This is a genomic window from Halosimplex halobium (genome assembly GCF_051414055.1).
GTDB lineage: Archaea > Halobacteriota > Halobacteria > Halobacteriales > Haloarculaceae > Halosimplex > Halosimplex halobium.
In genome coordinates, this window is record NZ_JBLKNX010000015.1 from 110,315 (window position 1) to 165,115 (window position 54,801).

Here is a 54,801-nt window from a genome sequence, read left to right on the forward strand (position 1 = left end):
ACGTGGCGCCGCCCGAGAACATCCAGGCGCTCAAGGAGCGCAACGAGGCGACCATCCCCGCCACTGCCGACGGCGAACTGGCGCTGCGGAAGGCCGCCGAGGCCGGCGTCGTCGACTACGACCCCGGCGACGAGGACTTCGAGATCGTCGGCGACGTGAGCGACCAGCAGGCCCAGGGCCTCGAACAGATCCGCGAGGTGATGGCCGACCACGGCGGAACGGGCGTCCAGCAGGCGCTGGACACGGCCGTCTACGACGTGCTGAATCAGATCACGGCCTACCCCGTCCAGGACGAGACCCACTGGACCGACGGCCAGGGCAACACCCTCCCCGACGCCTTCCTGCTCGGGGAGGGCTCGACGCCGAAGGACCTGGCCTACGCCGTCCACTCGGACATCGGCGACGGCTACCTCCACGCCGTCGACGCGCGGAAGAACATGCGCATCAGCGACGAGGAAGAACTCGACGAGGGCGACGTGATCAAGATCGTCTCGACGGCGAACTGACCGGGCGGCGGCCCGGGCAGCGAACCGGACGGCCCGTCACCCGGAAATGCGGGCCCACAGCCGGGCCAGCAGCCCCGGATCGGGCGATCCGGAGCCGCCGTCGGACCCGGCGAGCGACCAGCCGGCGGCGTCGGCCACCTCGGCGGGCCGGCGGAACTCCCAGCCGGTCGCGTCGGCGATCCGGCGGTCCTCGGGCGTCGTGCCGACGAAGACGTGCCGCGGCGCGTCGCTGGACTCCCGGATGCCCTTCATGTTCAGCCAGATGTCCCGGTCCCCGAGGTCGAAGTCCTGCTGTACGTCGCGCTCGGCGACGAACGCGGCGACCGCATCGGTGTCGTTGGCGACGACGCCGACGTAGCGGCTCCACTCGCGGGCGTCGGCGAAGACGGTCTCGGGGTCCGCGAACTCGCGGATCGCCGCCAGTTCGAAAGCGAGGGTCATCTCGCCCGATCGGTCACCGTCGGCCGGGACGCTCATGCCCGACCGATCGGCGGCCCGACGGAAAACAACCGCGCCCGCCGGTCAGTCGTCGACGACGACCGTCTCCCAGTCGTGGTCCCCGTGGGCGCCCTCTCGCTCCTTGGCGGCCTGCTCGACGCGGATGAACTCCGCGTTCTCGCGGGCCTCGAGGATGGTGTGGCCGCCGCAGTAGGACAGTCCCGAGCGGATGCCGGCGCAGAACTCCTCGGCCACGTCGGCCAGCGGGCCCCTGTACTCGGTGAACCCCTCGACGCCCTCGTCGGCGTCGACCTCGGCGGCGGCGTCCTCCTTGTCCGTGCGTTCCTCGGCGGCGGCGGTCGTCGCCATGCCGCGGGACTTCTTGTAACGCTCGCCGTCGACCTCGACGATTTCGGGCGGCGTCTCCTCGGTGCCGGCGAAGAGGCTGCCCATCATCACCGTGTCGGCGCCGGCCATCAGCGCCTTGACGGCGTCGCCCGACGAGCGGATGCCGCCATCGGCGACGATGGGGATATCCAGGTCGTCCGCGGCGTCGGCGCAGTCGTCGACGGCGGTGAGCTGCGGGACGCCCGCCCCGGCGACGCGGCGGGTCGTGCAGTGGCTCCCGGGGCCGATCCCCACTTTGACGCAGTCGGCGCCGGCGTCGTGGAGGTCGCGGACCCCCTCGGGCGTGGCGACGTTGCCGACGACGAGGTCGGTGTCGGGGAACTCCGCGCGGAGGCGTTCGACCGTGTCGAGACACCGCTCCAGGTGGCCGTGGGCCACGTCGACCATCACGCAGTCGGCGCCGGCGTCGACGACCGCCGCGGCCCGCGCGACGGCGTCCTCCGCGATGCCGACCGCCGCGCCGACCTGCTGGCCCGCGTCGACGACCTGTTCGACCGCCGCGGCCTGCTCGTCGACGGAGAGGAAGCGGTGAATCGTGCCGAACCCGCCGGCCCTGCCGAGCGCGACGGCCGCCTCGGGCCCCGTCACGGTGTCCATCGGGGCCGACAGCAGGGGCGTGTCGAGTTCGATGTCGGGTGTCAGCTGCGTCGAGAGGTCAACGTCGCTCCGGCTGTCGACCGGCGACCGCTGGGGGACCAGCAGTACGTCGCCGTACGAGAGCCCAGTTCGGAGGTCGTCCATACCGCCACAATCGTAACGCGTCCGACCGTATAGCGGTGACGGTCCTGGGTCGGCGTATGCGGTGCCTACTCGCCAGGGAATCGGTGGATTCGCGTCGCCGTCCGCTCCGGTCAGCCCAGCGGCCGGAACCACACCGCGGCGACGAGCGCCGCGAGGAACAGGTACGACCCGCGGATGAGCAGCATCGTCGCGAGTTCCGGCTCGGCGCGGCGAGCGACGAGCGCGACCGCGCCGAAGACGAGCGCCGCGGCGCCCGCGCTGGGCGGGATCGCCCGCAGTCCGAGCGCGAGCGCGACGACCGCGACCATGCCGGTCGCCATGAGCGCGTAGGCGGCCCGGTGGGCGCCCCGCTCGCCCAGCACGACCGCGACCGTCCGCTTGTCGATGGAGCGGTCGTAGTCGAAGTCCTGCGCGTCGTCGATCACCTTGATCCCCGAGAGGAAGAGCAGGAAGACGCCGGCGAGCCCGACGACCGCGGGCGTGAGTCGACCCGCCTGGACCTGGAAGCCCCCGAGGAGCGCGAGCGCGATCCCGGTCGGGTAGCCCATCGTGGCGCCGACGGTGTTGGTATCCAGTTGCGGAGCGTGAAAGTAGCCCAGCGCCCATGTCGGCGCGGTGAGTGCGGCGGCACCGGGCCCGCCGAGCGTCCAGACGGCCGCCAGCGCCGCCAGGAACCCGGCGGTCGACCCGGCGAGCGCGCGCCGGGAGGCCGGCGCCGAGAGGGGGTGGCTGTCGTCCTCGTCACGGATGTGAAAATCGACGTAGCCGTCCTTGACGTGGGCGGTGTAGACCGCGAAGAACAGGGCCGCGACGTGCGCGGCGGCGGCCGCGGGGTCGACGCCGCCGGCGAAGACGCCGCCGAACAGCGACGCCGCCAGCGGCGGCAGCATGAACACCGGGTGTACCTGCGAGAGCAGCGCTCGAACGGTCGGAACGCCCCCACCGGCGTGCGTGGCCTCCCCCATGGAGTCCCGTTCGGCCGGGAGCCACAACCTTCTTTCGCAGGATCAGGTCCGGACGCCCCGACACGGCGGCGACCGACTCGACCGCACGTTTTTCCCGGGCGGACCCCCTCCCTGCGGCCATGACCTGGAAGGATCTCTTCGAGCGCGCCGCCGACCGCGAGGTGACGACCGAGGCGGTGCGAGCGGCGCTCCGCGAGCGCCGGACGGAGTCGGGTGAGAAAGCGTGACCGAGGCGAGTCCCGCCCGGGTGGTCGCGGACGCGGACGTGCTGGCAGCCGACCTCCTCGTGGGGGGTACCGCCCGCGAGGCGCTCGACCACGTCCGCTCGCACTCCTGGATGACGCTCGTCGCGAGTGACCCACTGCTCGACGACGCCGAGGCGGTGGTCGCCGACCTCGCGGACCCGGACCTCGCCGCCGACTGGCGCGAGCGGGCGGAGGCGCTCCGCGAACCGGTCGACCAGCCCGACGGGGATCACCCGGCGCTGGCGTCGGCCCTGCACGGCGGCGCGATGCACGTCCTCAGCTTCGACGCGGACCTGCAGTCGGCGGCCGCCGGCGCGGCGATCCGCGGGCGCGTCGAGGCGAGCGTCAGGTCTCCGCGTGCGTTCGCGGCCGTCTTCGACCCCGAATCGCTGTACGAGGCCGTCGAGGGCGGCGAGTACCCTGGCCCCGACCGGGACCCGCGGGCGTGACCGCCGCGAGCCCCAGCTGCGCCGCGCTCACTCGGGCGTGTCCCGCTCGGCCAGCCAGTCGGCGAACTTCGCCAGGGCGCGCCCGCGGTGGGAAACCGCATTCTTCTCGTCGGGGTCCATCTCCGCGAACGTGCGGTCGTCGTACTCGAAGATGGGGTCGTAGCCGAACCCGCCGTCGCCGCGGGGCGCCACGATCTCGCCCGGGACCACACCGTAGAAGAGTTTGACCGGAAGGTCGTCGTCGCCGTCGCCGTCGTCGGTGCGGACCCGCTCGTCGGTCGTCGCCGCCGCCCGTTCGTCCGCGGCCTGGTCCTGTCCGCGGCGCTCGTCCCTGTCCACCGGCTCGGGCGTCGCTTCGAAGTCCCCGCCGTCGCAGTAGGCGACGACCCCGCGGAAACTGGCGGCCCGATCCGCCTCCTCTTTGGCGAGCCGCCAGACGCGCTCGACGCCGACGGTCTCGTGGACGTACGAGGAGTAGGGGCCGGGGAAGCCGTCGAAGGCGTCGATGAAGAGGCCGGCGTCGTCGACGAACACCGGCTCGCCGGCGTCGACGGCTTCGCCGTCTGCTCGTTGCGTCTCCGACGCAACGGTGTACTCGTAAGCGGCGCGTGCCTTGTGGGCCGCGATGGCGCCGAGGTCGTCGCTCTGGATCTCCGGCGTGTCGAAGTCGAGCTGTTCGACCGGCTCGGTGAGGTACTCCCGGGCCTCGTTGACTTTTCCGGGATTGGTGGTGACGAAGGTGACGGTCATACCGGAGGACTGCACTCGCCGCAGCATAGGCCCGTTGGTTCACGACCGTTGGCGCCCGCTTCCGCACCCACACCGTCTGGCGCTCCCGCAAGGCTTACGTTCGTGTCGGGCGTACGACACTGTGTATGGTCCCCTCGAGTTCCCCGGCGGTGGGGACCGCCGCCGTCGGCGTGGTCGCTCTCGTGGTCGGCGCCCTCGTCAGGTATCGCGGCTGGACGTTCCTCGTCGCCGGCTACGACGAGACGAGTCCGATCCCGGAGGACGTCGTCGCGGAGATGGCGGGGAGTACCGTGCTCCGCGTGGGAGTCGCGACGGTCGCACTCGGCGTCGTCGAGGCCGTGACGACACCCCCGGACTACCTCGGAACCATCTTCGGCCTCGCGGTCGCAGTCGCGGTCGCGCGGCTCGTCTACCGGCTCAACACGTACGCGCCGGGCGCCGCGAACGGCGCGTGAGCCGGCAGACGCGTTGGCGCCGCTCCCGGTGTGTCGGCGTCGCGAGAAGAACCGTCCGCTCAGTCCTCGACGACGACTTCCACGGGCTCCTCGTCCTCGTCGTCGAACTCGGCCTCGCCGGCGCTCTGGCTCTGTTGCCACCAGAGGGCGCCGGCGACGGCGAGGACGACCCACGAGCGCCACGAGGCGAGGTTGAGCGTGTAGCCGACGCCGAACGGCTTCTCGACGAGCATCCCCTCGCCGGGCTGCCAGTACGTCGAGAGCATCCGCTTGAGACTCGGCTGCTCGAAGTTGTACGGGATGCCGAACAGCGACCCCGAAGTGGGCTTGTCGACCATGTGGCAGGATACGGGCGGCCCCGTTAAGTCGTTTTCCACCGCAAGCGACGGGGCGAGGGCAGGTCGCGAGCCGACCGCCGGCCGTTCCTGTCAGCCCGCGCTCGGGTTCCGGCGGCGGGCGTCCACCGGTCGTGTCAGTCGGCGTTCCCGTCCGTTCGACCGTCTCCGAAGTCCGTGCCCCGTGCCCACTTCCAGGCACCGAGGCCGACGCCGGCGACCGCGCCGAGGACACCGAAGCCCGCCCCGTCGCCGGAGGTAGTCTCCGCGGCGTCGCCCGACCCTCCCGTGTCGGGCGTTGACGACGACCCGTCGGTTCCGTCTGTCTCGCCCGGTGGCGTCGCGCTCACGGACTCGCCGCCGCCGGGGTTCCCGACGGCGTAGACGAAACTGTCGCTGCTGCCGACGAAGACCGCGCCCGCGGTGACCGCCGGCGAGGACAGCACGGCCTCGCCCGTCTCGACGCTGAACCGACCCTGGCCGGTCTCGCGGTCGATCGCGTGGAGGTGCCGGTCCTCGCTCCCGACGTAGACGGTGTCGCCGGTGACCGCCGGGGAGCTGAGGACCTGCCCGTCGGTCGCGTACGACCACTCGATGTCGCCGTTGCTCGCGTCCATCGCCCACAGCGTCTCGCCGAAGCTCCCGGCGTAGATGGTGCCGTCGACGACGACCGGCGAGGCGAGCACCGGACCGCCCAGCTGGCGCCCCCAGACGAGCTCGGCCGTGCCGGTGTCGATGGCGTAGACGACCCCCGCGTAGTCGCCGAAGTAGACGACGCCGTCGGTCACGGTCGGCGAGCAGGCGACCCGGCCGCGGGCGTCGTACTCCCGGACCTCGTCGCCGCTCCCGGCGTCGAGCGCCACGACGCTGCCGGTGCGGTCGTCGTTCCAGCGGCCGACGTACACCGTCCCGTCGACGACCGCCGCCGTCGAGTCGACGCGGTCGGCGACCGACGCGCTCCAGACCTCCTCGCCGGCGGTGTCGACCGCGTACATCGTCCCCGCCTGGCTGCCGACGTAGAGGACGCCGTCCCGGTAGGTGGGCGAGGCGAAGACGGCGCCGTCGGCATCGAAGGCCCACTCCCGCTCGCCGCTCGCGGCGTCGACCGCGTGGAGGCGGGCGTCGTGGCTCCCGACGTAGACGGTCCCGTCGACGACCGCCGGCGAGGACATCACCTCCTCCCTGGACTCCGGATCCGTACCGGTCCCGTAGCGCCACTCCTGCTCGCCGCTCGCGGCGTCGACCGCGTAGAGGTGGCCGTCGTTGCTGCCGACGTAGACGGTCCCGTCGACGACCGCCGGCGAGGAGACGACGTTGTCGGTGGGGTCGTCCGGCGGGTCCTCGCCCGCTGTAGCCGTGCCCGGGGCGGCCGCGGTCGCCTGCCCCGGGGCGCCGGTGTCGAACGTCCAGGCGGTCGACCCCTCGGCCGGTCCGAGCGTCTCGGTGTACCCGCTGTTGGTCGGGTCGGCCTGGAACTGCGGCCAGCGGCTCGGTCCCGCCGAGACGGTCGACTGCCGGTCGAGCGCGGCGGCCGGCGCCGACGCGTCGGCGGACGGGTCGCGCCCGGGGCCCGACCGATCGGCGACCGCGTCGCTGTCGGGGACTGTCGATGCGGCGCCGGTGCCGGCGGCCCCGAGCGTCGCCAGGGCCAGCGCGCCGGTGCCGGCGCGCCGGAGGAGGGTCCGTCGTCGCCAGGGCTGGGTGTCGTCCATCGTGTCCGGCCAGCGCGCCGGCCGGAGTAAGTCTTCCGTTAAACAGGCGGCCGTCCGTCAGCCCAGCAGGCTCGTCACCGGCCCGTCGAAGTTGAGGATGATCGACTGGACGCGGTCGCCGAAGACGGCCTTGCCCGTCGGCGAGCGCTTCTGCCCGGTGATGAACACGTGGTCGACGTTGTTGTCGTCGGCCACTTCGAGGATGCGGTCGGCCTCGCTCTCGCCGTCGCCGATCCGCGCGCCGACGATGCGGTAGTCGACGTCGTCGTCGAACAGTTCCCCGGCCGTCTCGCGGGCCTGTTTCTTCGCCGCGTCGATGACCACGCTGTCGTCGTAGGCGGTGTGTTCCTCCTTTGCGACCACGTCGAGCGCCTCGCGGGCCTCCCTGAACTCGTCGGCCGTCATCAGCGAGAGGACGATCAGCTGCGCATCGACGCCCGCGGCGATCTCCCCCGCCTCCTCGAGCAGTTCCGTGTTCTCGTCGTCGTAGACCACAAGCGGTCGGTCCATACTGTTCGTATGTTCGCCGACGACTATTTAAAGTTCATTGGTGTCGGTCAACAGTGACGCCGCCGAAGGGGCCCGCGGCCCGGGGCCTCACTGGTAGCGGCCGCGCCCCTCGATCGCCCGCAAGCGGTCGATGACGGTCTCGCCCCGCTCGCTGGTCGCCCGGTAGGCGTCCTCGGCGGCGGCCTGCAGCCGGTCGGCGTCGTCGGCGGTCCCCGCCAGGCTCTGGGCGAACACGTGCAGGTCCATCGCGTGGTCCTCCTCGTGGCCGGTGTGGTACCCCAGCCCGAAGTCGACGAGGAACACGCGGTCGTCCGGGGCGTCGCCGGCCGCGCAGCCGTCGTCGGCCGACCCGACGCGGACGTTCCGGGTCGTCGGGTCGCCGTGGACGAACCCGGCGTCGTGGATCGTCGCGAGGTGACGGCCCACCGCCCGCGCCCGCTCGGCAGTCAGCCCGGCGTCCAGATCGCGGTCGCCGACTCGCTGGAAGACGATCGTCGACTCGCCGGTGTCCACGTCGAGCACGAGCGGCGTGGGGACGCCACAGCGCCGAGCCTCGCTGGTCAGCCGCGCCTCGATGCGCGTCCGCTCGCGGCGCAGCCGCTCGTCGAGCGCCGGGTGGCGATAGGAGCGGGGCACCCGCCGCTTGACGACGCGGTCGCCCTCGATCGAGACGGTCGCCTCCGCGCCCTGCTGTTCGGCCGCCGCGCCCGCGTCGACCCGCGTCGACGCCGCGGGCGCCGGTTCGGGCTCGCCGGTCCGCCAGGTCACGGGCACCTCGTCGGGGCGGAAGTCCGAGTCGATGCTCGATTCCTCGACGGCGAGCGTGTCGCCCGCGGCGGCCATCTTCGCACCCAGCACCGCGATCATCCCCGCGTTGTCCCGCAGGAACCGGTCCTCCGGGACGTGCAGTTCGGCGCCGCGCTGCTCGCACATCGCCCGGAGCATCCTCTGGAGGCGCTCGTTCTGCCCGACGCCGCCCCCGAGGACGAGCTCGTCGCGGCCGGTCAGCGACAGCGCCCGCTCGCTGACCTCCGTCAGCATCGCGAAGACGGTCTCCTCCAGGCCGCGGCACACGTCCTCGACCGGGGTCCCGTCGTCGTACTCGTCTTTCGCCGCGCTCATGATCCCCGAGAACGAGAAGTCCATGCCCTTGACGACGTAGGGCAGGTCGACGTACTCGCCCTCCTTCGCGTGGCTCTCGACCTTCGGGCCGCCGGGGTGGGACCAGCCGACGTGGCGGGTGAACTTGTCCAGGGCGTTGCCGACGCCGGTGTCCATCGTCTCGCCGAGCACGCGGTAGCGGCCGTTGCGGTAGGCGAGGACGTGCGCGTTCGCACCGCTGGCGTTCAGGCAGACCGGTGCCTCGAAGCCCGAGTAGTGGCGGCCGATCTCGAGGTGGGCGACCATGTGGTTCACTCCCACGAGCGGCACGTCGAACCGCTGGGCGACGGCGCGGGCCGCCGTCCCGACGATCCGCAGGCAGGGCCCCAGGCCGGGACCGCGGGAGAAGGCGACGGCGTCGATGGGGGGTTCGTCGGGGCCGCGGCCCTCCTCGGTCGCCGCCTGCTCGCGGGCCTCGGTGAGCGCCGTCTCGACGACGCTCGGGACGGCCTCGCTCATGTGCTCGGCGGCTTCCCGGGGGTGGATGCCGCCGCTGTCGGGCTGGTAGGGGTCGCTCTCGATGAATACGTCGTCGGCGTCGACCTCGTAGACGGCGGCGCTGGCCGCCCAGGCGGTCCCCTCGATACCGAGGACTCGCCGTACGTCGCCGGATGCGTCCGCTGCGGATGTGGGCGGGGCCATTCGCTTGCTACGCCGTCGGCCGCCCAGCGAAAAGACGACTTCGGTCCGCGGCGGCCTCGCCGGTCGCCGTTTCGGTCAGTTGATGTTCACTTCCGCGGCGCCCATCCGGTCGTCGAGCAGTTCGAGAGATTCGTCGTCGATGTCGTCCGGTTGGTCCGCTTCGGCCGCGTCCATCAGGGCCTCGACCACGTCTCGGATCTCGTCGAGTTCCTCGGCGAGCTGTGTCGCGGCGAGTGAGGCGAACATCCCGTCGCCCATCGCCCCGCCCAGGATGGTGTCACACTCCGGACACACCAGCATCGTCTCCTCCGCCATGGCGGTTTCCAGCGCGTTCAGTTCCTCGCCAGAGACCTCCTCCCTGCAGTGCGGGCACTTCGCGGAATCGACCAGGTTCACCTCTGTCATGTCTTCGAATGTATGAGAATCGGTTGTTAAATCCACCGCTCGTCGCGCCCGGCGCCCCCGCGGGGGTTCGCCACACAGCGAAACCGGGTCGGGGACGGACCGACGCGACCACACCGTCACCGGGGCGAACGTCCGGACCGCCGAACCACCGGCTACGAGACGGCGAAAACGGCGGAAAAGGCGGGCCTTACTCCCACTCGGTGTAGCCGCACTTGCCGCAGTGCTGGCGGTCGCCGTGGTCGGCGAGGAAGGTGTCGCCACAGCGGGGGCACTGCTCGCGGTCGGTGCTGCCGTCCTCGTCGTAGAACTCGTGGCGGGGCATCTACGCTTCCTCCGCCTGCTCGCCCTCGCCGTCCTCGGCGACGATCTTGTTGCGTTCGAGCATGTGGTCCTGCTCGACGTCGCGGGCGTACTCCGCGTCGTCGTAGACCTTCGCGTAGCCGACGGTCTTGCGCATGCCGAACTTGGTGTCCAGCTCGTGGACGACGACCTCCTCGGCGTCCTTGTTGAGCTTGGCCGCGAGCGAGTCCCGGACCGAGAGCCGCGAGGGCGTCGCCTCCTCGTGGGTCACCTCGAAGCGCACGTCCGTCCGATGCAACATCGGGTTCTCGTCTTCCTCGATGATGTCGATGTCCATGGTTCGTTGCCCAATACTCCCCCCGAAGCGCGTAAAAGGATTTCGAACCCGCCAACAGGAGTCGACCGACCTGCCGGCGAGCGCGGCGCGACCGCCCGCCGCCGAACCGACACTCGCTTATCACGTCCGTGAGACGGTCCGTCGTGGCCGACCGACGGCGCTCACGACTGGCACTGGGGCTGCTGGCGGCGCTGGTCGCCGCGCTCGGCGCGTACGACACCCTCGTCCTCGGCGGGGTCACCGTCGCCGGCGGCTGGACGGCGGTCGCCGCCTACAGCACCGCTGCGGTCCTGCTGCTCGTCTCGTACGCCTCCTCACGGGCTCGGGCGTTCTGCCGCCGAGCCGTCCGGACGCGCCCGGTCCGGGCGGGGCTGGCGCTCGTCGGACTGGGGTCGCTCGCGCTCGCGGTGTGGCTGGTCGCCGACTTCGCTCGCGCGCCGCCGGGCGAGTCCGAGGCCGCCCTCGCGGTCGGGTTCTGGGTTCTGGTACTCGGCGGCTCCGGCGTGAGCGTCCTCCGGAGCGTCTCCCGCGGGCGCGAGCGTCCGCGTTCGTGAACGGGTCGCTCGACGAACGCGCGGATAGCCCGGCGAGAACGTGCCCGAGATCGGGACCGGGAGAGCGGGACCGGCGGGTTCCTACGTGCGCATCTCGCCGAGTTCGGCCAGCAGGTGCGAGACGTGGATGCGGTCGCTGGTCCCCTCGTGGAGGTCCACATCGATCTCGCCAGCGAGTTCGTGGACCCGCGCGAGGTCGGCGCCGGAGTACCGCGAGCGTGCGACCGCGAGCACGTCCTCCAGCACCTCCTCGCCGCTGTGGCCCTCGTCGACGAGCAGGTCGTCCAGCGTCGACCGGGCGTCGGTGAACTCGCCGGCCTCGGCGGCTGTGACCATCTCCTGGACGCGCTCGTCGGCGCCCAAAGAGCCCAGCACCTCGTAGGCGGTGTTCATGGTGATCTCGCCCTCCTGCTCGTAGGTGGTCTGGGCGGCCAGGATCGCCTCCCGGAGGTCGCCGTCGGCGTAGCCCGCCACGTACTCGATGCCCTCGTCGTCGTGGTCGGCGCTCTCCGCCTCGACGATGTCCTCCAGCACCGCCACCGTCTCGTCGTGGGTCGGCTTGCGGACGGCGACGGGGAAACACCGCGAGCGGATCGGCGGGATCAGCGCCGAGGGCTGGCGGGTCGCGATGACGAACTGCGTCGCCTCGTAGTACTGCTCCATCACCCGCCGGAGCGCCTGCTGGAAGTCCTCGCGGACGCCCTCGGCGTTGTCCAGCAGGACCGTCTTGTAGCTGCCCGAGACCGGCTGGTAGCTCGCCGACTCCTTGAGGACGTGGTTGATGAGGTCGGCCTTCGAGGACTCCCGGCGGCGCTTGCTGTCGATGAACCGCGAGAAGCGGTCGTCCTCGCTGACCTCCTTCTTGGTCATGTCGAAGAAGTCGGCGACGTTGATCTCCACGAGGTCCGCCTCGGGGTTGTCGTGGAGTTCGTCGGCCAGCGCGCGCACTGCGGCGGTCTTGCCGGCCCCTTTCGGCCCGTGGACGAGCAGGTTCATCGGTTCGGAGACGACGCTCTCCAGGTGCTCGCGGACCTCCGCCTGGGGGAGGTCGGCCAGCGCCGGCGCGTGCGTCTCGGTCCACAGCGGCCCCTCGACCGCGGCCGCCCCGTCGTCGCCGTCGTCGTCGGCCATCGCCCGCCGGTAGGTCGCCCCGGCGTATGAATCCACCTCTCTCGGTCCGGCACCGAACGGCACTCACGATTGCGACCGCTACTTGGGGCCGAAACGACGGTGCTGCGTCGGCGGGCGTACTCACCTCTGACAGATACGGTACTGTTTTTTGAACGCCGACACGGCCAGGAACGCTACGCACCGCTGCTGTCCGCGAGGATCAGACACCCCATCGCGAGATCGGGAGCAACGAGACCCACTCGAAATTCCGAAAATCGGTATCCCAAGTCGCGACGTATCGGATACCTTCTTCCATCATGACTTGATAGTCGATGAATTCACCGAAGTTTGGGTCTTTGTCCCGGAGATACTCGAAGTGGCCCGCAGCAGCATCGAACCGATCACGAGAGGTCTGTGCGATCTCGAAGATGTCGTTGGTTCGAACTTCACGAAGGCACTCGCCGGCGCCCGCCTCGGTGCCCTCTCTGTGCAACGAGATCACGACTTCCGTCAGGGTCTCGTTCGAGACGACCAGCTTTCGGAACGCGATCTCTTTGGCCTCGATCTGTCTGATCAGTTCGTCGACGTACTGCTTTTTCAGTTGGAGAACGCCATCTCCATCCGGGTCGATGTATCTCGCCTTCAGGAAGTCACGAGTGACGTAGAGAGACCTGTCGGGCGGGCTCCCGTAAGATTGTCTGTAGTGTTCCGCAGTCGGTTGCGGCAACGTCGACAGGTCCATCAGCCTTCAGCAGCCTGTTCACCGCTCAACTCGTCCATATCGAGGGAGAGCACGTTCTCAAGACCGGACTCCTCGGGGTTGATCCGGGGGAGACGCTCGGTACGCGTCTCTAACCGAATGCCGAATTCGTCCGTCCGGCTACGCAACTTCTCGAGTTCGTCGAAGAACCTAGTTCTGGTTAGTTTGAGCTGTTTCACCCGGGAGCTCCTCGTATCATCCAACTGTTCCTGGGACGGTGCCTCGACCGTGTAGTACCCCATCCGAGCGGCGATCGGTTCCCAGATCGCGTGGTAGTAGAAGCGCCCCAGGTGACTGATCAGAATCTTGTGGTTGGACCGCGACTCGTGGTCGGAATCGAGATCCGCACTGATCTCCGAGAGGATCTGCCCGGCAATCCGGTCGAACTCGGTGACGTAGGGGCCGAGACTCTGGAAAAGGATGTACCGCGTCATCGCGGTTTTCATCCTCATCGTAGCATCCGAGATGTCGTCCGCGACCGTAGCGGGATCCGAGTCGGGGAGGCTCTCGCGGGAGTGGTCCGGGTCGTAGTACTGCTGTAGATGCCGCAGACGGAGATAGATCTCCAGATTCGTCCGGTAAACCTCACTGAACGGGATGTCTTTCGCCCGATAGTACGTTTCGAGCCACTCGAACGGGTCCTGTTCGAGGATTTCCGGGAGAGTCTCGCCGGTGGGGAACGAATTCGATAGTTCCTCGGTGTAGAACCGATACACCTCCTCCTCGGTGGGAAATGGTCCTTCGTCGTAGCCCGCATTCGTCACGATCGCGACATCGTCTCCGGTCTCCGAGAGCCGCGGGAGCATATCCCCGTCCAGATACCACTGGATCGTAACTCGGTCTTCGAGTCCGAAATGGCGGACCCCGGCCAGAACGAGTTTCTGTGTCCGAATCGGATCCAATTCGGTACTCGACGAGTCGTCGGTGTCGTCCGCTGCACGCGTGAGGGTACGGCGAAAAAGCTTCAGGACCCCAAGCTCGATATCCATATTGCCGTCTGTGGGGTCGCTCATGGCCGGAGATACGCGTGGCAACACACAAAAATTCCCCGACTGATACAGCGTGTGAGGCAGGTCAAACGTACCAGCACTTGGGCCATCCGGAATCCGGGCGAACGCCTCGAGTCGGGCGACGGGAACGAACTATTAGTCGGTTCGAAACCGTCCATCACCCGCTGTAGTCGGCGCCTGCCAGTAGGTCGCTCGGACGTATGAATCCACCTCTCTCGGCCGGCCACGGGGATCGGCCCCGGACGGTCGCGGTATCGGAACTACCGCCCGGAGTGGGGGTCGAACAGTTCGTCGAACACCTTCCGCTGGGCCGCGCGGAGGTGCTGGTGGTATGTCGGCCGGGAGATGTCCATCGACTCGGCGAGGTCGTCGCCGTCCACGTCGCGGGGCCACTCGAAGAAGCCGCCGAGGTAGGCCGTGCGGATGGCCGTCTCCTGGCGGTCGGTGAACCGGTCCGTGACGGCCTCGCGGAACTCCTGGCGGGTCCTGACGGGCCGCTCGTGTTCGTGGTAGCCCACCAGGTCGGTGCCGTGGTAGCGGTCCGAGACGAGTTCGAACAGCTCCCGCGCCTCCGCCTCGTAGGGGAGTTCGATGGTGTAGCGGACGATGCCGTCCTCGGCGACGACCGACCGGGTGACCGCGCCGTGGTCGGCCAGCAACTCGACCAGCGAGTCGTCGACGACCGCCTCGAACAGCACCTCGCCGTCGTGGTCGGCGATGACGCTCGACGCCGCGACCCCGTCGTCGCCGGCGAGCACTGACTCGATCTCGTCGGCGTCGGCACCGCTGGCGGCGACGTACAGCCGGAGGCTCCCGTCCGACTCGTGGACCGACCCCGTCAGCTCGTAGGTCGCGTCCGTCCCCGCGGAGAGGCGGTTGAACAGCAGGTCGTCGTCCCGGACGGTGAACTCCAGCTCGACGACCCGGTCCGTCGAGAGGATGCGGCCGCTCTCGATGGCGTTGACGGCGTTGGCGACGGCCCGCCCGAGCGCGTCGAGGACGACCTGTTCGCGGTCGGCGAAGGCGTCGGGCGCCGAGGCGTAGACGCAGAGGACGCCGTAGCTGGCGTCCTTGTAGGTGAGCGGGACGGCGATCATCGAGCCGAGGCCGGCCTCGCGCGCGGCGGCGTGGACGCTCCCCCCGGGGGCGTCGGCCAGGTCGTCGACGATGTGGATGGCCTCGTCGTCGAGCGCGAGCGCGGCGGGGTCGGCGGCGTCCCGGGCGGCCGACCGGTCCAGCGACAGGTCCGCGACGGCGTCGGCGAGTTCGGGCACGTCGCCGCCCCAGGCGGTGGCCTCGATGCGCTCGGCCGCGAGGTCCGGCCGGCCGATCCAGGCGAAGGCGTAGGGGTCGGTGGCGACCAGCTGCTCGACGACGCCGCGCTCGAGTTCCTCGCGCGTGCCCGCCTGAACGAGCACCTCGACGGTGTTCTCGATGAGGCCGTTGATCCGGTCGACGAGCGTGTCGACCCGCTCGCGTGCCTCGCGGACCTCCTGTTCGCGCTTGGCGCGGTTGGCCGCGGCGGCGGCGCTGGTCGCCAGCAACTGGGCGGCCTGGCGGTCCGTGTTCGAGAAGGCGTCGGCCGACTCGGCGCCGATGCTGATGGTGCCGTGGACGCCCATCGGGACGTGCAGCGCCGAGCGGACGATGTCGTGGGGGAGGCCGTCGTCGAGGGTCGCGGTGTCCTCCACGACGACCATCTCGCCGTCGACGAACGCCCGGCCGGGGCCGCCCTCGTCGACGTCGTAGGCCGGGGTCCGGACGCCGCGTTCGGCGACGGCGTCGGTCGTCCCGACGGGTTCGAGCCGGTCGGTCTCTCGGTCGAACAGGCGGACGGTGTTCAGCTCGAAGCCGAGCACGTCCGCCACCGCCTGGGCGGCCATCTCGGCGACCTCCTCGCGGTCCCGGGCCTGCATGAGCGACCGCGAGGAGGTCACCAGTTCCGAGAGCATCTCGCGGTGGGCCTTCTGCTCGGTCACGTCGCGGACGACGCCGACGACGCCCCTGACGGAGTCCCCGTCGGTCAGCGCCGTCAGGCTGTCCTCGCAGGGAACCGGCGGGCCGCGCTTGCGCTGGACGGCCGACTCGACGGTCCGCTCGGTCGCCTCGCCGGCCAGCAGCGCCTCGACTGCCGCCGCGGTCGCGTCGTCGCCCCTGACGACCGAGACGTGCTCGCCGACGAGTTCGTCCGCGTCGTATCCGGATATACGGCACATCGCGGGGTTGACGAACGTGAACCGCCCCTCCTCGTCGAGCTCGTAGACGCCGTCGTCGACCGAGCGGACGATGGTCTCGTAGCGGCCCAGCTCCCGCTCGCGCTCGCGGCGCTCGATCTCGTAGCTGACCCACTCGACGAGCAGCTCGATGAACGTCTCCTCGGCGTCGGTAAAGGGCGCCTCGCGGGCGTCGGCAGCGCCGAAACAGAGCGTCCCGTAGACGTCGCCGTCGACCAGCAGCTTCCCCCCGAGGTAACACTCCATCCCGTGGCGCTCGTAGGCGGGGTCACCGTCCCACCCCTCGGCGCCGGCGTGTTCGAGCGCGAGCAGTCCGTCGGTCTCGACGGTTCGCCGGCAGTAGCTCTCCGCGACGGGCTGGCGGGTGCCGGGCTCGACCGCGTCCCCGTGGGAGGCCACGACGGTCTGGGTGTCGCCGTCGATCCGGGTCAGGTACCCCAGCGGCAGGTCGAGCCGGTCGCAGCCGACCGCCAGCGCCCGCTCCAGCTTCTCGTCGACGGACAGGTCCCGCGAGGAGGCCAGCCGCTGGAGGTCCCGCAGCGCCTGCTCGTTGCGTTCGAGCTCCGCCTCGGTCCGCTTGCGGTCGGTCACGTCCCGGACGTACACCGACAGCCCGTCGGCGGCGGGGTAGACCGACACCGCCAGCCAGCTGTCCTCCGGGTCGTAGCGGGTCTCGAACGTGCGGACCTCCTGGCTCGCCAGCGCCTCGCGGTACTCCCGCTCGAAGACGGTCCCCTCCAGGTCGGGGAACGCCTCCCAGACGACCTCGCCGCGGACCGCGTCGGCGGGTTCGCCCAGCGCCTCGGCGGCCGGCTCGTTGAGGTAGGTGATCCGCCAGTCGTCGTCCAGTCCCAGCACCGCGGCGTCGACGCGTTCGAGGACCCGCTCGGCGCTCGCCGCCGGCGGCGTCGCCGCCTCGATCCCCCCGCGCTCGCCGCCCCCGTCGGTCGCCGCCCGGTCCGCGGACGCGCCGTCGGTTTCCCCTGCCCCGTCCGTCTCCCCCGCCAGCAGTCGCTCGACGCGCCGGGCCAGCACCGCCGCCTGCCCCTCGCCGGCACGCACGACATCGGCCACGCCGGCGTCGAAGGCCGCCGCCGGGTCGAGGCTCCCGTCGTCACCGTCGTCGACCAGCACGACCGGAATCCCGCCCGGACCGCCCGCACACTCCACGAGCGTCCCCAGGTCGTCGGCCGTCGCCGACCCGACCCAGACGACGCAGTCGGCGCCGCCCGGGTCGACCTCTACGGGGTTCGCCGCCCCCGTCGTTTCGACGGCCAGCCCGTCGACCGCCGCGAGGTCGTCGGCGACCGCCCGGCCCTCGGCCGGCCCACCGGCTACCAGGACCTCGTCACGCTCAGCCATTGGCGCCGTCTTTCGCTCGGAACGGCTTAAACCCAAGTATCCGGTAACCGACCGGGGTGATTCCGACGGACTGCGTGGCACCGATGAGAACGGAGTTCGATGCGCCGTCCGGGAATTGAACTCGATGCCAGACCTCACTTGTGACGGCTCCGCCGTTCACATCGCGGTTCTCACCTCGTTCGAACCGCGACCGATCGGTCTGCCGTAGTTCAATTCCCGTGGCCGCGGCCGCGGTTCACGGTGGCGAGCACACGCTACGCGGTGCTCGCCGTATTGGTCACCCGAGGATGCGCCGTCCGGGAATTGAACCCGGGCTATTAGCTTGGGAAGCTAATGTCCTACCACTGGACCAACGGCGCTCCCTTCGGGTGGATGTGGCAGTCCCGATCACTTGAACGTAGCGCTTCGGTCGAGTGGACGGACGGTCACCGATCGGCGGCGACACGAGGGTATTAGTCGCACTCGTACGAACGGTTCGGTATGGCTACGACCGAGGATCTCGTCCGGGCGAGCGACCCGCTCGACATGTCGCTCTCGACCGACGAACTCGAAGCGCACCGCGAGCACGTCACCGAGTTCATTCGCGACCAGTACGAGGCCGCGGACGCCGACCGCGCGGTGATGGGCCTCTCGGGCGGCATCGACAGCACGCTCACCTCGCACCTGGTCGTCGAGGCGCTGGGCGCCGAGAACGTCCACGCGCTGGTGATGCCCAGCGAGGTGAATCGGGAGTCGAACATGAGCGACGCCGAGCGGGTGGCGAGCGAACTGCTCGACGTGGAGTACGACGTGGTGGAGATCACGCCCATCGCCGACGCCTTCCTCGACGCCTACCCCGACGCCGAGGGCGACAGGATGGCGACGGGCAACCTCTACGTGCGTATCCGCGCCGTGCTGAACTACCTCGTGGCAAACACCGAGGGCGGGCTCGTGGTCGGGACGGGCAACCGGACGGAGGCGCTGGTTGGCTACTTCACGAAGTACGGGGACGGCGCGGTCGACTGCCACCCGATCGCGAACCTCTACAAACAGCAGGTGCGCCAGCTGGCCCGCCACGTCGGCGTGCCCGAGGACCTGGCGGCCAAGGAGGCCAGCGCCGGCATGTGGGTCGACCAGACCGACGAGGGCGAACTCGGCATGGGCTACGACACGCTCGACTCGATCCTCGCGCTCCACGTCGACGGCCCGCTATCGGTCTCGGCGACCGCCGACCACCTCGGCGTCGACGCGGAGACTGTCGAGCGGGTCCGGGGACTGTACGAGCGGAGCAAGCACAAGCGGGCGGCGCCGCCGGGACCCGAGCCGCTGTACTGACGGCGAGAATGGCGGTTTTCGGGCGCTATCGCACCGGGTTCTCGGGACCGCGGCCGATGTACTCGGCGACGAACGCGCGGACCGTCTCGTCGTCGTACTCGTCCATCGTCATGCGCTTGGTCCAGGCGGTGAGGACGTACGCCGACTCGGGGTCGTCCTCGGGGTGGGGGACGGCGATGAAGCTCTGCCAGTTGCCGGTCTGGTTGTTCGCCCAGCCGCGCAGGTGCTCCTCGGCCTCGGGGGTCAGCTCGGCCGGGTCGTAGTAGACGACGACCGCGCCGTGTTCCAGCGAGTGGACGAGCGACTCCAGGGGCGGCTGCTCGGTGTAGAAGCCGGCGCTCTCCCACGAGCCGCCCCAGTGGGGGCCGCTGGTCGGGGGGACCCGCTCGTAGTCGATGTCGGTGCCCTGCTCGCGGTGTTCGAGGCCGTTGGACTCCTCGGTCTGGACCCCCGAGATGACCGACTGGTCGCCGCTGTCCGGCAGACCGCTCGCCGCGGCGGTCCCGCCCGACCCGCCCATGAGGAAGGTGACGTAGACGACCAGCCCGCCGGCGAGCGCGAGCAGGCCGACGAGGATCGCCGGGCCGAGCGGGATCCCGCCGTCGTCGTCGCCCTCGCGTTCGGCGACGCGCCGCTGGTCGATCGACCCCAGCTCCCCCTCGTGTTCGGCGGCGAGGTGGTCGAGGTACGCGTCCTCGCCGTCGACGGTCGCCCCGCAGTAGTCGCAGTCCGGCATTGGCCTCCTATGAGGGGCCACCGCTTTCGAAGGTTTCGGTTGTGGTGGTGGCGGACACGACCGTCGCCCGGTCGTCGCCCGGCAGCCGCTCAGAGCCGTCCGGTCACCGGCCGGAACGGCACGGTCGGCGGTCGACCGCGGACCGCCTACCGCTCGAAGTCGGCGTGCAGGTCGGCGAACGCCTCGGCCTCGCGGCGCTCCCGCTCGGCGCGGTCGGCGTCGTCGCGGAGCCGCTCCTTGAGAACGGCGAGCGCCGCGGGGTCGTTGGCGGCGATCTCGTCGGCGACGGCCCGCGGGTCGTCGACGACGCGGGAGACGAGTCCCGCCCGGAGCGCCTCGTCGGCGTCGAGCACCCGGCCCGAGAGGGCGATGTCCATCGCCTCGCCGAGGCCGACGACCTCGGGCAGCCGGTGGGTGCCGCCCCAGGCGCCGAACAGGCCGATCGCCGCGCCGGACTCGGCGAACGTCGCCGCGGGCGTCGCGACACGCACGTCGCAGGCCAGGGCGAGTTCGACGCCGCCGCCGCGGGCCGCGCCGTCGACCCCCGCGACGACGACCGACTCGCAGCCGGCGACGGTCGCCGCGACCCGCTGTCCCCGGCGTGCGAACCGCTCGGCGGCCTCGCGGTCGGGCAGGTCGGCGACCGCGTCGAGGTCCGCGCCGGCGCAGAACGCCGACCCGGCGCCGCGGAGGAGGACGACCGGCGTGTCGGCGTCCTCCACGGCGGATTCGAGGTCGTCGAGGGCCGCGGGGGTGAGGGCGTTGCGGCGGTCGGGGCGGGCCAGCGTGACGACGCACACCGCGCCGTCGTCGTCGGTCTCGATCACGGCGGACCCTCCGGCGGGGTCGGCCGGGTGGGCGTTCGCTCGGGGCCGAACGGGGGCTCGCCCGGGGTGTACGGGGCCATACCGGACCGTTGGGTGAGTCGTTTCCAAAGGTCTTTGCCCCTCCCACCGCTAGCCGACGCCAATGGAGGAAGCCGCGGCGGTCCGCGGGGCCGCGCTGGAGGCGGTGGGCGACGTCGAACCCGACCGCCTCCGCGAACGGATCCGCGAACGCCTCGAAGACGGGTCGATGGCACCCGGCGTACTGACGGTGTTGAGCGCTCGCGCAGTCACCGCGGGCGGGTCGGCGGACACGGGGTCGGTCGACGCCGACGCCGTCGCCGACCGCGGGGCCGGCGTCCAGCTCATCTACGAGGGGCTGCGACTCACCCGCTCGCTCTCCCGTGACCCGCCGTGGGAGCGCGACGGTGCCCTCGCCGGCGAGGACGAACGGACGGACGGCGGCGCGCCCGGCGGGAGCGCGGCGGACGGCGACCAGCGGACCGACGGCGTCGCGGCGCGCGAGGCCGGCGGCGGGTCGTCGGGAGGCGACCAGCGGGAGCGGACCGACGGCGGGGACGTGGCCGTCACCGACGGCGTGCCCGCCGGCCCGACCGCGACGGCGGACGCCGACGCCGCCGACATGGACATCCTCGTCGCCGACGTGATGGTCGCCCGCGGGTTCTACCTGCTGGCCCGCACGGAGGCCGCCGGGGAGGCCGTCGCTGTCGTCCGCTCGTTCGGCGGCGACCAGACCCGCCGGCGGACCACCGGCGACGACCGCCTCGACGCCAACCTGGAGGCCGACGTGTTCGAACTCGCCGCCGTCGCCGGTACGACCGCCGCCGGCGGGTCCATCACTGACGACCTCCGGCGCCACGTCGGGGCGCTCGGCCGCACCGAGGGCCGGCTCCCGGTCGCCGACTCGCTGTTCTCCGACGGGACGCCCGCCGCGCTGGCCGATCGGATCTGATCGGTCGCCGCGCCGTCCCCGACTCGCCGTGTGGCTCGCACGCACGGCGGGGGTGAATCGAAACGCCTAAAGACGAATCGCGGCAACTCGGAAACGCGCCTGGGTAGCTTAGAGGTAAAGCGCGTCCTTGGTAAGGACGAGAGCCCGGGTTCAAATCCCGGCCTAGGCTTACCGCGTTCCGATTCTCCGGAACATCCCGGCGCCGAGCCACGGCGCTCCCGTCACTGCTCGTCGAACGCACCGTCACGGAGGACCATCAGGCCCTCCGGCAGTTGTCCGAGCGTCGGCGCCGCGTCGGCGTGGGGGTCGAAGGCCGTGTAGGCGAACGCCTGCCAGAGCGCCCGCTCGGGGTAGGGCCGCTCCGACAGGTCGACGCCGACCGCCGTCGCCAGCGCAGCGTCGTCGAGTTCGCCCGCGGCGGTCGGCACCGGAAGCGGGTTCGACAGGTCGTCGAGGTCGAGCCCGAACGACGGGAACACCCGCGAGTCGGTCCCCGGTTCGGGGTGGTAGAGTTCGCGCCGACCGGGGTAGCGGACGACCAGTTCCGGCGCGACAGTCGTCTCTCCGTCGTCACCGGCCGGTTCGACTCGCTGTTCGGCGAGCCCGAACCGGCGGCGCTCGCCGGCCGGCACCTCGCGGACCTCCCCGGCGACGGTCAGTTCGACCACCGACTCGGCGACCGCGTCGACGCGGAGCTCCGGGGGGTCGTACGAGCGGACGCGGGCGGTCGTCGCGTCGCCACCGACGGCCCCGTCGACGACGACCATCGTCGCGTCGCCGTCGGGCGAGACCAGCGGCGGGACCCCCGCGGGGAGCGAGTCGAACGCCGCGAGGCTGTGGGTAGTCGCGCAGGCGACCGCCCAGTCGTCGAGGGGCCCCGACGCCGACAGCGCTGGCCGCCAGTAGAAGACCCGTGACCGGCCGTCGAGTTCGTAGGGCACCGCATCCGGGAAGAACCGGTTGGCCCGCCCCGTCGGCTTCAGGTCCGGGTGTTCGAGTTTCAGTTCGAGGTGGGGGACCCGGCGGACGACCGGCGACGGGACCCCGTCCAGCGAGACGCGCCGCCACTCGACGGTCGCTCGGTCGCCCTCGGCGGGGGTCGCCTCGTCCATCGAACGGTCGTAGACGCTCGCCGCGGGAAGGGCTCCCTCCGGAGATGTTCGGGCCGAATATGTCCGCCCACACCGTTACTTTTGGTCGGCCTAATACTCCGACGAGGGGAACCCGCTCGCCATGTCATCCGACACCCGGACGGCCGCCGAGGAGTCCGACCCGCTGTTCGACAGGTACACGCTGCCGAAGGTGGCGCTGTCGGTCGTTCTGGTGGCGTCGCTGGTCGGCACGTGGGTCACCGCGCGCCTCGGCGGCGCCGGCGTCGTGGTCGCCGCGGTCAAGTGGGCCTACTTCGTCGCCGCCGGCGTACTCACGGGCGGGTTCGTCTGGAAACACCTGTTCGTCCGCCCGGCGGATCTGGGCGAGGGCGCCGGGGAGTACTGCGTGGCGATGTACGACCGCTTCGACCGCATCGCCGCCGGCGCCGTCGCCGCCCTCGCAGTCGCCGGCGCTGTCGTCGTCCGGTCGTACCTGGCGGCGTTCGGCGCTACGCCGGCGGTCGCCGGGTTCGCCGCGCTGCTGACGGCCTGGCTGGCGCTCGCCGCCGCGACGACCGCCCGCAGCGGCCCCGTCGACGAGCGGTTCCGGAGTCCGCTCGGGCTGGCGACGCTGGGGCTGGGGCTGGCCGTCGTCGCGGCAACGGCCGTCGCCGAGGTGGCGCTGCGCGGGTTCGAGCCGGTCGCCGCGGGCGTCCGGGTGTTGCACCTCCTGGCCTTCGCCGTCTGGATCGGCGGGGCGGTCTGGAACATCTTCGTCGCCGTCCCGACCGGGAAGCGCCGGTCGACGGTCCCCGTCGTCCGCGCCGCCGGCGAGCAGCTGGAGCGGTTCCGCTGGGCGGTCCGGTTTATCATCCCGACGCTGCTTCTGAGCGGCCTCTACCAGGCCGTCGACGGCCTCGGGACGGCTCTGGGCACCTACCTCGGGAGCGCCGTCGGCCTCGCCGTCCTCGCGAAGGTCGGGACCATCGGCCTGCTCGTCGTCATCTTCAAACTCTGTCCGATGTGGCGGGCCTGCTCGCCCATCGAGGGCGTCTGCGAGCTCGACGACCTCGGCGGGGGCGGCGGTGGCGAGTCCGCGGCGGACGGCTCAGAGGTGACCGGCAGTGACTGACTCGACCCCCGAGAGCGCGCCCGACGTGGAGCCGGACATGACCGTCGACAACCGCGGCCGGGGCTGCGCCAGCGGGATCGCGGAGGTCCAGCGGGCGCTGGAGGATCTGGACGACGGCGACATACTGGTCGTCAGGAGCACCGACGGCCGCGCGACCGAGGAGTACCCGCAACTGGCCGAACAGACCTCCCACGAACTGCTCGCCATCGAGCGCGAGCGCGGCCGGCTGCTCCGCAGGGAGTACACGACCTACCTGCGGGTCCGCAGCGAGTGACCACGGGGCGACTGGAGACCGCCGAGCCGGCAGACGCGAAGCTATTCGGGACAGGTCTTTCGCGCCGCGGCGCGGTAGCCGGTAGCGATGACCGACGACTACGACGACCTGCCGCTGGTCTACTCGTGTTCGGGCTGTTCGAGCGCCGCACAGATGGCCAACGACCTCGCCGTCCGGCTGGACCGCGAGAGGGCCGCCGAGATGTCCTGTATCGCCGGCGTCGGCGGCGACGTGGGACCGCTCGTGGCGACCGCCACGTCGGGTCGGCCGACGCTCGTGATCGACGGCTGTCCGCTGGAGTGCGCCCGCGAGAGCCTCGAACGGCACGACGTGACCCCCGACAGCCACGTCAACCTCGCCGAGCGCGGCGTCGCCAAGGAGTACCACACCGACTACGACGACGAGCGGGCGGACGAGCTGTTCGCGGAACTCGTCGACGAGGTGGCGACGCTGGACGCGACCGCCTGACGGGTCGAAGACGGGAGAGAACGGCGTTACTTCTTCGGGAGCGTCGCGATGAACTCGTTCGGGCCGACGCGGTCGACCGTGTAGCCCTCGGCGTCGAAGTCCTCGATCTCGGCGGCCATCTGGTGGTACAGCGGCGTCGGTTCGTGGTCGTTGACCAGCGTCAGCGCCTCGCCGCTCTCGATGTCAGCGAACGCGTCGAAGATCGTCGGGTGTCGCTGCGGCGGCGGGATCTCGCGGAGGTCCAGTTGCTGTCCTGCCATTCCGTCCGGGCGGACGCGCCCGTCCCGCGAGTCGGTTTCCGGGAAGATATTCGCCCGGCGGGCGCCGCGGCTACGCGGAGTGGTCCGCCGTGACCGCCCAGACGGTGCTCTGGATCGACTTCCCGAGGAAGTAGCCGACGAGCGCCCACAGGACGGCCCGTTCCGGTCCCCGGAGGGCTACGCCGACGGCTCCACACGACGCCCCGAGGAGCAGTCCCGGACGCGCCAGCGACGACAGCGAGGGCACGGCAGGTCCTCGGACGGGCCGCGACGAGAGTCTTCGCCCGAACCGGTTCGGTCGAAACCGGCGGGAGGTGGTGGCCGACGGCGAGGGCGGCTGTCACCCGAAGTCAGTCCGGCAGGTCACGGACCACTTGCAGTCGGAGGTCTCGCGGAGTCGCTCGTAGAAGCGGCGCAGCCCCTCGGAGTCGGTCTCGGGGAGGACGTGCAGGCGGACGGCGCCGTCGCGGACCGTCACGCGGAACACGTCGGTCGTCCCCTCGTCGCGGACGAGGTACAGCGGCATGGGTAGCTCCATGAAGTCCCCCGAGCGGTAGGCGTCGGCCTCGAGGACCGCCGCGACGAGGTCGTCGAGGTCGCCGTCCGGGCGGTCGGACTCCGGTGTGAGGACGAAGACGGTCTCGCCCTCGTACTCGACGCCGCCGCCGCGGGGGTAGGTCCGTTCGGGTCGCCCCGGGATGGCGAACGAGGGGTCGCGCGCCGGCATGTGGTCGCCTCGCCCGGTGATACGGCGGCATGCCTTTTAAGCTCTCGCGCGGGGGCGGTCGCGCTCACCGCGGCGTCGCGACGACGCCGAGGTGGTCGTCGTGGTGGGGGGTCAGCCGATCGGTCTCCAGCACCTCGTAGGCCGACTCCAGTTCGGCGAGCGCGTCGTCGAACACGTCGGCGGGGTCGCGGGTCACGTCCTCGCTGCGGGCCTTGACGGCGAGCAGGAGCCGGCCGTCCTCGCGGAGGAACCGGGCGTTCGCCGTCGCCACCTTCGCCTGGCCGCGCGTGGCCACGTCCTGGACGATGGCGTCGACCGGTTCGACGACGTGGGCGTACGTCTCGGGCTTGCGCGCGTCCTTCAGCAGCGGGAAGAGGTTCCCCCGCGGCTCGGCGGCGTCGAGCAGGTCCCGCACCGGTCGGGCGGCGAACTCGACGCCGTAGGTCGGCCCGGCGAAGTCGGCGACGTGGCTGGCCGTCGTCCCCGACGCGGCGCCGAGGTAGAGGACCGTCTCGCCGCCGACGAGGCCGGTGTCCATCCCGAGTTCGAGCATCGCGCCGAGCTTCGAGCGGTCGGGGTTCCAGGCCCGGTACTCGCCGTCGGTCGGCTCGCCGTAGTGGGGCTCGCCGCGGGTCGCCAGCCGCTCGCTCCCCTCGAACGCGCGGCGCTCGACGCCCTCCGGGAGGTCGCTCACGCGTCGTCACCTCCGCTCTCGGCGCCGGTGGCGCCGTCCGCCCCGTCGTCGCTCTCCGACCCGGGACCGCCGTCGTTCCCGCGGATCGTCGCGATGCGCTCGTCGAGTTCGGCGTCGAGCTCCGGCTTGCGCTCGCCGCTGTAGTGGTCGACGCGGGCGGCGATGGTGAGCTTCCCGGCGAGCGCCCGCGCGGCCGACCCGCGCTCCTCGGGTCGCGTTCCGCGGACGTACTCGTGGGTGAAGATGACGCCGTGCTTGGGCGAGGGCGCCGACCCGCGGAGGTGGGCGAACAGCGCGTCCTCCGCGCCGAGCACCTGCACCGTGCTGCTGGGCTCTCTCGCCAGTTCGTCGAGCCCGCCGGCCAGGGATATCAGCCGCGCCGCCAGCACGGGCCCGGCCATCGCGGCGAGGTTCGGCGCCACCGACGGCGCCGTCTCCTCGACGTACGCCCGGAGTTCGTCGGCTTCGTCGGCCAGCGCGGCCGTCCGATCGGCGAGCGCGAGGAGCCGTGCCTCGCCGGGGTCGGCCGGTTCCGCCGGCTCGTCCGGGTCAGCCGGCTCCGCCCCCTCGTTCGAGTCCGAGTCCGACGAGTCCCCGTCACGGCCGGCCAGTTCGCGGGCGTAGTCGACGCCGGTTCCGGCGTCCTCGAAGCGCGTGCCTGCCCACTCGGCGACCCGCTCGGCGAGTTCGTTCGCCGTGCGCTCGCAGTCGTCCATGGCCCGGACCGCGTGGATGAGCTGTTTGTCGTCGGCGCGCTCGCGCTCGTGGACGCCCGCACGGGCGGCGGCCGTCGTCGCCTCGTGGAGTCGCTCGTAGTAGGCCGACTCGTCGGCGGCGAACCCCTCCTCGACGGCCAGGGCCGGCCAGTCGGCGGGCGACTCGGCGGACCCGTCCCGGACTCGCTCGGCGGCGGCCTCGGCGTCCCCGGGGTCGAGCCCCGCGAACCACCCGGCGTGTTCGGTCATGCCTCCGGGTTCGCCGCCCGGTCCAAAAAAGCACGCCGGTGTGGCACGCCTCGCGGTCACCTCCGCATCGCCTCGAAGGGCTGGTCGCAGGCGCGGCAGTAGTGCATCGAGCGACACAGCGACGGCCCTTTCGGGTGGTCGCGCTCCGTGGCCGTCGACCCGCAGTAGGGGCAGGCGACCGGCTCGTCGCCCCCGCTCCCGGCGTCGACGCTCGGGTCCGAGCCACGACCGCCGACCGCGCCGTCGCGCCGGTCGTCGCCCATCAGACGCTCACCCCGAACTCCCGGAGCGCCTCCCTTCCGTCCTCCGTGACCCGCTCCAGCGTCCACTCGGGCGACCAGACGAGTCGCACGTCCGCCCGCTCGACGCCCTCGGCGCTCGCGGCCGCCCGTTCGACCTCGTCGGTGAGCATCGACCGGGCCGGACACCCCGTGTAGGTCAGCGTCATCTCGACCGTCGCGACGCCGTCCTCGACGGTCACGCCGTAGATCAGCCCGAGGTCGACGACGCTGACGGGCATCTCCGGGTCCTCGACCGCGCGCAGCGCCGCCCAGACCCGCGATTCGGCGCCCGTCGCGTCCGCTCCCGTGGCCGGCAGTTCCCGCTCGTCACCGGATTTCGTATCGCGATATGTGGTGTACGCGCACGCCGTCTGACCCGGGTCGGTCCCGCCACCGTCGGCCGTGTGACCGTCCGAAGTGTCGAGATCCGGGTCGCTCACGCGTTCTCACCCCGGAGGCGGCGGACTTCGGTGCGGCCGAGTTCCCGGTAGGTCCCGGTCAGTTCGTCGTGGAGGCGCGGCCAGTGGTCGGTGTGGCTCCCGTCGCGACCGACGGCGGCCGGCAGCAGGTCGGCGGGGTCCTCCCCGGGGTCCAGCGGGACGCTCACGCCGTGGCCCTCCAGGAACGACCCGACCGTATCGAGCCACTGCCGGCGCATCGCCGACAGCGACTCCCCGCGGAGCCCGTGTTCCCGGATCGCCTCGCTCCGCTCGCCGGGTTCCCACAGCGTCAGCGCGTGGGGGACGAGTCGGTCGACCGCCGACTGCACCCTGTCCCGACCGTCCTCGTCGGCGCAGAGCCGTTCGATCCACGTCTGCGCGTGGTCGAGATGGTACGCCTCCTCGCCGCGGATCGTCTCGATCGGGTCGACGAGTTCGCGGACCCCGGACGCCGCGATCGTGTCGAGACGCAGGTCCTCGGCGGTGTCGTAGAGATAACCCCGGACGACCGCGTCGGCCCAGTCGCCCTCCGCGAAGGGCAGTTCGACGAGCGTGCTGTGGCGGAAGCGCCCGGGCTCGCGCTCCCAGACGAGTTCCCGTTCGGTGTACCCCAGTTCGCCGAGGGCGTCGAACCACACGCGGGCGTGGCCGAGTTCGTCCTGTGCGACGTTCGCGAGCGCCAGGTCCGACTCCAGCGTGGGCGCGACGACCTGCCACTCCGTGTAGCGCTCGGCGAGGACGAACTCGTCGTCGGCCAGCCGCCGGAGCAGCGCCTCCGCGGCGGCCCGTTCGTCCCCGTCGAGGGCGGCGAGCGGTCGCGGGTCGGCCATCAGTCGGTCCCCCCGGATCCCTCCGCTGCGGCCTGCTCGCGCTCGGAGTCGGCGACCTCCTCGGCGAACGTCGCGTCGACGTTGTACGTCGTCGCCCAGCGGTAGGCCTTGTCGGTCCGGCCGCCGAACGCGGCGTCGTCGGCGTCGACCTCCGTCACCTCCTCGCTCGGGACGACCCAGAGGCTCTCGGTCGTCATCCGGCGCCCGTGCTGGATCCGGGCGAACAGCGCCGCCAGCTCCCGGTCGGGGGCGTGCACGTCCCCGCAATGGCGGTGGTAGTCGCCCCGGGACTCCTGGCGGAACACCTCCCAGCGCACGGTCAGTCACCTCCGGCCGCGACGGCACCGTCGTCCGGGGCCCCGCCGTCGCTCGACGCCAGCGCGTCGCGCACCCACGCGGCGGCCTCCCGGGCCTTCGCCCGCCCGTCGATCTGTTCGCGTCCCTCGGGGTACTCGTTGTTCGCGATGGCGAAGAACTCCTCCCAGTCGAGGTCGTCCTCGACGACCTCGTAGTGGTCGCGGTCCTCGTGGTAGCGGATCCGGGGCTCGTCGGGGATCTCCAGGTTGTACTTGCGGGCCTTCGGGACGTACGCGTTGAGGAACTGGTCCCGGAGTTCGTCGTTGCTCATCGTCTTCAGCCCGACCTCGGCGGCGAAGTCGTGGTGGGTCGACTCCTCGTCGGTCGGGCCGAAGAACTGCAGGATGCGCGGCCACCACGTGTCGAACGCCGCCTGCAGCCGCCGCTGTTCGGCGTTCGACCCCGCGGCGAGTTCGCGCATGATGTCCTCGCCGTGTTTGACATGAAAGCCCTCCTCGAAGCAGATCTTGTCCATCGCGTGGGCGTAGGGCGTCCAGCTCGACCGCTTGAGCGTGGCCTGGCGTTTCATCGCCGCGCCGTCGACGAAGAAGGCGATCATCGGCGTCTCCGCCCACTCCTCCATCTCGTAGTGGAAGCAGTTGAGGAACTTCCCCTCGCCGCGAGCGAGTTCGTCGAGCATCTCCTCGCGGGTCTTGACCCCAAGAGCTTCCGCCGCGCGGTAGAGCAGCTGGCCGTGGCCGATCTCGTCCTGTACCTTGGCGCTGAACGCCAGCTTCCGGTCGATGCTCGGCGACTGCCGGACGAACGGCTTCTCCAGGTACGCGCCCATGATCTCGCTGTTGGCGTGGAACTGGAGCATCCGCGTCGCCGCCTCACGGTACTGGGCGGGCATGTCGTCGGCCGGCCCGAACTCCCGGGGGCCGGCCCGCGCTTTCACGGCGTCGATGTCCATGTCGAGGGCTACGATTCCGGCGCGGGTACGTATTGACCCGCTCATATCGTGGGTTTTTACGTTGGGAGAGAGTACCACGCACGGATGATCGAGGAGTGCCTGGTCGTCGAGTTCCGCGTGACGGGCGACGACTGCCCGCTCGCGCGCGCCTCGGCGGCGGCCGACGCGGCGGTCGACGCGGACCCGCCGCAGCTGCGGACCGACGGGAACGCGCTCGTCCGGGCGAGCGGCCCCGCGGAGGCGGGCGTGGCCGAAGCGCTCGACGCCGACGACCGGGTCCGCTACCTCCACGTCGCCGACGGGGGCGACCGCGAGACCTACCGCTGTCTCTCGAAGGCGCCCTGCGTCGTCCACGAGCTGACCGACGCGGGCTTTCTCGTCGAGTCGCTGTGCTACCGGGCGGGCGAGGAGCGCCACCGCGGCGCCGTCGTCGGCCGGGACGTGCTCCAGGGCGTCCTCGACGCCGCCGACGAGCGGGTCGGTGTCACCGTCGAACGCGCCTCGCCGCTCGGCTCCGACGGCGAAGTGGGCGTCGCCACCCACTGGAACCTCACCCCGGCGCAGGTCGAAGCAGTCGAGGCCGCCTTCGAACGCGGCTACTTTTCCGTCCCGCGGGAGGCCACTGCCGCCGACGTGGCCGACGACCTCGGGATAAGCAAGTCCGCCTTCCTCGAACGCGTCCACCGAGCCGAAGCGACGCTGTTCGACGGGATATTCCGGTGACGCGCCGCGGCGGGTTCCGGCCGATATCCCGGCCTGTAAACCACTGAATGCTATATCGATTCGGCAGTCCCGCTCGACGGCCGGACGGGCACCACGCGGTCGGAGACGGGACCGACCGATGAGCCTGCAGCGAGCGACGGGGTTCTGACAACTCGATTTCCGTTTTCGTCACGTTCAACGACCGAGAGTCGACCGCACGTTCGATAACATATATCATACCCCGGATCTTATAGGGCCGCATGGATGCCCCGGAGCCCGCGGGCCAGTGGTGGGCCGCGGAACAGACCTACACCGACGAGGTCGTCGGGACGGACACGCTCGCGGCGATGTTCGAGGCGGCCGCCGACCGCTACGGGTCGGCCCCCGCCCAGCGGTACAAGGGCGGCGTCTACGACCGCTCGCTCGCACCGGGTGTGATCCAAGCAGCGCCGGACGGCGAGTACGCGGCGATCTCCTACGAGGAGATGCGGTCGGTCGTCCGCCGGCTGGCCGCCGGGTTCCGCGAGTTGGGGCTGGAGGCCGGCGACCGCGTCGCCATCTTCGCCGAGACCCGCATGGAGTGGGCGCTCGCCGACTTCGCGGTACTGGCCGCCGGCGGGACGGTGACGACGGTCTACACCGACTCCTCGCCGAACCAGGTGCGGTACCTGCTCGACGACCCCGACGCGACCGGCGTCGTCGTCGGCGACGAGTCGCTGCTGGAGCGCGTCCAGGACGTGGAGGCGGACCTGGACCTGTCCTTCTCGGTCGTGATGGACGAGGCGGCGCCGGACGGCCCGGCCGCCGACCGCGACGACGCGCTGACGCTGGCCGAACTCCACGAGCGCGGCGACGAGGCGTTCGACCGCGAGGCCTACGAGGGGTGGATCGACGAGCGCGACCCCGACGACCTCGCGAGCATCATCTACACCTCGGGGACCACGGGCCAGCCGAAGGGCGTCCGGCTCACCCACCGCAACTTCCGGGCGAACGTCAACCAGTGTCGCAAGCGGATGGGGCCCCGGCCAGACAAGGGCGAGACGCCGGTCCTCGACGAGGACTCGCGGACCATCTCCTTTCTCCCGCTCGCGCACGTCTTCGAGCGGCTGTCCGGTCACTTCCTCATGTTCGCCTCCGGCGCGACCGTCGGCTACGCCGAGAGCCCGGACACGCTGCCGGAGGACCTGCAGCTGTTGAGTCCGACGACCGGCGCGAGCGTCCCCCGCGTCTACGAGCGGATCTTCGACAACATGCGCGAGCAGGCCAGCGACTCGACGGCCAAGGAGCGGATCTTCGAGTGGGCCGTCGGGGTCGCCCGCGACTACGCCCGCGCCGAGGGTCCGGGAGCGGTCCTCCGGGCCAAGCGCGCGGTCGCCGACCGGCTGGTGTACTCGACGGTCCGCGAGCGCATGGGTGGGGAGGTGGAGTTCCTCGTCAGCGGGGGCGGCAGCCTCAGCCGGGAACTCGCCGAGATGTTCCTCGGGATGGGGATCCCCGTCGTCGAGGGGTACGGCCTCACCGAGACGGCGCCGGTCCTCTCGGTGAACCCTCCCGAGGCGATCCGGCCGGGGACGATGGGGCCGCCGGTGACCGACGTGGACGCCCGCGTCGACGAGTCGGCGGTCGGCGACGACCAGTTCCCCGAGGCAGAGGGGCCGGTCGGCGAACTCGAAGTGACCGGCCCGAACGTCACCGACGGCTACTGGAAGGCCGAGGCCGAGACCGACGCGACGTTCACCGAGGACGGCTACTTCCTGACCGGCGACATCGTCGAGATCACCCCGGAGGGGTACCTCCGCTACAAGGACCGGCTGAAACAGCTGATCGTCCTCTCGACGGGGAAGAACGTCGCGCCCGGCCCCATCGAGGACCGGTTCGCGACGAGCGACCGGATCGACCAGGTGATGGTCGTCGGCGACGAGCGGAAGTTCGTCGGTGCCATCGTCGTCCCGAACTTCGAGGCGGTCCGGCGGTGGGCCGACCGCGAGGGGATCGACCTGCCCGCCGACGACGAGGCGATCTGTCGCGACGAGCGCGTCCGCGAGTGGGTCGGCGAGGCCGTCGAGGAGGTCAACGCCGACCTCGAACGCGTCGAGCGGATCAAGGCCTTCGAGCTCGTCTCCCGCGAGTGGACCGCCGACAACGACCTGCTGACCCCCTCGATGAAGAAAAAACGCCGGAACATCCGCTCGGTCCACGACGACGCAATCGAACGGATCTACGAGGAGCGCGCCGCCGCACCTGCCGAGTGACCCGACACGATAGCGAGCGCTCATACCTGTCACGCGGCTGAATGGGACGGTCGGATGACGTAATCGCTTTGCCGGACGACGCCGCAGGGGTCGACATGACACCGAGCGGCGGGCGATACGACGCGATCGTTCTCGGAGTCGGGGGCGTCGGGAGCGCGGCGACGTACCGCCTCGCCCGCCGCGGCGCCTCGGTTCTGGGGCTCGAACGCTTCGACGTGCCCCACGGCCGGGGCTCCTCGCACGGGCGGACGCGACTGCTACAGCGGTTGCTCGACGGCGACCCGGCGACGATGGCGCTCGCCGACCGGGCCCACGAGGCCTGGCGCGACCTCGAAGCGGAGACGGGCCGCGACCTGCTGACCGGGACGGGGTCGCTGGCGGTCGCCGTCGGCGGCGACGACCCCGTCGCGAGCGCCCGCCGCGCCTGCGAACGCCACGGCCTCGACCACGAGTCGCTGTCCGGCCCCGAGCTGTCCGAGCGGTACCCCGGCTACGATTTCCCCGACGGGGCCGAGGCGCTCTACCAGCCCGACGGCGCCGTCGTCGCCTCGGAACGCGGGGTCGTCGCGCACGTCGCCGCGGCGCTCGACGCGGGGGCGACGGTCCGGGCGCGCGAACGGGTCGTCGACTGGGAGGCGGTCGACGGCGGCGTCCGCGTCGACACCGACCGGGACACCTACTGCGCGGACCGGCTGGTCGTCACCGCCGGCGCCTGGGCGGCCCGGGCGGTCGACGCCCTCGACGGCCTCGTCGAACCCTGCCGTCACGCGACCGCGTGGTTCGCGCCGAGCGGCGACCGGTCGGTACCGCTCGCGGCCGGCCGAGCGGGGGAAGATGCCAGCGGCTCGCTCCCCCCGTTCGTCGCGACCGTCGACGGCGAGAACTACTACGGCCTCCCCGGCCGCTCGCTCCCGGGGATGAAGTTCGGCCGGGCGGACTTCCGCCGGACCGCGCCGGACGCGCTCTCCGACCCGACCCAGGCCGACGAGCGGCCGCTGCGGGCGTTCGCCGAGGAGTACGTCCCCGGCGCCGCGGGGTCGACGCTGCGGCTCTCGACCGGCCTCGTGACGAACTCGCCGGACGGGCGGTTCATCCTCGACACGCTCGCGGACGGCCGCGTCGCGGTCGCCGCCGGACTGTCCGGCCGGGGGTACAAGTTCGCGCCCGCGCTCGGCGAGGTCCTGGCGGACCTGACACTCGACGGCGGGACCGACTTCGACATCTCGGAGTACGCGCTCGACCGCTTCGACTGATCACTCGTCGGCCGACGGCGGCTCCTCCCCGTCTCCGGCCAGGGGATCGTCGGCCGGTCGGCCCCCGTCGGACGGTGCTGTCTCCGTTCCCCCGCCGTGACCGTCGACGGGGCCGAGCACGTCCCCGCCGCCGTCGTCCGGGCGGAACTCGTAGCGCGTCCCGCCGTCGAGGACGACGAACGTCCCCGAGTCGGTGTCCTCGACGACCCGCCGCTCGGAGTCGATGGCCACGTCGACCAGCCCCGCCAGCGAGTCGACGGTGACGACGCGGTCGTCGCCGGCGGGCGGGACCCGGCCCGTCGAGATCCACTCCGCGAAGGAGTCGCGGTCGCGGGCCAGTTCCATCGCCGCCCGCGTCTCCGGGTCAACGTCGAGGCGACCTGCCCGGTCGAGGTACGCGACGAGGCCGGCGCCGACGAGCCCGACCAGCGCCGCCAGCAGTCCGCCGTAGCGGGCCACCGGATCCGGTTCGACGGGGACGGCGACCCGTTCGGTGACGGGTTCGCGCCGCTGGCCGGCGGTCGTCGCGCTGACGGCGTAGGAGTCGCCTCGCGGCGTCACTTCGAGCGCGGCGGTTCGGTCGCCGGCGAACTCCTCGCCGGCGACGGTCGTCGACACCGCCGTGTCGGCGACCAGCCGGACCTGGACCTCCCCGCGCGAGGAGCCGAGCTCCCGGCGCACCCGCTCGGCCAGCTCAGACTGGGCGGTGACGTTGAACTCGTAGGGGACGGCGAACTCGTCCCCAGGCGACAGCGACGTGGTCCGTTCGGAAGCGACCCGCTCGCTCACTCGCCAGAGGACGCTCTCGCCTTCCCCGACCTCGACGGCGCGGACGACGAGCCGCAGGTCCGTCCGCACGGTCGCCGGCTCGGCGTCGCCGCTGTGACGGAAGACGTACGAGCCGTTGAGCGTCGGCGTCACCGACGAGAAGTAGACCGAGCGGTTGCGCAGGACCGCGCCGGCGTCGAACGCGCGGGTGTCCCGCTGGACGACGGCGCCGTGGCGCAGTTCCCCATCCGTGGTCCAGGTGGCGACCGTCCGCTGTTCGGTCGTCGTGTCCGGCCCGGTGAACGTCTGGGCGGCGACGAAGCCGCCGACGGCGGCGAGGAGGAGACAGACAGCGGTGACCGCGGCGACGTTCGACGCGATCCGAAGCCGGAGACGTTGACTCGTCGTGGCGTCGTCGGTCGGCATTGGTCATCGACTTGTCTCCAGATACTAAAAGAGTCCGTGGTGGGGGTTCAGGTCTTTCCACAGCGCTCGGCCGCGATCGCAGGCACCGTCTCGGTCGCTAGCTGCTCGTCAACACTGCACGTCGGATACGCCTTCCGAGATGTCCTCTTCGGATACATTCGATCCCGATGCGTACACATCACCGTTCGCGACGACCGACTGGGCATCGGAGTTTTGCTCCATCGTGACCGACCCGGATTTCGACTTCACAGAGCCGTTTATGTTCACGTTCTTCCCGACCGTGATGTCTCCGTCGGCGCAAATATTCCCGTTCAGATTACTGATGCCGGAAACGGTGACATCACCGCCCGCTTGAATACTGCTGGGTGGGTTGGTCGCACCGGAAACGGTCACGTTGCCGCCGGCGTCGACAGGACCGTTGATCGTCGTATTCTTTTTTATATCCACGTTTCCGGCGGCGGTGACGCCGTTGACACTCGTGTTCTTGTCTATCGTCACGTTCCCGCCCGAATCAATGGTTCCGTTGACGCTGGTGTTCTTCTGAACCTCCACGTCTCCACCAGAAGTGATGTTCTGGAGCGTCGCCTTCTTTTCGACGGTCACGCTCCCACCGGCGTCGATCGATCCGTTGACGTTCGATTTTTTTGTCACGATCACGTCGCCGGATACTTCGACATCTCCCTCGTCATCGCCCACTACTGTTCGAGTACCGTTTCCGTTCCCATTACCGTTGCCGGGGCAGCTGCGGGAGATGTCAAACGAGTACGAGGCGTCGCTCACTTCGACGGTGGATCCCTCCGCAGAGGTGACGGTCACCGTGGCGGTCGTCGTGCCCCCGCCGCTGTTGCCGTCGCACCACGCCGAGTAGGTGGTTGTGCCTCCATTGCCAGACACCGTATCGTCGAACGGAGTTGCCTCTTTGATTCCGGAACCGAGGGAGACAGACACGTCGAGCGAGGAGAGTTCCTGGTCAAAATTGTTCCGTATCTCCAGGATATTCGTCTCCTCTTTATTTCCCCGATTTTTGTTGTTGACCGTATTCCCGAGGTTCTCGATCTCCAGAAACGCCGTCTGTCCGTCCCCCGCTACGTCCACGCTGACGCTCCGGCCGGCCTCGACGGACTCGAACGCCGACGAGCCCAGTCCCATCGCGAGCGCGCCGCTCCCGATACAGGCCAGTGCCGCTCGCCGCGTCAACTTCTCACCCATGCTATCACCCTGTCGACCGCCCACCGCGCGACGGCGTCGGACCCACGACCGACACCGTCCGGGACTTACCCGTCAGTAGAGTAATTGTTAGTTAAATGTTTTTCGTTGCCGGTCGATATCAGAATGCCCGATTATCGGGGATATAGACTCTTTCGGGCGTTCTCTCGCTCTGAAGAAGCCTCTCTGAGACACAAGCTATTTATTTGAGAACAATATGGTATACAGTAACCGCCATTCAGGTGGGTGTGTGAAAATGAAAATGAATCGACGGCAAGCACTGATCGGTATCGGGTCACTGGCTGTGGGTAGCGGCGCCGCGCTGGGGAGCGGGGCGTTCACGAGTGTTGAGGCTGACAGGACGGTCACGCTTCAGACTGCGGGTGACGGGTCGGCGTATCTTCAGATGGATGGCGATGGCGAGTACGTCACCACCGCAGGAAGTGACAGCACCTTGGGTATTGACTTAGGGAATGTGAACCAGGACGATGGCTTCAACAAAAATGCGATCACCAAGGTCGCTGAGGTCGTAACAATCACGAACAATTCTGGCGACGATAGCGGCATCACTGTCGGCTTCGGTGGTCCGGACAGCCAGACCGGGTCACAGACGGTCACTATTGGAGATGGGACCGATCCGGTTGCGGATGTCACGTTCTATATCAACACGAACGGTGGCTACGACGAGAGTACAAACACGCCAACGTTGTCGGCTAACGGTGATAAAGCTCATCTTGATGTGAAAGTCGACACGTCCACAGTGGACGGTTCTTCAAGTAGCGAGACAGCGACGCTGACTCTGTCGGCAGATACGGTCTGACCAGCTCTGACGGGACTGGGATCGTTCAAACAGACGGCCGGTCGGGAGGGGAAGCGCTCGGATCGACAGATGGTGATACATCAGTGGTGGTATATGCAACGGCCGTCCGACAATGAATCAGACCGCTAATGCGGGCACGCGACTTTCTGCTATCCACGCAGATCTATCTCGACGGGGGAAGTCCCCATCAGAGATTACAATAAATCGGCCAGTCAGTGGACATCTTTTACCAGTACCGGACTGGAAACTGATTCCGTGTCGAAACAATCAACGGTGACCTCGCAGTGCGCCGCCTGTTGATTGTGTTCGGTGTTCTCGCGGCGTTAATGGGTGGTGGAGCCGCGACCGGAGCATTCACTGGCGGCGACCAAGCTATCGACGGCGTCTTCCTCGACCCGGCGAACACCTCGAACGGCGACGCCTACGCCGAAATAAACGACCAGGGCCAGCTCCGCATCGAACTCACGAACCTGAACGCGCAGGCGACGACGACGGTCGACGACGTGTTCACGATCTCGTCGACGAACCACCGGAGCCGGGTCTGGATCGAACACGACGCGGGCTCGGACGTGACCTTCTACCGCTCGGACACGGACACCTCGATCGGGGGCTCCGGCGACCGGGTCGTCCTGGGCGAGAACGAGACGGTTCCCGTCGGACTGCGGATCGACGCCGGGAGCGAATCGGTCGTCCTCACTCAGATCACCGTCCACGCGGAGATCAGACCGACGGCCACCGCGAGCCCGACGACCGTCGCGGCCGGTCCCGGACAGTCGACTCCGTCGCCGACGCCGGTCCCGACCGCGCCGCCGACGACGACCGCGACTCCGACCACGGAGCAACCGACGACCACGGCGGCACCGACGACGGCCGGTCCGACTTCGACCGACGGCGGTTCGACCTCGACAGACGACGGTTCGACGCCGACCGACGACGGCGGCTCGACGCCCGATGGGACGGCTGCGCCGCCCGAGACGACGGTGCCACCGACCACCGCACCGCCCACGACGGCGCCGCCGACCACGAGTCCGCCGCCGACGACCGCACCGGCCACGACGGCGCCGCCGGACGACGAGTCGCCGACTCCGACGGCGTCGACGCCGACGACCGAGCCCGACGAGGGGTCGCCGACCGCCACCGCGCCGCCGGTGACGACTGCGCCCCCAGAGGAAACGCCCGGAACGACGGCCGACCCCGGCGTGACGGTGTCGACGCCGGACGACGGCGACACGGAGATCGGCGGGCTGTCGCCGGTCCAGCTGGGCGGCGTCGTCGCCGCGCTGGCCGCGCTCGCGCTCGGCCTGTTCGCCTGGGGGCTGCTCGGCTCCTCGTCGTCGCTCGTCCTCGTCGCCGACGCCGGCGAGGGACTGGAAGTTCGCCCGCAGTCGCTCACCGCCGACTGGTACGACACCCGCGAGGACGGCTTCGCGTTCCGGTTCGCCGAGAGCGACCCGTGGGTCGAGGCGACCGGCGACGGGCCCGTGACCTTCGAGGGGGCGGCGACCGTGACCAACACCGGTTCGGGCGCCGCGCGGGTCACCGTCGCCGACGCCGAGTCGCTCCCCGGGGTCGGCCTCTCCGCCGAGGGCGTCGACCTGACCGGCGACGGGCTGGTCCTCGACGCGGGCGAGAGCGCGGACCTGACCCTCGAACTTCCCGCGGACTTCGACCCCGACGGCGAGGTCACCGTCCGGCTCCGCCGGACGCCGCTCGACTGAACCAATATCATCTCCGATTCTCTCCGGGCTCGATAAAACCTCGAAATGAGGCACTCAAACAGGATTTAGGCCGCATCTACCCGATTACTGGATCCCAAATATCGATATTGATATTTTCGACGAGCAGCTTTACAACGGGGGAGTCGAAGAGTCAGTCAGTGAACGATTCAGCGTCGGTGCGCCGGTCGGCCGCCCTGCGATTCCCGGCGGGGTTCGTCGAGCGGACGCGAGCGCTGGACCTGCTGGCGCTGCTGGCGGTCCCGGTCGTGCTGGTGGCGGCCTTCGCGCTCCCGGAGCCGGTCAGGCGCTCGCTCGCGTTCGAGTACACCGACCCGTCGGCCGTCGCCGCGTTCGCCTCCGCATACGTCCACGTCGGCCCGGCGCACCTGCTGACCAACGTCGGCGGGTACCTGCTGGTGGTGCCGACGGCGTACCTGCTGAGCGTCGCCAGCGGGCATCGACGGCGCTTCTTCCTCGTGTTCGCGACCGTCCTCGTCGCCTTCCCGCCGGTGCTGTCGTATCTCAACCTCGCCGCGGTCCGGACGGCGAGCGGCCTGGGCTTCTCCGGTGTCCTGCTGGCGTTCGTCGGCTACCTCGCCTACGCCGTCGCCGAGCACCTGGCCGTCAACCTCCGGGTCGGCCCGGCCGCGTCGGTCGCCCCGGCGCTGTTCTTCCTCGGGTTCGCGGTCGCGGCGCCGCTGAGCGTCCAGTCTGTGACCGTCGACCGCGCGACGGTCGCGCTCGGGACGGCCGGGCTCGTCCTCGCGACGCTGCTGTCGGCGCTGCTGTTCGCGCTGTCGGCCGCCGACGAGACCGACTCGCTGCGCCGCCGGCTGCGGTTCGCGACCGCCCGCCGCGGCTCGTTCGAACTGGCCGTCCTCTCGCTGGCCCTGTTCGTCGCCGTCCAGTTCGTCGCCTTCCCGCCGCGCCCGACGGCCGGGCCCGGGACCGTCAACCTCTACACCCACCTGCTCGGCTACGCGCTCGGGTTCATGGTCACCTACGTCAGCGTCCAGGTGTTCGACCGGCTCGACGCCGACCGCCCCGACATCGACCGGCCCGATGTCGACCGGATCGACGCCGCGCGGTCCGGCGTCGAGAGACCCGACACGGACCGGCTCCCCCGATGACCGGGTACCGTCGGAACGGCCGGCCAGTGGCGGCCCAGCGGCGCGACGAGCGGCCGAGACGCTTATGTCCGGGCGTTCCCGATCGGTGAGCGTGACGCTCCGGACCTACGCCGCGCGCGCCGTCGAGGTGGCGCTCGTCGTCGCGCTCGTCGCGCTGGTCGCCGGGGCGGTCGTCGGCCAGCCCGTCCTCCTGAGCTTCGTCGAGACGGGGAGCATGGAGCCGACCCTCGACGCCGGCGACGGGTTCGTCGCCGTGCCCGCCGTCCTCGCCGGCCCGCCCAGCGAGGGTGATGTCGTCGTCTTCCGGGCCCAAGAACTCCAGGGCGGCGGCCTGACAACCCACCGGATCGTCGACGAGACCGACCGCGGATACATCACCCGCGGCGACGCGAACCCGTTCACCGACCAAGACGGCGGCGAGCCGCCCGTGACCGAAGACCGGATCGTCGCCCACGCGCTACAGGTCGGCGGCCAGGTCGTTGTGATCCCGTATCTCGGGACGGCGATCACGAGCGTTCAGAACGCGATGATCGGGCTCCAGAACGCTATCGCGACCGCGCTCGGTGTCGACGCGCTGCTCGGTCCACAGGGCGTCGGGCTGGTGCTGTTCGGCGTCGGCATCGCGCTGTTCGGCCTCTCCGCGGTGCTCGGCCGCGTCGAAGGACCGACCCGCGACCGGCGCCGCGACCGCTCGCGCGGCGGTGCTCTCGACGCGCGGCGCGCGACGCTCCTGTTGCTCGTGGTCGTCCTGTTGCCGGCCAACGCGGCGATGGTCGTCCCCAGCGGCGTCCACGAGATGACCGTCGACGGCGACACGGTCGCGGCCGCCGAGGGCGTCGACCCCGGCGAGCAGGCCGCCTGGGAGTACACGGTCCGCAACCGCGGGTTCGTCCCGGTCGTCGTCGTCTTCGAGTCGACGGACCCGACCGTGTCGATCCCGCAGTACCGCCGCGCGCTGGGCCCCGGCGACACCCGCGAGCTGTCGATCGGCGTCGCGGCGCCGCCGCCCGGCGAGACGCGCACCGGGACGGTCCGCGAGTACCGCTACCTGCTCGTCCTCCCGCCCGCGGTCATCGAGGCGCTGCACGACGGCGGCCCGCTGCTCGCGTGGACGACGATCAACGCCGTCCTCGCGGGCGCGCTCCTCCTGCTCGTCTCGAAGACGGTCGGCTTCGGCCGCGTCCGCACCGGCGGAGCCAGCCGGGTCTCGCTGTGGGTCCGCCTGCGGCGCCGGTTCGGGTGAGAATTCGGTGATGAGAGACAGGCGTGGGTCGGGAGTCGCCCGACCGGTCAGGCCAGCCACTCGTCGGGCTTGGTGTCGTAGTCGATGTCGTCGGCCGCGAGGTGGTCGACGGCGTCCCACGGGAGTTCCTCGACGGTGACCTCGTCGCCGTCGTAGCGGATCAGCCGCCCCACCTCCTCGGGCTCCGGTTCGCGATCCCGGCGCTTCGCGACCTCCACGTCGTGCTCGTCGAACTCCTTGACGATGGTCTTCAGGTTCACCGGCCGGCCCCAGAGTTCGAACACGCGCTTCAGCGTGTCCTTGGCCTGGCCGATGTCGAGCATGACGCCGTTGTACTGGTGGGCCAGCAGCAGTTCGTTGCGGTTGTTGTAGTTGCCGTCCTCGACGACGACGGTGGGCTTGCCGAAGTTGGTGAACTGCAGCATCAGCTTCTTCTTCACGTCGGTGTAGTCCGTCGAGGTGACGCGGTAGTCGCCGGTCGACTGGGTGTACTCGTAGGTGAAGTAGTCGTTCTCGTCGACGAACTCCTGGGTGAGGAACTCGTCGAGGAAGGTCACGTCGTTGTGGCTCTCGCGGATCTCGCGCATCCGGTCCCAGCCGCGGGCGTGGTCGACGTTCGCGAGCGCCTCCTCGACGGAGCCGTACCGCGAGTCGTCGAACATGTACCGGGAGACGCGCTCTAACTCCTCCTGGCTCACTCTGGAGATAACCCCGCGGTTCTGGGGCTTGGTCAGCGAGTAGTGGCGTTCGGCCAGCCCCTCGTAGGTCAGCACCTTCCACGGGTAGGTCTCGGCGTCGATCTCGCCCCCTCTGGCTGCTTCGAGCGCCTCGGCGTCGACGCGGGGGTCGTCGGGGTCCAGGTCGTCGAGGTGTTCGACCACCGAGGCCACTTCGGGGTCGGGTTCGATCAGGTCCAGCACCCGCTCGAAGTCGACGGTGTCGTGGAAGTTGCGCCAGGTGATCCCGTCGACCCGGAGCAGGTGCTCGACGACCTCGCGGCGGTTCGTGGTGTTCTCGACGTACTGCCAGATCTCCAGGCCGAGCTTGTAGGGGTTGAGTCCCGACGAGCCCAGCACCTTCGCCATGTGGTCGGCGTAGAGGACGAACTCGTCGTCGCCCGCGAAGTTCTCGCCGGTCATCATCGCCGACTCCCAGTAGGCGGCCCACCCCTCGTTCATGACCTTCGTCATCTTCTGGGGGGCGAAGTAGTACGCCTCCCGGCGGAGCATCTCCAGGACCTCCTTCTGCCAGTCGGCCATCTCGGTGGCCTTCGCGGCGTCGCCGTCGTACTGCATCCCGTGCTTGCGGAGGAACCCGAGCACGTCCTTCTCCGGTTCGGCCGGGAAGGAGGCGCCGTCCTCGTCGTCGGCCTGGGCCTCCAGCCACTCCTCGCTGAAGACCTGGCCCTTCACCTCGTCCGAGAGGTCCAGCTCCTCCAGCTGTTCGGACACGTCGGCGGTGTCGTGCTCGTCGATGAGGTCGATCCGGGTGTCGATGGGCTCGTAGGGGACGTGCTGGTCGATGTTGTCCTCCAGCGTGAGCACGTGGTCGATCCACTTCTCGACCGCCCCGCGGTCGATCTCGGGGTCGGTCATGAACTCCTCGATGGCGTCTGCGTGACGCGCCAGCATCGCCGCGGCGTTGGGGCTCCGCGTGCGGCGTTCGCCGCCCGCGTCGTCGGCGTCCCCCTGGGACGCCCAGCCCGCGAACATCCCGAACCACTCGTTGTTCGCGAAGAAGTCCGCGTGGGCCTCGACGTGGGTGATCACGGCCTTCTGGTCGGCCAGGGTGTTCGACTCCTGGAGGAAGGCGTGGGAGGGGTCGTCGTTGTTGACGATCTCGAAGGCCTTGCCGCCGAGGAACTGCCCCTGTTTCTGCTGGCGGTCGTACTGCATGCCCCACCGCCAGTGGGGGTAGCGCTGCTGGAACCCGCCGTAGGCGATGAGCTCGTTCATCTCGTCGTAGTCGACGATCCAGTAGTTCACCTCGTAGGGGTCGAGCCCGAGCTTGCGGGCGAGGTTGCTCGCCTCGTCGACCGGCTCCTCGAGGTCGGCGGCGATACGCTGGGCCTCGATCCGGTCGTCCATCGGGCGGCTCATGGTCGGTCCTCCGTGGTCGGGCAGTTCATTGTGAGTCCTCCTCGGTGCTGAGGATGTCGTAGATGGCGTCGACCACGTCGTCCGGCCCGGAGACGTAGGCGACGGCCACGTCGTCGGCGTCGCGGAAGTTCCGCTCGACCTCCTCGGCGTGGGTCGCGTTGATCGCGTTCCCGCTCGGCTGGGTCTCCACGTAGGCGTGGAGGTTGGCCGGGATCTGCTCCATCAGCGGGATGACGTGCTCCTCGGTGTCGTTCGAGGAGTTCTCGGAGTCGCCCGCGGCGAACACGTACCGGTTCCACTCGCTCCAGGGGTACTCCTCCAGCAACTCGGCGGCGAGTTCGTAGGCGCTGGAGATGCGCGTCCCGCCGCCGCTGCGGATGCCGAAGAACTCGTCGCGCTCGACCTCCCAGGCGTCGGCGTCGTGGGCGATGTAGACGAACTCGGCGTTGTCGTACTTGCCCTGGAGGTACCAGTCCAGCGGGGTGAAGGTCCGCTCGACCAGTTCCCGTTTCTTCTGGCGCATCGACCCCGACACGTCGCGGATGTTGACGACGACGACGTTCTTCTCCCGTTCCTCGACGATCTCGGGGTAGCGGTAGCGCTCGTCCTCCCGGCGGAAGGGTACCTCCTCGATGCCCTCCCGGCGGATGCGCTGGGCGGTGTCGACCCGCTCGGTCTCGGCCTCCATCTCCGCCAGGCTCCCCCACGTCGTCTTCTCGTCGTCGGGGATCTCGGCGTAGGCCTCCTCGATCCAGGCCCGCGAGACGGGCATGTTCTCGCCGCGGGCCCACTCGAAGACCCGCGCCGGTCCCCAGCCGTCGATCTTCAGCGCCTCGCGGACGTAGTCGCGGTCGAAGTCCATCGCGAGCTTGCGCTTCAGCCCCTGTTTGAACAGCCGCTCGAAGTCCAGCGTCGACGTGGGTCCCGAGCGGGTGATGTCCGTGAAGTCGCCCTCGGTCTCCTCGATCACCTTCTTGCCCTTCGGTTCGAGGTCGAGGCCGAGCTGCTCGTCCAGTTCCTGGGCGAACTCCTCGGGGTCCATCTCGTAGTACTCGTGTTCGCCGCCCTCCTCGCCGGGGTCGCCGTCCTCGTCGCCGTCGTCGCCGGGCTGGGGCTCGGCGTCGACGGGGTCGCCCTCCTCGGCGTCGCCCTGACCGACTCCGCCCTGGTCGCGCTGGTCGTAGGCGAACTCCGGCAGGTCGACGATCTTGATCGGCACCCGGACCGAATCGGGCCGGCTCTGGCCGAGGTCGCCGTACTGGATGAACTCCGACAGGTCCTGCCGGCGCTGCTCGCCGACCTCGCGGTACCGCTCAAGGTCCTCTCTCAGCCCCATGGTTCGCCTCCGGTTCTCAGTCCCATTTGTAACTCACCTGGCTCATGACGTGGCGGCTGGTCAGCTCCGCCGACGCGGCGCTGTAGCCGAACATTTCCTGCATATTCTCCACGGTCTTCTCCTTGAGGTCGGCCGTCTCGGTGCCGCTCGGCGGCTCGTCCCACTGCCGGGGGTCGAAGTCCTCGTAGGCCCGCTTCACGTCGTCCCACGAGTGGCTGCCCAGCACCGTCTGGATGACCGGGATCTCCTTGGGCGAGACGTCCTCGACGTGGAACTCCTCGTCCCGCCGCTGCCACGCGTGGCGATTGAGCGCGGTGATGATCTTCTCCTCGCGGAACGCCTCGACGGCGTCGTCGGGGCGATTGCCCGCGTAGTTGTCCTCGTCGAAGCGGCCGAGGTGCTCGACCTCGAAGACCTTCATCTTCAGCGGGTCCGGGTCGACGTACTCGCCGCGCTCGTTCTCGATGCGCTCGTCGGTCGACCACGCGTAGACGTGCTCGATGTACTCCTCGACGGTGGCCTCGTCGACGCGCTTGTCGCGCATCATCGCGTCGAGCACGTCCGACTCCTGCTCGCCGAAGACGTGGTTCTTCACGGGGACGACCCGCTCCTCGAAGTCCGCCGCCTCGGCGTTCGAGAAGACGGGCGCCGCCGACAGATCCTCGGCCATCGCGTTGAGGATGTCCCGTGGCATGACGACGTGCTCGACCGGCAGGTCGGCGTGGTGGCGGTCCTGCTCGCGGTGGAACAGGTCGGCGATCTCGTCGCGCGTGTACGTGACGGGGATGCCGTGGTCGCCGTCGGTGCCCTCGTCGGTGAACTCGAACTCGTCGGCCTCGACACGCTCGTCGCCCTCCTGGAGATATCCGCGGTCGAACAGCAGGGCCTTGTCCACGAGGTCGTGGCCGTTGGGCACGTCGCTCACGTCGAGTCTGGTGACGACGGCGTACAGCGCCGCCGCCTCTAGGGCGTGCGGGGCGAGTTCCTTCGCGTTGACCTCGTCGTTCTCGTCGCGGACGTGGACGGTCAGCGGCTCCTGGATCCACTCCTCCAGCTCGCTCCAGGAGTCGGCGTCCCAGACTTCGGTCTCGTCGGTCAGCTCCCGCCGGAGCAGCTCGGTCTCCAGCGAGAGGTTGGTCAGGTAGGTGAACTCGTGTTTGTCGAGCCGCCGTTTCAGCGCCTTCAGCGGGTCCTGGCCCTCGCGGTCGGCGTGCTGGTTGAGCTGGGCTTCCAGGTCGGGATTCGAGATGATGATCATCTGGGTGTCGATGTCCATCCCGATGCCCTTGTCCAGCTTCACCGACTTCTCGTCGGGGACGTTCAGCAGCTTCTGCAGCAGGTCGGCGTGCTGGGCGGCGTCCTCGACGACGGTGAGCAGGCCGTTGCCCTGCGAGAGCACGCCGTCGTAGGAGAACGCCTGGGGGTTCTTGCGCCCGCGAGAGTCCAGTTCTTGGAGCATGCCGCGCATCCACGAGCCGACGAGTCGCTCCTTGGGCGGCCCCTCGTCCTCGGAGTGGAGGACGCCGATCCCCTGGCCCACGTCGACGACGTAGTTCTTCACGCGGAGGTGCTGGGGGTCGGTGATCGCCGAGAACAGCTCCTCGACGCCCTGGCGGCGGTAATGTTCCTCCAGGTAGTCGTAGGCCTCCCGGCAGAACGGGTCGAGTTCGCTCTCGGCGCGGACCGGGATGTGGTCGTCCAGTCCGTCGTTGATCCGGGCGACCAGGTCCGCGCGCACGTCCTGCGGGAACACCGAGAGGGGATGGGACTGGACGGGACTCTCGTACCAGTCGTCCTCGTCGGCGACGGGCTCGTCGGCGTAGGTCAGGCCCGCGCCGTCCTCGCTGGCGCCGGCGACGTTCCACTCGACGGTGTAGCGCCGGCCCTCGTCGGTCTTCGAGTACTCGCGCAGCCCGTTGATGAGACAGCGCTTCAGCTCGGACTTGCCCGTCGCCGTGGGGCCGTCGAGCCAGACGATCTTCTCGTCTTTGCCGCGGCCGGCGGCGATCGAGCGCAGGTCGTCGACGAAGGCGTTGAGCACCTCGGTGTTGCCGAGGATGGCGTGCTCGCCGTCGTTGTGCGGGTCGTCGAAGAAGCGGTAGCGCTCCTTCTGCTCGCCCTCCTCGATGACGGTGCGAGTACCGGCGGCCTCGATGGCGCTGAGCAGGTACTTCGAGGCGTGGGCGGCCAGCCCGGGCCGTTCGAGCACGAGGTCGACGTACTCGGCGAGGCTCCGGGGCTCCTCGTAGGTGCGGTCGAGCGAGCGGTCGGCCTCGCCGATGAAGTCGTGTCCGCTCATGTCACTCTTCCATCTCGCTCTTCGCGACCTCCGCACCGGCGAACTCTAGCACCTCCCGCGCGCCCTCCTCGGAGTAGCCCTGCTCGATGAGCGCGTCGATCCACTCGTTGCGCTCGTCGTCGTCCATCTCGCCGCTGGAGACCAGCGCGCTGAAGTTGATGTTGTGCTTCTTGTCCTCCCAGAGCTTGCGCTCCAGGGCGCGCCGCAGTCGGTCGTTGTCCTGGGGGTTGAACGTGTCTCCTTCGCGCGCGCGACGCGAGACCCAGTTGGACACTTCCTGGCGGAAGTCGTCCTTGCGGTCCTCGGGGAGGTCGAGTTTCTCCTCGACCCCCCGGAGGAACTGCTCGTCCGGTTCCTGCTCGCGACCCGTAATTTCGTCCTCGACGGTGTCGTCGTCGATGTAGGCCATGACGTGGTCCATGTACTTCTCGCCCTGGCGCTGGATCTCGTCGACGTCGTAGGCTAAGGCGTGGCGCACGTCCTCGATGGCCCGCTCCTTGTACTCCTCGCGGACGAGTTCGAGGTAGCGGTGGTAGGTCTCGAACCGGTCTTCGGGGATCGAGCCGTGGTTCTCGATGTTCGCTTCGAGGTGGTTGAAGGTGGTCAGCGGCGAGAGGAAGTCCCGCGAGCGGTGCATCGAGTCCATGATCGCCTCGGCGATCTCGTCGCCGATGAAGCGGGGTGAGACTCCCTCCATGCCCTCGCCGATCTCGGCCTTCTCCGCGGCCTCGTCGCGGAGCTTCTTCACGTCGATGTCCTCGGCCTCGTCGATCTCGCCATTATAGGCCTTGGCCTTCTGGACGAGCGTGACGTTGCCGGTGTCGGGCTCCTCGATGCGGGTGAGCACGCCGAACAGGCCGGCCATCTCCAGGGTGTGGGGCTCGACGATGATGTCGGGCAGGTCGGCGTTGTTCAGCATCTTCTCGTAGATGCGGGCCTCCTCCTCGTACTGGAGGACGTACGGGAAGTCGATCCGCTTGGTGCGGTCGTTGAACGCCTCCATCTTCTCGTCGCCCTTCTTGTCCTTGTACTCGGGCATGTTCGTCCGCCCGACGATCACCTGGTCGATGTCGATCCGGGGGTTGTTCTTCGGCTTGATCGTCTGTTCCTGCGTGGCGTGCAGGAAGTCGTAGAGGAACTCCCGCTGGAGTTTCAGCAGCTCCTCGCCGGAGAAGATGCCCCGGTTGGCGTTACAGAACGCCCCCGAGTAGTCGAACGCGCGGGGGTCGGACTCGCCGTAGACGGCGATCTTCGAGTAGTTGACGTCGCCGGTCAGCTCCGTCTCGTCCTGGTTTTTCTTGTCCTTGGGCTCGAACGTCTCGATGGCCTGGCGCATGTTCTCGTCGGCGATCAGGCGGATGATCTCGACGTGGTTCTCCAGGACCTGCTGGAGGTCGTCGTCGTAGTGGGCCAGCAGCCGGTCCATGTAGAACTCGCTGGCCGGGTCCAGCGCCTGTTCGTTGCGGATGGTGTAGGGAGCGTCCAGCTCCTCGTTGATGTCCTCGATGACCCGGTCCCGTTGCTCCTGGGGGAGCAAGACGAGCGGGTCCTGGTTCATCGGGGAGCGGACGGTGTCGTCGGCGGGGTCCTGGTCTGGGATGACGTCACAGAGGTTGGTCCACCGGAAGGTGTACATCCGCCCGGCCTCGGAGCGGGTGTAGTCCTCGTAGTAGCGGCGGACCTGGCGGTCGAAGTCCGATTTCCCGGAACCGACCGGGCCGAGCAGGAGCTTGATGCGCTTTTGCGGACCGAGCCCGCGCGCGCCGGATTTCACCTTGTTGACGAACTCGTGGATCGACTCGTGGACGATCCGCCCGTAGAAGGTGTTCTCGCCGTCGTTCAACGGATCCTCCGAGGCGAGTTTGTACTCGACGACGCCGGCGTCCTCGTCGTACTCGGTGCCGTAGTAGTCGAACATGTCGGCAACGCGCTGGTGGGCGTTGCGGGCGATCGTGGGCTCGTCGTAGAGCTGGTCTAAGTACGCGTCGAACGACCGGTGCTCCCGGAGGTCCGCGGGGATCGTGTCTCTGTACTCTCGACTCAGCTCTTCGAGGGTTTCCTGTGTCATGCTATCACGGACAGTTCGCGTCGAACTGTACTTGCGTCAGCGCGCTCGTGCTGACGGTTCGCGACCGGCGAAGGCCGCTCGTGGTCCGGCGCATCGCTCCCGGGACTGCCCGCTCGGCCCATGGGGCGGCGTCGCTCGACGATCGGGTGCCGTCGAAACCGCCGGGGCGAGTCCGTTGTCACGTGTGAACACCTACCAGCCGCGAATCGCGCGGGCGACCCTGCGGCGTCTGCGGCAGCGTACCGTGGAGCAACCACCGATACTAATATTATATGAGTTCTACTTACTTAAAAACCTTTCCGCGGTACCGGTATCTCACGCCGTTAATTCCCGAACGAGAAGTTCGAAAATAGCACGAGGGGATCCGATTCGTGTGACTCATACCCACGCACGTTCACTGGGGTATATAAATGACCGGCGATTCGTCCGGGTCAGAACGGTTCTAGTTGGCGATCCACGGACCCCGTTCGAGGCGGCCGACCCGCGTGCTCCGGTCGGAGCGTGCTCGGCGCCGACCGCGGGACTCTTTGGCCGCGGGCGCCCACCGGGGAACATGGCATTCGAGGGGCTGGCCGACGACTGGGTGGTCTGGTCGGACGAGTCCGAGAAGGCCGTGCTGGCCTACCGGCCGGACGTGTTCGACGGCGGGGAGTTTCCCGCGCCGTGTCTGCCCACCATCTACCTCACGAAGGGGCGCCGCAGTCGCCATCCCGGCACCCGGACCCGGCCGAGCGACCCCTGGGTCGTCACGCTCTACCTCGAACCGGAGGTGAACCGCTCGCCCGAGGAGTACGACACCCGCGGGGCCGCCGAGGCCGGGGCTGTCGAGCTGGCCGAGCGGTTCGCCGACGGCGGCGTCGACTACCGCGACCTCTACCAGGTACCTCGCGAGCGATACTTCGGGAAGCTCGACGAGTTGACCGGCCGCGGGGACTGAGACGCCCGTTCCCGTGGCGCGGGCTCCCGGCCCGCCGGGGGCCCTCGGCCGGTCGCGGTTCCCCTGGCGGGTCGCGGCCGGGGAACTTAATCCGCGTCGCCGCCAACCCTCGTGCATGTCGACGCTCACGCTCGTCGGGTCTCGTCTGGCCGAACCCGGACAGGAGTTCGTCTACCGGGGCGAGGCGAGCGCCTGCGACGGGTGCCCGTACCGCGACCAGTGTCTCACCCTCACCGAGGGCCGCCGGTATCGCGTGGACTCCGTCCGCGAGGACGGGAGCACGCTCGACTGCGGCGTCCACGACTCGGGCGTCGTCGCCGTCGACGTCGTCCCCGCGAGCGTGCGCGCGAACGTCGCCAGCGCCAGCGCCTACGCCGGGAGCAAGGTGTCGCTGGAGGGTCCCTGCCCGCACACCGACTGTCCGAGCCACGAACTGTGCGAACCGGAGGGCGTCGAGTTCGACGAACAGCGCCGCATCGAGACGGTCGTCGGCGACCCGCCCCACGACTTCTGCGCGCTGGACCGGGAGCTGACGACCGTCGAGTTCGAGGCCCACGAGGAGTAACTACGTCGCCGCGGCGCGCGGTCAGTCCGACAGCGTACCGACGCGCTCGGCGGTGTAGCCGAACACATCCTCGTAACCGTACGCCGACAGCAAAACGGGGTGGAAGTCCTCCTCGGCGATCACGGGCTCGCCGTCGGCCGTCGCGATCGTCTCGCCCGCCACGACCTCCTCGAAGTTCTCGACGAACACCTCGTACTCCTCGGCGGCGGCCTTCGGGACCGGGTCGCCCAGCCGGAAGACGGGCAGGTCCGCCTGGCGGGGCGCCCCCTCGTCGGGGAGGGCGCCGGTTGCGGCCAGGAACTCCCGGACGACCCGATGGGCGTTCTCCGTCGCCGTGTCGGAGCCCTGGTAGCCGCACTCGACCTCGACCGTCTCGGGGGCCACCTCGAAGATCCGCCCCTCGGCGTGGCCCGTCTCGACGACCGCGTCGATCGACAGGCGGGGGCAGACCTCGCGGGCGAGCTCGCGGACCTCGTCGACCAGCGCGAACATCCCGCCGTACGACTGTGTGGTGTGCAGCGCCAGCGTCACGCAGTCGCGGAGTTCCTCGCCGAGCTCGTGAGCCAGCCGTATCTCGTGGCTCCGCCCGTCGGCCCGGCCGGGGAACGACCGGTTCAGGTCCGCCTCGACGTAGCGCTCGCCGCGCTCGATAGCCTCCTCGTTGGCGACCACGAGTTTCACCGGCCGCGCCACCTCGGGGCGGTCCGCCATGAGGCGCTCGACCGCCCTGACGCCGGCGGGCTCGTCACCGTGGATCCCGCCGACGACCGCGATCTCCGGCCGGCCGTCGCCAAGCGTCTCGACTCGCATTCGCCCCGATATTACGGCGTCGGCTGTTTATATTGGTGTGTTTCGTCCCGGGCGTGCTACCGACAGCTCGACCGGGGCGACACCAGGTGGGACCCCTCGTCGCAGTCCGCGCACGCGGGCCGGCCCGCCCCGCGCACGCGACACGGGCCGAGGGCGACACACGATCGACGAGGCTGGCGCGACGAAGCCGACGCGCTCGACACGCGCGACCCGCGGGGTTCGCGTCGAGTCAACTCCCCGCGGCTGCGCGCGCCCCGGCCGTCCCAGGGGCGTTCCGACGGCAACTCCTGTCGCCGGGCCAACCGGATCCGCCCCTCCGCCGCGAACCTGTCACTGACGGCGCCGATCGGGCCGACTCTCCTACATAAATCCGTCCATTCGATCCCGTCGGAGAGCGCTTCTAACGCGTGTTTTTCCCTCACATGGCGACCCTCGCTTCGTAAGGGTTTTACAGTCGACACCCATCCGTTGGAATACGTTCGACGCGCGGTGGAAGCGGGGTCACCCGTGGTCCGCCGTGCTCGACACATGCGGGACGAGAGACAGCCCCCGACGCCCGGTTTCACACTTAAACCCGGCGCGGCCGCGACGGCCGCTCCGGTGCCGTCGTGTGATTCCGGACGAAGGTGGACGCGTCTTTCGGAACCATTAAGTGGGGTAACCCACTACGATGATATCCGCACGAGGGACGGCGGGCGACACCCGGTCGCCGGCTGTCCGACCCATGAGGATTCCACCCCTGCGGTCCGCCGTACAGATGGGATCTGATGTGAGCCCTGACAGTTCGGTGATACCCGACGCGGTGCGACGACGGTGTCACCGACTGACGGACCAGACATACACGCACACGTTGACTACGTGTGCTACACGTTGATAGCGTGTCTCCGCCAGATCCCGGCCTCGCCGGGAACATTCCGGTTGATCCTGCCGGAGGCCATTGCTATCGGAGTTCGACTTAGCCATGCTAGTCGCACGGGTTCAGGCCCGTGGCAAATAGCTCAGTAACACGTGGCCAAACTGCCCTGCAGACTGGGATAACCTCGGGAAACTGAGGCTAAGCCCGGATGGGACTTCCGAGCTGGAGTGCCGGGAGCCCGAAACGCTACGGCGCTGCAGGATGTGGCTGCGGCCGATTAGGTAGACGGTGGGGTAACGGCCCACCGTGCCGATAATCGGTACAGGTTGTGAGAGCAAGAGCCTGGAGACGGAATCTGAGACAAGATTCCGGGCCCTACGGGGCGCAGCAGGCGCGAAACCTTTACACTGCACGACAGTGCGATAGGGGAACTCCGAGTGCGAGGGCATAGAGCCCTCGCTTTTCTGCACCGTAAGGTGGTGCAGGAACAAGTGCTGGGCAAGACCGGTGCCAGCCGCCGCGGTAATACCGGCAGCACGAGTGATGGCCGATCTTATTGGGCCTAAAGCGTCCGTAGCTGGCCGTGCAAGTCCGTCGGGAAATCCAGTGGCTCAACCTCTGGGCTTCCGGCGGAAACTGCTCGGCTTGGGACCGGAAGACTCGAGGGGTACGTTCGGGGTAGGAGTGAAATCCCGTAATCCTGAACGGACCACCGATGGCGAAAGCACCTCGAGAGCACGGATCCGACAGTGAGGGACGAAAGCTAGGGTCTCGAACCGGATTAGATACCCGGGTAGTCCTAGCTGTTAACGATGCCCGCTCGGTTCGGCGCAGGCTACGAGCCTGTGCCGCGCCTCAGTGAAGACGTAAGCGGGCCGCCTGGGAAGTACGTCCGCAAGGATGAAACTTAAAGGAATTGGCGGGGGAGCACTACAACCGGAGGAGCCTGCGGTTTAATTGGACTCAACGCCGGACATCTCACCAGCACCGACAACGGTAATGATGGTCAGGTTGATGACCTTACCCGACGCCGTTGAGAGGAGGTGCATGGCCGCCGTCAGCTCGTACCGTGAGGCATCCTGTTAAGTCAGGCAACGAGCGAGACCCGCGTCCGTAATTGCCAGCGGCACCCATGTGGTGGCCGGGTACATTACGGAGACTGCCACGGCTAACGTGGAGGAAGGAACGGGCAACGGTAGGTCAGCATGCCCCGAATGTGCTGGGCAACACGCGGGCTACAATGGCCTGGACAATGGGTGACTACACCGAGAGGTGACGTTAATCCCCTAAACCGGGTCGTAGTTCGGATTGAGGACTGAAACTCGCCCTCATGAAGCTGGATTCGGTAGTAATCGCGTGTCAGAAGCGCGCGGTGAATACGTCCCTGCTCCTTGCACACACCGCCCGTCAAATCACCCGAGTGGGGTCCGGATGAGGCCTGGATACCCAGGTCGAATCTGGGCTCCGCAAGGGGGATTAAGTCGTAACAAGGTAGCCGTAGAGGAATCTGCGGCTGGATCACCTCCTACTGACCGGGACCGGGGCGTTGCCCCGGCCCACCTCGCCTGCCATGTCGGCAGGCACCCGGTGACCGTCGACCGCGCCGGTCGGGCACCGAACTGTCAGGGCTCACGTTCCCTCTCACGAGGGAGACCGAGGCTCACTGGCAGCCCACCATCTCGGTGGCTCGGTTCGACTCCGAGTCGGTCCATACACGGGCCCTGTGCCCGTCGAACTGATGCACCATCCCGCGAAAGCGCGGTTGGGAAGGGTTCGATGTCGTCCCCGCAACCGACGGGGGCGAGCGATGACGACCGTGTGTACGTGCAATCCAGACGTCAACTGGATCCGTATCATCGGGATACGTGTATCCGACAAGTGGCTACTATGCCACCTGGTGAATGGCTCGGCTCGAGTGCCGACGAAGGACGTGCCAAGCTGCGATAAGCCTGCGGGAGCTGCATGGAAGCGAAGAACGCAGGATCTCCGAATGGGAATCCCCACCGCAATTGCTTCGCGCAATGGGGAACGCCGGGAATTGAAACATCTTAGTACCGGTCGGAAAAGAAATCAATCGAGATATCGTCAGTAACCGCGAGTGAACGCGATACAGCCCAAACCGAAGGCTTCGGCCAATGTGGTGTATTGGGCCGGCAATCAGCGTCCGAACCTTTCCGTGAAGTCTCCTGGAACGGAGCGTGACACAGGGTGAAAACCCCGTAACGGGAAGTAGTACGACGTGCGCCGGTTCCGGAGTAGCGGGGGTTGGAAATCCCTCGTGAATACGGCAGGCATCTACTGCCAAGGCTAAATACTCCTCGAGACCGATAGCGAACAAGTAGCGCGAGCGAACGCTGAAAAGTACCCTCAGAAGGGAGGCGAAACAGGGCCTGAAATCAGGTGGCGATGGAGCGACGGGGCATGAAAGGCCCGTTCGAAAACGACCCGCGGGCGACCGCGTAGTAGGACCGAACGGGAGCCGATGTTCCGTCGTACGTTTTGAAAAACGAACCAGGGAGTGTGTCCGTTTGGCGAGTCTAACCCGTTCCGCGGGGAAGGCACAGGGAAACCGACATGGCCGCAGCGCTTTGCGCCAGGGCCGCCGTGTTCAAGCGCGGGGAGTCAAACTGACACGACCCGAAACC

The 54,801-nt window shown here is 69.4% G+C and carries 53 protein-coding genes, 2 tRNA genes and 2 rRNA genes (1 of these 57 running past the window's edge); 21 read left to right on the plus strand and 36 right to left on the minus strand.

The window, feature by feature from the left end; translation table 11 throughout:
• Nucleotides 1–506, plus strand: partial view of a redox-regulated ATPase YchF gene (locus tag ACMGFG_RS16355; RefSeq protein ID WP_436931390.1) — the final stretch only. 676 nt of this gene lie to the left of the window's left edge; 506 of the gene's 1,182 nt are visible here — the last part of the coding sequence; the start codon falls outside the window, past its left edge; its stop codon occupies nt 504–506.
• 36 nt (nt 507–542) lie between these two features.
• Here the strand turns inward: ACMGFG_RS16355 and ACMGFG_RS16360 are convergent, their stop codons facing one another.
• The 3 genes from ACMGFG_RS16360 to ACMGFG_RS16370 form a co-directional block, all read right to left on the minus strand.
• The gene (locus ACMGFG_RS16360) at nt 543–983 is read right to left on the minus strand and encodes a DUF7124 domain-containing protein (RefSeq protein WP_436931391.1); all 441 of its coding nucleotides are present in this window, start codon (nt 981–983) and stop codon (nt 543–545) included.
• A 45-nt stretch (nt 984–1,028) separates the two neighbouring features.
• Complete coding sequence (locus ACMGFG_RS16365; RefSeq protein WP_436931392.1) at nt 1,029–2,093, minus strand: guanosine monophosphate reductase; 1,065 nt, start codon at nt 2,091–2,093, stop codon at nt 1,029–1,031.
• Between the two features lie 110 nt (nt 2,094–2,203).
• Nucleotides 2,204–3,058: a UbiA family prenyltransferase gene (locus ACMGFG_RS16370; protein ID WP_436931393.1), complete on the minus strand. Its 855-nt coding sequence runs from the start codon at nt 3,056–3,058 to the stop codon at nt 2,204–2,206.
• 223 nt (nt 3,059–3,281) lie between these two features.
• Here ACMGFG_RS16370 and ACMGFG_RS16375 point away from each other — a divergent pair, with 223 nt between their 5' ends.
• Nucleotides 3,282–3,752 (plus strand): DUF7384 family protein, encoded by a 471-nt coding sequence (locus tag ACMGFG_RS16375; RefSeq protein WP_436931394.1) that lies wholly within the window; start codon nt 3,282–3,284, stop codon nt 3,750–3,752.
• Between the two features lie 27 nt (nt 3,753–3,779).
• Here ACMGFG_RS16375 and ACMGFG_RS16380 read toward each other — a convergent pair whose 3' ends face one another.
• Nucleotides 3,780–4,502 (minus strand): non-canonical purine NTP pyrophosphatase, encoded by a 723-nt coding sequence (locus ACMGFG_RS16380; protein ID WP_436931395.1) that lies wholly within the window; start codon nt 4,500–4,502, stop codon nt 3,780–3,782.
• Nucleotides 4,503–4,627: 125 nt separating this feature from the next.
• Between ACMGFG_RS16380 and ACMGFG_RS16385 the strand changes: the two genes are divergently transcribed.
• A complete protein-coding gene (locus ACMGFG_RS16385; RefSeq protein ID WP_436931396.1) occupies nt 4,628–4,957 on the plus strand; it encodes a hypothetical protein in 330 nt (109 codons plus the stop codon).
• 59 nt (nt 4,958–5,016) lie between these two features.
• On the opposite strand, the gene ACMGFG_RS16390 is transcribed toward ACMGFG_RS16385, so the two are convergent.
• From ACMGFG_RS16390 to ACMGFG_RS16420, 7 genes are all read right to left on the minus strand, one after another.
• Nucleotides 5,017–5,295, minus strand: coding sequence for a DUF5808 domain-containing protein (locus ACMGFG_RS16390; protein WP_436931397.1), 279 nt, complete (start codon nt 5,293–5,295; stop codon nt 5,017–5,019).
• A gap of 134 nt (nt 5,296–5,429) precedes the next feature.
• Nucleotides 5,430–7,004 carry an outer membrane protein assembly factor BamB family protein gene (locus ACMGFG_RS16395; RefSeq protein ID WP_436931398.1) on the minus strand — a complete coding sequence of 525 codons (1,575 nt, stop codon included), beginning with the start codon at nt 7,002–7,004 and terminating at the stop codon, nt 5,430–5,432.
• Between the two features lie 57 nt (nt 7,005–7,061).
• The gene (locus ACMGFG_RS16400; protein WP_436931399.1) at nt 7,062–7,514 is read right to left on the minus strand and encodes a universal stress protein; all 453 of its coding nucleotides are present in this window, start codon (nt 7,512–7,514) and stop codon (nt 7,062–7,064) included.
• Nucleotides 7,515–7,601: 87 nt separating this feature from the next.
• Complete coding sequence (locus tag ACMGFG_RS16405) at nt 7,602–9,317, minus strand: bifunctional N(6)-L-threonylcarbamoyladenine synthase/serine/threonine protein kinase (protein ID WP_436931400.1); 1,716 nt, start codon at nt 9,315–9,317, stop codon at nt 7,602–7,604.
• Nucleotides 9,318–9,392: 75 nt separating this feature from the next.
• Nucleotides 9,393–9,722 (minus strand): hypothetical protein, encoded by a 330-nt coding sequence (locus ACMGFG_RS16410; protein WP_436931401.1) that lies wholly within the window; start codon nt 9,720–9,722, stop codon nt 9,393–9,395.
• A 187-nt stretch (nt 9,723–9,909) separates the two neighbouring features.
• Nucleotides 9,910–10,044: a 30S ribosomal protein S27ae gene (locus tag ACMGFG_RS16415; protein ID WP_135365666.1), complete on the minus strand. Its 135-nt coding sequence runs from the start codon at nt 10,042–10,044 to the stop codon at nt 9,910–9,912.
• Nucleotides 10,045–10,359, minus strand: a complete 315-nt coding sequence (locus ACMGFG_RS16420) for a 30S ribosomal protein S24e (protein WP_436931402.1) — start codon at nt 10,357–10,359, stop codon at nt 10,045–10,047. It lies immediately after the preceding gene.
• Between the two features lie 143 nt (nt 10,360–10,502).
• On the opposite strand from ACMGFG_RS16420, the gene ACMGFG_RS16425 reads away from it, so the two are divergent.
• Nucleotides 10,503–10,913, plus strand: a complete 411-nt coding sequence (locus ACMGFG_RS16425; protein WP_436931403.1) for a hypothetical protein — start codon at nt 10,503–10,505, stop codon at nt 10,911–10,913.
• An 81-nt stretch (nt 10,914–10,994) separates the two neighbouring features.
• Here the strand turns inward: ACMGFG_RS16425 and ACMGFG_RS16430 are convergent, their stop codons facing one another.
• The 5 genes from ACMGFG_RS16430 to ACMGFG_RS16450 all read right to left on the minus strand — a co-directional run bounded on the left by ACMGFG_RS16430 (nt 10,995) and on the right by ACMGFG_RS16450 (nt 17,748).
• A complete protein-coding gene (locus ACMGFG_RS16430) occupies nt 10,995–12,044 on the minus strand; it encodes an AAA family ATPase (RefSeq protein ID WP_436931443.1) in 1,050 nt (349 codons plus the stop codon).
• Between the two features lie 199 nt (nt 12,045–12,243).
• On the minus strand, nt 12,244–12,765 hold the full coding sequence (locus ACMGFG_RS16435) for a hypothetical protein (RefSeq protein WP_436931404.1): 522 nt from the start codon (nt 12,763–12,765) through the stop codon (nt 12,244–12,246).
• Entirely contained in the window at nt 12,765–13,796 is a 1,032-nt protein-coding gene (locus ACMGFG_RS16440) for a DUF8098 family protein (RefSeq protein ID WP_436931405.1), read from the minus strand. The genes ACMGFG_RS16435 and ACMGFG_RS16440 overlap by 1 nt, the downstream gene beginning before the upstream one ends.
• Nucleotides 13,797–14,053: 257 nt before the next feature.
• Nucleotides 14,054–17,389: a bacterio-opsin activator domain-containing protein gene (locus ACMGFG_RS16445; protein WP_436931406.1), complete on the minus strand. Its 3,336-nt coding sequence runs from the start codon at nt 17,387–17,389 to the stop codon at nt 14,054–14,056.
• Between the two features lie 288 nt (nt 17,390–17,677).
• Nucleotides 17,678–17,748: transfer RNA gene (locus ACMGFG_RS16450), tRNA-Gly, on the minus strand.
• 121 nt (nt 17,749–17,869) lie between these two features.
• Between ACMGFG_RS16450 and ACMGFG_RS16455 the strand changes: the two genes are divergently transcribed.
• The gene (locus tag ACMGFG_RS16455; RefSeq protein ID WP_436931407.1) at nt 17,870–18,703 is read left to right on the plus strand and encodes an NAD+ synthase; all 834 of its coding nucleotides are present in this window, start codon (nt 17,870–17,872) and stop codon (nt 18,701–18,703) included.
• A 25-nt stretch (nt 18,704–18,728) separates the two neighbouring features.
• Here ACMGFG_RS16455 and ACMGFG_RS16460 read toward each other — a convergent pair whose 3' ends face one another.
• Nucleotides 18,729–19,439: a thioredoxin-like domain-containing protein gene (locus ACMGFG_RS16460; RefSeq protein WP_436931408.1), complete on the minus strand. Its 711-nt coding sequence runs from the start codon at nt 19,437–19,439 to the stop codon at nt 18,729–18,731.
• 146 nt (nt 19,440–19,585) lie between these two features.
• The gene (locus tag ACMGFG_RS16465; protein ID WP_436931409.1) at nt 19,586–20,266 is read right to left on the minus strand and encodes an enoyl-CoA hydratase/isomerase family protein; all 681 of its coding nucleotides are present in this window, start codon (nt 20,264–20,266) and stop codon (nt 19,586–19,588) included.
• A 142-nt stretch (nt 20,267–20,408) separates the two neighbouring features.
• On the opposite strand from ACMGFG_RS16465, the gene ACMGFG_RS16470 reads away from it, so the two are divergent.
• Together ACMGFG_RS16470 and ACMGFG_RS16475 are read left to right on the plus strand one after the other, a co-directional pair.
• Complete coding sequence (locus tag ACMGFG_RS16470; RefSeq protein WP_436931410.1) at nt 20,409–21,236, plus strand: DUF7114 family protein; 828 nt, start codon at nt 20,409–20,411, stop codon at nt 21,234–21,236.
• Between the two features lie 97 nt (nt 21,237–21,333).
• Nucleotides 21,334–21,405: transfer RNA gene (locus ACMGFG_RS16475), tRNA-Thr, on the plus strand.
• Nucleotides 21,406–21,457: 52 nt separating this feature from the next.
• Here the strand turns inward: ACMGFG_RS16475 and ACMGFG_RS16480 are convergent.
• Entirely contained in the window at nt 21,458–22,348 is an 891-nt protein-coding gene (locus ACMGFG_RS16480) for a hypothetical protein (RefSeq protein ID WP_436931411.1), read from the minus strand.
• Nucleotides 22,349–22,469: 121 nt separating this feature from the next.
• Between ACMGFG_RS16480 and ACMGFG_RS16485 the strand changes: the two genes are divergently transcribed.
• The 3 genes from ACMGFG_RS16485 to ACMGFG_RS16495 all read left to right on the plus strand — a co-directional run bounded on the left by ACMGFG_RS16485 (nt 22,470) and on the right by ACMGFG_RS16495 (nt 24,201).
• A complete protein-coding gene (locus tag ACMGFG_RS16485) occupies nt 22,470–23,459 on the plus strand; it encodes a hypothetical protein (protein WP_436931412.1) in 990 nt (329 codons plus the stop codon).
• Entirely contained in the window at nt 23,452–23,733 is a 282-nt protein-coding gene (locus ACMGFG_RS16490; protein ID WP_436931413.1) for a sulfurtransferase TusA family protein, read from the plus strand. The genes ACMGFG_RS16485 and ACMGFG_RS16490 overlap by 8 nt, the downstream gene beginning before the upstream one ends.
• An 87-nt stretch (nt 23,734–23,820) precedes the next feature.
• Complete coding sequence (locus ACMGFG_RS16495; RefSeq protein WP_436931414.1) at nt 23,821–24,201, plus strand: putative zinc-binding protein; 381 nt, start codon at nt 23,821–23,823, stop codon at nt 24,199–24,201.
• A 26-nt stretch (nt 24,202–24,227) separates the two neighbouring features.
• Here ACMGFG_RS16495 and ACMGFG_RS16500 read toward each other — a convergent pair whose 3' ends face one another.
• The 10 genes from ACMGFG_RS16500 to paaA all read right to left on the minus strand — a co-directional run bounded on the left by ACMGFG_RS16500 (nt 24,228) and on the right by paaA (nt 29,668).
• Nucleotides 24,228–24,461, minus strand: coding sequence for a DUF2249 domain-containing protein (locus ACMGFG_RS16500; RefSeq protein ID WP_436931415.1), 234 nt, complete (start codon nt 24,459–24,461; stop codon nt 24,228–24,230).
• Between the two features lie 70 nt (nt 24,462–24,531).
• Complete coding sequence (locus ACMGFG_RS16505) at nt 24,532–24,708, minus strand: hypothetical protein (RefSeq protein WP_436931416.1); 177 nt, start codon at nt 24,706–24,708, stop codon at nt 24,532–24,534.
• A 93-nt stretch (nt 24,709–24,801) separates the two neighbouring features.
• The gene (locus ACMGFG_RS16510) at nt 24,802–25,188 is read right to left on the minus strand and encodes a hypothetical protein (protein ID WP_436931417.1); all 387 of its coding nucleotides are present in this window, start codon (nt 25,186–25,188) and stop codon (nt 24,802–24,804) included.
• A gap of 64 nt (nt 25,189–25,252) precedes the next feature.
• Complete coding sequence (locus ACMGFG_RS16515; protein WP_436931418.1) at nt 25,253–25,882, minus strand: fibrillarin-like rRNA/tRNA 2'-O-methyltransferase; 630 nt, start codon at nt 25,880–25,882, stop codon at nt 25,253–25,255.
• Nucleotides 25,879–26,847: an NOP5/NOP56 family protein gene (locus ACMGFG_RS16520; RefSeq protein ID WP_436931419.1), complete on the minus strand. Its 969-nt coding sequence runs from the start codon at nt 26,845–26,847 to the stop codon at nt 25,879–25,881. Before ACMGFG_RS16520 ends, ACMGFG_RS16515 begins: the two co-directional genes overlap by 4 nt.
• A 56-nt stretch (nt 26,848–26,903) precedes the next feature.
• Nucleotides 26,904–27,110 carry a 1,2-phenylacetyl-CoA epoxidase subunit PaaE gene (paaE, locus tag ACMGFG_RS16525; protein WP_436931420.1) on the minus strand — a complete coding sequence of 69 codons (207 nt, stop codon included), beginning with the start codon at nt 27,108–27,110 and terminating at the stop codon, nt 26,904–26,906.
• On the minus strand, nt 27,110–27,568 hold the full coding sequence (gene paaD, locus ACMGFG_RS16530; protein ID WP_436931421.1) for a 1,2-phenylacetyl-CoA epoxidase subunit PaaD: 459 nt from the start codon (nt 27,566–27,568) through the stop codon (nt 27,110–27,112). Before paaD ends, paaE begins: the two co-directional genes overlap by 1 nt.
• Nucleotides 27,565–28,398 (minus strand): 1,2-phenylacetyl-CoA epoxidase subunit PaaC, encoded by an 834-nt coding sequence (paaC, locus tag ACMGFG_RS16535; RefSeq protein ID WP_436931422.1) that lies wholly within the window; start codon nt 28,396–28,398, stop codon nt 27,565–27,567. The genes paaD and paaC overlap by 4 nt, the downstream gene beginning before the upstream one ends.
• Nucleotides 28,398–28,715: a 1,2-phenylacetyl-CoA epoxidase subunit PaaB gene (gene paaB, locus ACMGFG_RS16540; RefSeq protein ID WP_436931423.1), complete on the minus strand. Its 318-nt coding sequence runs from the start codon at nt 28,713–28,715 to the stop codon at nt 28,398–28,400. Before paaB ends, paaC begins: the two co-directional genes overlap by 1 nt.
• Before the next feature lie 2 nt (nt 28,716–28,717).
• Nucleotides 28,718–29,668, minus strand: a complete 951-nt coding sequence (paaA, locus tag ACMGFG_RS16545; RefSeq protein ID WP_436931424.1) for a 1,2-phenylacetyl-CoA epoxidase subunit PaaA — start codon at nt 29,666–29,668, stop codon at nt 28,718–28,720.
• Between the two features lie 84 nt (nt 29,669–29,752).
• On the opposite strand from paaA, the gene ACMGFG_RS16550 reads away from it, so the two are divergent.
• The 3 genes from ACMGFG_RS16550 (at nt 29,753) to solA (ending at nt 33,875) form a co-directional block, all read left to right on the plus strand.
• A complete protein-coding gene (locus tag ACMGFG_RS16550) occupies nt 29,753–30,391 on the plus strand; it encodes a helix-turn-helix domain-containing protein (RefSeq protein ID WP_436931425.1) in 639 nt (212 codons plus the stop codon).
• Between the two features lie 239 nt (nt 30,392–30,630).
• Nucleotides 30,631–32,622 carry an AMP-dependent synthetase/ligase gene (locus tag ACMGFG_RS16555; protein WP_436931426.1) on the plus strand — a complete coding sequence of 664 codons (1,992 nt, stop codon included), beginning with the start codon at nt 30,631–30,633 and terminating at the stop codon, nt 32,620–32,622.
• Nucleotides 32,623–32,717: 95 nt separating this feature from the next.
• Nucleotides 32,718–33,875, plus strand: coding sequence for an N-methyl-L-tryptophan oxidase (gene solA, locus ACMGFG_RS16560; RefSeq protein ID WP_436931427.1), 1,158 nt, complete (start codon nt 32,718–32,720; stop codon nt 33,873–33,875).
• On the opposite strand, the gene ACMGFG_RS16565 is transcribed toward solA, so the two are convergent.
• Nucleotides 33,876–35,069 carry a DUF5305 domain-containing protein gene (locus ACMGFG_RS16565; protein WP_436931428.1) on the minus strand — a complete coding sequence of 398 codons (1,194 nt, stop codon included), beginning with the start codon at nt 35,067–35,069 and terminating at the stop codon, nt 33,876–33,878.
• A gap of 108 nt (nt 35,070–35,177) precedes the next feature.
• Nucleotides 35,178–36,278 carry a hypothetical protein gene (locus ACMGFG_RS16570; RefSeq protein WP_436931429.1) on the minus strand — a complete coding sequence of 367 codons (1,101 nt, stop codon included), beginning with the start codon at nt 36,276–36,278 and terminating at the stop codon, nt 35,178–35,180.
• Nucleotides 36,279–36,537: 259 nt separating this feature from the next.
• Here ACMGFG_RS16570 and ACMGFG_RS16575 point away from each other — a divergent pair, with 259 nt between their 5' ends.
• From ACMGFG_RS16575 to ACMGFG_RS16590, 4 genes are all read left to right on the plus strand, one after another.
• Nucleotides 36,538–37,095 carry a hypothetical protein gene (locus tag ACMGFG_RS16575; RefSeq protein ID WP_436931430.1) on the plus strand — a complete coding sequence of 186 codons (558 nt, stop codon included), beginning with the start codon at nt 36,538–36,540 and terminating at the stop codon, nt 37,093–37,095.
• Nucleotides 37,096–37,421: 326 nt separating this feature from the next.
• A complete protein-coding gene (locus ACMGFG_RS16580) occupies nt 37,422–38,813 on the plus strand; it encodes a hypothetical protein (protein ID WP_436931431.1) in 1,392 nt (463 codons plus the stop codon).
• A 158-nt stretch (nt 38,814–38,971) separates the two neighbouring features.
• Nucleotides 38,972–39,943, plus strand: a complete 972-nt coding sequence (locus ACMGFG_RS16585) for a hypothetical protein (protein WP_436931432.1) — start codon at nt 38,972–38,974, stop codon at nt 39,941–39,943.
• A gap of 91 nt (nt 39,944–40,034) precedes the next feature.
• On the plus strand, nt 40,035–41,186 hold the full coding sequence (locus ACMGFG_RS16590) for a signal peptidase I (protein ID WP_436931433.1): 1,152 nt from the start codon (nt 40,035–40,037) through the stop codon (nt 41,184–41,186).
• A 47-nt stretch (nt 41,187–41,233) separates the two neighbouring features.
• Here the strand turns inward: ACMGFG_RS16590 and ACMGFG_RS16595 are convergent, their stop codons facing one another.
• The 4 genes from ACMGFG_RS16595 to ACMGFG_RS16610 are packed head-to-tail and all read right to left on the minus strand — an operon-like array spanning nt 41,234 to nt 48,988.
• On the minus strand, nt 41,234–43,273 hold the full coding sequence (locus tag ACMGFG_RS16595; RefSeq protein ID WP_436931444.1) for a SpoVR family protein: 2,040 nt from the start codon (nt 43,271–43,273) through the stop codon (nt 41,234–41,236).
• A gap of 37 nt (nt 43,274–43,310) precedes the next feature.
• Nucleotides 43,311–44,621, minus strand: coding sequence for a YeaH/YhbH family protein (locus ACMGFG_RS16600; RefSeq protein WP_436931434.1), 1,311 nt, complete (start codon nt 44,619–44,621; stop codon nt 43,311–43,313).
• A gap of 16 nt (nt 44,622–44,637) precedes the next feature.
• A complete protein-coding gene (locus ACMGFG_RS16605; protein ID WP_436931435.1) occupies nt 44,638–46,920 on the minus strand; it encodes a PrkA family serine protein kinase in 2,283 nt (760 codons plus the stop codon).
• A gap of 1 nt (nt 46,921) precedes the next feature.
• Nucleotides 46,922–48,988 (minus strand): PrkA family serine protein kinase, encoded by a 2,067-nt coding sequence (locus tag ACMGFG_RS16610; RefSeq protein ID WP_436931436.1) that lies wholly within the window; start codon nt 48,986–48,988, stop codon nt 46,922–46,924.
• 553 nt (nt 48,989–49,541) lie between these two features.
• Here ACMGFG_RS16610 and ACMGFG_RS16615 point away from each other — a divergent pair.
• Nucleotides 49,542–49,925, plus strand: a complete 384-nt coding sequence (locus ACMGFG_RS16615) for a DUF5820 family protein (RefSeq protein ID WP_436931437.1) — start codon at nt 49,542–49,544, stop codon at nt 49,923–49,925.
• Nucleotides 49,926–50,040: 115 nt separating this feature from the next.
• Nucleotides 50,041–50,490 carry a UPF0179 family protein gene (locus tag ACMGFG_RS16620; RefSeq protein ID WP_436931438.1) on the plus strand — a complete coding sequence of 150 codons (450 nt, stop codon included), beginning with the start codon at nt 50,041–50,043 and terminating at the stop codon, nt 50,488–50,490.
• 21 nt (nt 50,491–50,511) lie between these two features.
• Here the strand turns inward: ACMGFG_RS16620 and ACMGFG_RS16625 are convergent, their stop codons facing one another.
• Entirely contained in the window at nt 50,512–51,300 is a 789-nt protein-coding gene (locus ACMGFG_RS16625) for a M14 family metallopeptidase (RefSeq protein WP_436931439.1), read from the minus strand.
• Between the two features lie 911 nt (nt 51,301–52,211).
• On the opposite strand from ACMGFG_RS16625, the gene ACMGFG_RS16630 reads away from it, so the two are divergent.
• Nucleotides 52,212–53,683: ribosomal RNA gene (locus ACMGFG_RS16630) — 16S ribosomal RNA — on the plus strand.
• A 346-nt stretch (nt 53,684–54,029) separates the two neighbouring features.
• A 23S ribosomal RNA gene (locus ACMGFG_RS16635) occupies nt 54,030–54,801 on the plus strand; the annotation flags it as partial.

Excerpts from the sequence above, each read along its gene's own strand:
- ACMGFG_RS16360 (WP_436931391.1), bottom strand. The coding sequence starts at position 983 with ATGAGCGTCCCGGCCGACGGTGACCGATCGGGCGAGATGACCCTCGCT.
- ACMGFG_RS16365 (WP_436931392.1), bottom strand. The coding sequence starts at position 2,093 with ATGGACGACCTCCGAACTGGGCTCTCGTACGGCGACGTACTGCTGGTC.
- ACMGFG_RS16370 (WP_436931393.1), bottom strand. The coding sequence starts at position 3,058 with ATGGGGGAGGCCACGCACGCCGGTGGGGGCGTTCCGACCGTTCGAGCG.
- ACMGFG_RS16380 (WP_436931395.1), bottom strand. The coding sequence starts at position 4,502 with ATGACCGTCACCTTCGTCACCACCAATCCCGGAAAAGTCAACGAGGCC.
- ACMGFG_RS16385 (WP_436931396.1), top strand. The coding sequence starts at position 4,628 with ATGGTCCCCTCGAGTTCCCCGGCGGTGGGGACCGCCGCCGTCGGCGTG.
- ACMGFG_RS16390 (WP_436931397.1), bottom strand. The coding sequence starts at position 5,295 with ATGGTCGACAAGCCCACTTCGGGGTCGCTGTTCGGCATCCCGTACAAC.
- ACMGFG_RS16395 (WP_436931398.1), bottom strand. The coding sequence starts at position 7,004 with ATGGACGACACCCAGCCCTGGCGACGACGGACCCTCCTCCGGCGCGCC.
- ACMGFG_RS16400 (WP_436931399.1), bottom strand. The coding sequence starts at position 7,514 with ATGGACCGACCGCTTGTGGTCTACGACGACGAGAACACGGAACTGCTC.
- ACMGFG_RS16405 (WP_436931400.1), bottom strand. The coding sequence starts at position 9,317 with ATGGCCCCGCCCACATCCGCAGCGGACGCATCCGGCGACGTACGGCGA.
- ACMGFG_RS16410 (WP_436931401.1), bottom strand. The coding sequence starts at position 9,722 with ATGACAGAGGTGAACCTGGTCGATTCCGCGAAGTGCCCGCACTGCAGG.
- ACMGFG_RS16415 (WP_135365666.1), bottom strand. The coding sequence starts at position 10,044 with ATGCCCCGCCACGAGTTCTACGACGAGGACGGCAGCACCGACCGCGAG.
- ACMGFG_RS16420 (WP_436931402.1), bottom strand. The coding sequence starts at position 10,359 with ATGGACATCGACATCATCGAGGAAGACGAGAACCCGATGTTGCATCGG.
- ACMGFG_RS16430 (WP_436931443.1), bottom strand. The coding sequence starts at position 12,044 with ATGGCCGACGACGACGGCGACGACGGGGCGGCCGCGGTCGAGGGGCCG.
- ACMGFG_RS16435 (WP_436931404.1), bottom strand. The coding sequence starts at position 12,765 with ATGGACCTGTCGACGTTGCCGCAACCGACTGCGGAACACTACAGACAA.
- ACMGFG_RS16440 (WP_436931405.1), bottom strand. The coding sequence starts at position 13,796 with ATGAGCGACCCCACAGACGGCAATATGGATATCGAGCTTGGGGTCCTG.
- ACMGFG_RS16445 (WP_436931406.1), bottom strand. The coding sequence starts at position 17,389 with ATGGCTGAGCGTGACGAGGTCCTGGTAGCCGGTGGGCCGGCCGAGGGC.
- ACMGFG_RS16455 (WP_436931407.1), top strand. The coding sequence starts at position 17,870 with ATGGCTACGACCGAGGATCTCGTCCGGGCGAGCGACCCGCTCGACATG.
- ACMGFG_RS16460 (WP_436931408.1), bottom strand. The coding sequence starts at position 19,439 with ATGCCGGACTGCGACTACTGCGGGGCGACCGTCGACGGCGAGGACGCG.
- ACMGFG_RS16470 (WP_436931410.1), top strand. The coding sequence starts at position 20,409 with ATGGAGGAAGCCGCGGCGGTCCGCGGGGCCGCGCTGGAGGCGGTGGGC.
- ACMGFG_RS16480 (WP_436931411.1), bottom strand. The coding sequence starts at position 22,348 with ATGGACGAGGCGACCCCCGCCGAGGGCGACCGAGCGACCGTCGAGTGG.
- ACMGFG_RS16485 (WP_436931412.1), top strand. The coding sequence starts at position 22,470 with ATGTCATCCGACACCCGGACGGCCGCCGAGGAGTCCGACCCGCTGTTC.
- ACMGFG_RS16495 (WP_436931414.1), top strand. The coding sequence starts at position 23,821 with ATGACCGACGACTACGACGACCTGCCGCTGGTCTACTCGTGTTCGGGC.
- ACMGFG_RS16500 (WP_436931415.1), bottom strand. The coding sequence starts at position 24,461 with ATGGCAGGACAGCAACTGGACCTCCGCGAGATCCCGCCGCCGCAGCGA.
- ACMGFG_RS16510 (WP_436931417.1), bottom strand. The coding sequence starts at position 25,188 with ATGCCGGCGCGCGACCCCTCGTTCGCCATCCCGGGGCGACCCGAACGG.
- ACMGFG_RS16520 (WP_436931419.1), bottom strand. The coding sequence starts at position 26,847 with ATGACCGAACACGCCGGGTGGTTCGCGGGGCTCGACCCCGGGGACGCC.
- paaE (WP_436931420.1), bottom strand. The coding sequence starts at position 27,110 with ATGGGCGACGACCGGCGCGACGGCGCGGTCGGCGGTCGTGGCTCGGAC.
- paaC (WP_436931422.1), bottom strand. The coding sequence starts at position 28,398 with ATGGCCGACCCGCGACCGCTCGCCGCCCTCGACGGGGACGAACGGGCC.
- paaA (WP_436931424.1), bottom strand. The coding sequence starts at position 29,668 with ATGGACATCGACGCCGTGAAAGCGCGGGCCGGCCCCCGGGAGTTCGGG.
- ACMGFG_RS16550 (WP_436931425.1), top strand. The coding sequence starts at position 29,753 with ATGATCGAGGAGTGCCTGGTCGTCGAGTTCCGCGTGACGGGCGACGAC.
- ACMGFG_RS16555 (WP_436931426.1), top strand. The coding sequence starts at position 30,631 with ATGGATGCCCCGGAGCCCGCGGGCCAGTGGTGGGCCGCGGAACAGACC.
- solA (WP_436931427.1), top strand. The coding sequence starts at position 32,718 with ATGACACCGAGCGGCGGGCGATACGACGCGATCGTTCTCGGAGTCGGG.
- ACMGFG_RS16565 (WP_436931428.1), bottom strand. The coding sequence starts at position 35,069 with ATGCCGACCGACGACGCCACGACGAGTCAACGTCTCCGGCTTCGGATC.
- ACMGFG_RS16570 (WP_436931429.1), bottom strand. The coding sequence starts at position 36,278 with ATGGGTGAGAAGTTGACGCGGCGAGCGGCACTGGCCTGTATCGGGAGC.
- ACMGFG_RS16575 (WP_436931430.1), top strand. The coding sequence starts at position 36,538 with ATGAATCGACGGCAAGCACTGATCGGTATCGGGTCACTGGCTGTGGGT.
- ACMGFG_RS16580 (WP_436931431.1), top strand. The coding sequence starts at position 37,422 with ATGGGTGGTGGAGCCGCGACCGGAGCATTCACTGGCGGCGACCAAGCT.
- ACMGFG_RS16595 (WP_436931444.1), bottom strand. The coding sequence starts at position 43,273 with ATGGACGACCGGATCGAGGCCCAGCGTATCGCCGCCGACCTCGAGGAG.
- ACMGFG_RS16600 (WP_436931434.1), bottom strand. The coding sequence starts at position 44,621 with ATGGGGCTGAGAGAGGACCTTGAGCGGTACCGCGAGGTCGGCGAGCAG.
- ACMGFG_RS16605 (WP_436931435.1), bottom strand. The coding sequence starts at position 46,920 with ATGAGCGGACACGACTTCATCGGCGAGGCCGACCGCTCGCTCGACCGC.
- ACMGFG_RS16610 (WP_436931436.1), bottom strand. The coding sequence starts at position 48,988 with ATGACACAGGAAACCCTCGAAGAGCTGAGTCGAGAGTACAGAGACACG.
- ACMGFG_RS16615 (WP_436931437.1), top strand. The coding sequence starts at position 49,542 with ATGGCATTCGAGGGGCTGGCCGACGACTGGGTGGTCTGGTCGGACGAG.
- ACMGFG_RS16620 (WP_436931438.1), top strand. The coding sequence starts at position 50,041 with ATGTCGACGCTCACGCTCGTCGGGTCTCGTCTGGCCGAACCCGGACAG.
- ACMGFG_RS16625 (WP_436931439.1), bottom strand. The coding sequence starts at position 51,300 with ATGCGAGTCGAGACGCTTGGCGACGGCCGGCCGGAGATCGCGGTCGTC.